General features: G+C 62.8%; 48 protein-coding genes and 1 pseudogene (1 of these 49 running past the window's edge). 16 read left to right on the top strand and 33 right to left on the bottom strand.

The genetic code is table 11. The features are described 5' to 3' along the window. Positions 1-710, bottom strand: the 5' portion of a protein-coding gene (gene pobA, locus PPN31114_RS22765) for a 4-hydroxybenzoate 3-monooxygenase (protein ID WP_150681815.1). Its footprint begins 469 nt before the window's first position; the window shows 710 of its 1179 coding nt (coding positions 1-710); it begins with the start codon at positions 708-710; the stop codon falls past the left edge of the window. A 253-nt stretch (positions 711-963) separates the two neighbouring features. On the opposite strand from pobA, the gene PPN31114_RS22760 reads away from it, so the two are divergent. After that, positions 964-1905 (top strand): helix-turn-helix domain-containing protein, encoded by a 942-nt coding sequence (locus PPN31114_RS22760; RefSeq protein ID WP_174988391.1) that lies wholly within the window; start codon positions 964-966, stop codon positions 1903-1905. On the opposite strand, the gene pcaD is transcribed toward PPN31114_RS22760, so the two are convergent. The 5 genes from pcaD to pcaH form a co-directional block, all read right to left on the bottom strand. Further along, complete coding sequence (gene pcaD, locus PPN31114_RS22755) at positions 1902-2699, bottom strand: 3-oxoadipate enol-lactonase (protein WP_150681813.1); 798 nt, start codon at positions 2697-2699, stop codon at positions 1902-1904. The two genes, PPN31114_RS22760 and pcaD, sit on opposite strands and share 4 nt — an antisense overlap. Positions 2700-2712: 13 nt before the next feature. Continuing rightward, a complete protein-coding gene (gene pcaC, locus PPN31114_RS22750; RefSeq protein ID WP_150681812.1) occupies positions 2713-3138 on the bottom strand; it encodes a 4-carboxymuconolactone decarboxylase in 426 nt (141 codons plus the stop codon). Next, positions 3135-4511 (bottom strand): 3-carboxy-cis,cis-muconate cycloisomerase, encoded by a 1377-nt coding sequence (locus PPN31114_RS22745; RefSeq protein WP_150681811.1) that lies wholly within the window; start codon positions 4509-4511, stop codon positions 3135-3137. Before PPN31114_RS22745 ends, pcaC begins: the two co-directional genes overlap by 4 nt. Before the next feature lie 104 nt (positions 4512-4615). Further along, a complete protein-coding gene (gene pcaG / locus PPN31114_RS22740; RefSeq protein ID WP_150681810.1) occupies positions 4616-5215 on the bottom strand; it encodes a protocatechuate 3,4-dioxygenase subunit alpha in 600 nt (199 codons plus the stop codon). A gap of 3 nt (positions 5216-5218) precedes the next feature. Next, positions 5219-5929, bottom strand: a complete 711-nt coding sequence (gene pcaH / locus PPN31114_RS22735) for a protocatechuate 3,4-dioxygenase subunit beta (RefSeq protein WP_150681809.1) — start codon at positions 5927-5929, stop codon at positions 5219-5221. A gap of 149 nt (positions 5930-6078) precedes the next feature. Between pcaH and pcaQ the strand changes: the two genes are divergently transcribed. Further along, on the top strand, positions 6079-7026 hold the full coding sequence (pcaQ, locus tag PPN31114_RS22730) for a pca operon transcription factor PcaQ (protein WP_150681808.1): 948 nt from the start codon (positions 6079-6081) through the stop codon (positions 7024-7026). 11 nt (positions 7027-7037) lie between these two features. On the opposite strand, the gene PPN31114_RS22725 is transcribed toward pcaQ, so the two are convergent. The 14 genes from PPN31114_RS22725 to PPN31114_RS22660 all read right to left on the bottom strand — a co-directional run bounded on the left by PPN31114_RS22725 (position 7038) and on the right by PPN31114_RS22660 (position 23882). Beyond that, positions 7038-7937: an amidohydrolase family protein gene (locus PPN31114_RS22725; protein WP_150681807.1), complete on the bottom strand. Its 900-nt coding sequence runs from the start codon at positions 7935-7937 to the stop codon at positions 7038-7040. Then, on the bottom strand, positions 7934-9655 hold the full coding sequence (locus PPN31114_RS22720) for an acyl-CoA dehydrogenase family protein (RefSeq protein WP_150681806.1): 1722 nt from the start codon (positions 9653-9655) through the stop codon (positions 7934-7936). Before PPN31114_RS22720 ends, PPN31114_RS22725 begins: the two co-directional genes overlap by 4 nt. Before the next feature lies 1 nt (position 9656). Beyond that, positions 9657-11525: a feruloyl-CoA synthase gene (locus PPN31114_RS22715; protein WP_150681805.1), complete on the bottom strand. Its 1869-nt coding sequence runs from the start codon at positions 11523-11525 to the stop codon at positions 9657-9659. A 125-nt stretch (positions 11526-11650) separates the two neighbouring features. Further along, positions 11651-13102: an aldehyde dehydrogenase gene (locus PPN31114_RS22710; RefSeq protein WP_150681804.1), complete on the bottom strand. Its 1452-nt coding sequence runs from the start codon at positions 13100-13102 to the stop codon at positions 11651-11653. Positions 13103-13169: 67 nt separating this feature from the next. Continuing rightward, entirely contained in the window at positions 13170-14000 is an 831-nt protein-coding gene (locus PPN31114_RS22705) for a p-hydroxycinnamoyl CoA hydratase/lyase (protein ID WP_150681803.1), read from the bottom strand. A 148-nt stretch (positions 14001-14148) separates the two neighbouring features. Further along, complete coding sequence (locus PPN31114_RS22700) at positions 14149-15285, bottom strand: porin (RefSeq protein ID WP_150681802.1); 1137 nt, start codon at positions 15283-15285, stop codon at positions 14149-14151. Between the two features lie 152 nt (positions 15286-15437). Beyond that, positions 15438-16694 carry a 3-(3-hydroxy-phenyl)propionate transporter MhpT gene (gene mhpT / locus PPN31114_RS22695; RefSeq protein ID WP_246182708.1) on the bottom strand — a complete coding sequence of 419 codons (1257 nt, stop codon included), beginning with the start codon at positions 16692-16694 and terminating at the stop codon, positions 15438-15440. Positions 16695-17010: 316 nt separating this feature from the next. Next, entirely contained in the window at positions 17011-17547 is a 537-nt protein-coding gene (locus PPN31114_RS22690) for a MarR family winged helix-turn-helix transcriptional regulator (RefSeq protein WP_246182707.1), read from the bottom strand. 183 nt (positions 17548-17730) lie between these two features. Then, complete coding sequence (locus tag PPN31114_RS22685) at positions 17731-18096, bottom strand: response regulator (protein ID WP_150681801.1); 366 nt, start codon at positions 18094-18096, stop codon at positions 17731-17733. 51 nt (positions 18097-18147) lie between these two features. After that, positions 18148-18789: a chemotaxis protein CheX gene (locus PPN31114_RS22680; protein WP_150681800.1), complete on the bottom strand. Its 642-nt coding sequence runs from the start codon at positions 18787-18789 to the stop codon at positions 18148-18150. A gap of 49 nt (positions 18790-18838) precedes the next feature. Beyond that, positions 18839-19405 carry a hypothetical protein gene (locus PPN31114_RS22675; RefSeq protein WP_150681799.1) on the bottom strand — a complete coding sequence of 189 codons (567 nt, stop codon included), beginning with the start codon at positions 19403-19405 and terminating at the stop codon, positions 18839-18841. 12 nt (positions 19406-19417) lie between these two features. Continuing rightward, entirely contained in the window at positions 19418-20146 is a 729-nt protein-coding gene (locus PPN31114_RS22670) for a methyl-accepting chemotaxis protein (protein WP_150681798.1), read from the bottom strand. Positions 20147-20221: 75 nt separating this feature from the next. Further along, a complete protein-coding gene (locus tag PPN31114_RS22665) occupies positions 20222-22669 on the bottom strand; it encodes a HAMP domain-containing protein (RefSeq protein WP_246182706.1) in 2448 nt (815 codons plus the stop codon). Between the two features lie 283 nt (positions 22670-22952). Further along, complete coding sequence (locus tag PPN31114_RS22660) at positions 22953-23882, bottom strand: LysR family transcriptional regulator (RefSeq protein ID WP_150681797.1); 930 nt, start codon at positions 23880-23882, stop codon at positions 22953-22955. Between the two features lie 121 nt (positions 23883-24003). On the opposite strand from PPN31114_RS22660, the gene PPN31114_RS22655 reads away from it, so the two are divergent. After that, positions 24004-25260: a flavin-dependent oxidoreductase gene (locus PPN31114_RS22655; protein WP_150681796.1), complete on the top strand. Its 1257-nt coding sequence runs from the start codon at positions 24004-24006 to the stop codon at positions 25258-25260. 25 nt (positions 25261-25285) lie between these two features. Beyond that, positions 25286-26650 carry an MFS transporter gene (locus tag PPN31114_RS22650; RefSeq protein WP_150681795.1) on the top strand — a complete coding sequence of 455 codons (1365 nt, stop codon included), beginning with the start codon at positions 25286-25288 and terminating at the stop codon, positions 26648-26650. Here the strand turns inward: PPN31114_RS22650 and PPN31114_RS22645 are convergent, their stop codons facing one another. From PPN31114_RS22645 to PPN31114_RS22620, 6 genes are all read right to left on the bottom strand, one after another. Next, on the bottom strand, positions 26651-28288 hold the full coding sequence (locus tag PPN31114_RS22645; RefSeq protein WP_150681794.1) for a gamma-glutamyltransferase family protein: 1638 nt from the start codon (positions 28286-28288) through the stop codon (positions 26651-26653). Between the two features lie 100 nt (positions 28289-28388). Beyond that, entirely contained in the window at positions 28389-29309 is a 921-nt protein-coding gene (locus tag PPN31114_RS22640; protein ID WP_174988389.1) for an ABC transporter permease, read from the bottom strand. Between the two features lie 15 nt (positions 29310-29324). Next, entirely contained in the window at positions 29325-30269 is a 945-nt protein-coding gene (locus tag PPN31114_RS22635; RefSeq protein WP_150681793.1) for an ABC transporter permease, read from the bottom strand. Between the two features lie 16 nt (positions 30270-30285). Next, the gene (locus PPN31114_RS22630) at positions 30286-31788 is read right to left on the bottom strand and encodes an ABC transporter substrate-binding protein (protein ID WP_150681792.1); all 1503 of its coding nucleotides are present in this window, start codon (positions 31786-31788) and stop codon (positions 30286-30288) included. A gap of 41 nt (positions 31789-31829) precedes the next feature. Next, the gene (locus tag PPN31114_RS22625) at positions 31830-32909 is read right to left on the bottom strand and encodes an ABC transporter ATP-binding protein (RefSeq protein WP_150681791.1); all 1080 of its coding nucleotides are present in this window, start codon (positions 32907-32909) and stop codon (positions 31830-31832) included. Then, positions 32906-33937, bottom strand: coding sequence for an ABC transporter ATP-binding protein (locus PPN31114_RS22620; RefSeq protein ID WP_150681790.1), 1032 nt, complete (start codon positions 33935-33937; stop codon positions 32906-32908). The genes PPN31114_RS22625 and PPN31114_RS22620 overlap by 4 nt, the downstream gene beginning before the upstream one ends. A gap of 157 nt (positions 33938-34094) precedes the next feature. Between PPN31114_RS22620 and PPN31114_RS22615 the strand changes: the two genes are divergently transcribed. Continuing rightward, entirely contained in the window at positions 34095-34976 is an 882-nt protein-coding gene (locus PPN31114_RS22615) for a LysR substrate-binding domain-containing protein (RefSeq protein ID WP_150681789.1), read from the top strand. A gap of 60 nt (positions 34977-35036) precedes the next feature. Here PPN31114_RS22615 and PPN31114_RS22610 read toward each other — a convergent pair whose 3' ends face one another. Further along, positions 35037-36371, bottom strand: a complete 1335-nt coding sequence (locus PPN31114_RS22610; protein WP_150681788.1) for an MFS transporter — start codon at positions 36369-36371, stop codon at positions 35037-35039. A gap of 159 nt (positions 36372-36530) precedes the next feature. Between PPN31114_RS22610 and cyoA the strand changes: the two genes are divergently transcribed. From cyoA to PPN31114_RS22585, 5 genes are read left to right on the top strand one after another with little or no spacing between them, the layout of a single operon-like run. Next, positions 36531-37634 (top strand): ubiquinol oxidase subunit II, encoded by a 1104-nt coding sequence (cyoA, locus tag PPN31114_RS22605; RefSeq protein ID WP_150681787.1) that lies wholly within the window; start codon positions 36531-36533, stop codon positions 37632-37634. Between the two features lie 53 nt (positions 37635-37687). Then, complete coding sequence (gene cyoB / locus PPN31114_RS22600) at positions 37688-39691, top strand: cytochrome o ubiquinol oxidase subunit I (RefSeq protein WP_150681786.1); 2004 nt, start codon at positions 37688-37690, stop codon at positions 39689-39691. Next, positions 39684-40352: a cytochrome o ubiquinol oxidase subunit III gene (cyoC, locus tag PPN31114_RS22595; RefSeq protein ID WP_058375639.1), complete on the top strand. Its 669-nt coding sequence runs from the start codon at positions 39684-39686 to the stop codon at positions 40350-40352. Before cyoB ends, cyoC begins: the two co-directional genes overlap by 8 nt. Beyond that, a complete protein-coding gene (cyoD, locus tag PPN31114_RS22590) occupies positions 40349-40750 on the top strand; it encodes a cytochrome o ubiquinol oxidase subunit IV (RefSeq protein ID WP_150681785.1) in 402 nt (133 codons plus the stop codon). The genes cyoC and cyoD overlap by 4 nt, the downstream gene beginning before the upstream one ends. Positions 40751-40762: 12 nt before the next feature. Continuing rightward, on the top strand, positions 40763-41572 hold the full coding sequence (locus tag PPN31114_RS22585; protein ID WP_246182705.1) for an SURF1 family protein: 810 nt from the start codon (positions 40763-40765) through the stop codon (positions 41570-41572). On the opposite strand, the gene pdxR is transcribed toward PPN31114_RS22585, so the two are convergent. Continuing rightward, positions 41541-43022: a MocR-like pyridoxine biosynthesis transcription factor PdxR gene (gene pdxR / locus PPN31114_RS22580; RefSeq protein WP_150681784.1), complete on the bottom strand. Its 1482-nt coding sequence runs from the start codon at positions 43020-43022 to the stop codon at positions 41541-41543. The genes PPN31114_RS22585 and pdxR overlap by 32 nt on opposite strands. Before the next feature lie 164 nt (positions 43023-43186). Here pdxR and PPN31114_RS22575 point away from each other — a divergent pair, with 164 nt between their 5' ends. Both PPN31114_RS22575 and ggt read left to right on the top strand, forming a co-directional pair. Beyond that, entirely contained in the window at positions 43187-43846 is a 660-nt protein-coding gene (locus PPN31114_RS22575; RefSeq protein WP_150681783.1) for a M24 family metallopeptidase, read from the top strand. 560 nt (positions 43847-44406) lie between these two features. After that, positions 44407-46029 carry a gamma-glutamyltransferase gene (gene ggt / locus PPN31114_RS22570; protein ID WP_370865914.1) on the top strand — a complete coding sequence of 541 codons (1623 nt, stop codon included), beginning with the start codon at positions 44407-44409 and terminating at the stop codon, positions 46027-46029. A 122-nt stretch (positions 46030-46151) separates the two neighbouring features. On the opposite strand, the gene PPN31114_RS22565 is transcribed toward ggt, so the two are convergent. The 3 genes and pseudogenes from PPN31114_RS22565 to PPN31114_RS22555 form a co-directional block, all read right to left on the bottom strand. Next, entirely contained in the window at positions 46152-46796 is a 645-nt protein-coding gene (locus PPN31114_RS22565) for a methionine ABC transporter permease (RefSeq protein WP_150681781.1), read from the bottom strand. Positions 46797-46869: 73 nt separating this feature from the next. Continuing rightward, positions 46870-47673, bottom strand: a pseudogene (locus tag PPN31114_RS22560) (methionine ABC transporter ATP-binding protein); the annotation flags it as partial. An 18-nt stretch (positions 47674-47691) separates the two neighbouring features. Next, a complete protein-coding gene (locus tag PPN31114_RS22555; protein ID WP_150681779.1) occupies positions 47692-48531 on the bottom strand; it encodes a MetQ/NlpA family ABC transporter substrate-binding protein in 840 nt (279 codons plus the stop codon). A 336-nt stretch (positions 48532-48867) separates the two neighbouring features. On the opposite strand from PPN31114_RS22555, the gene PPN31114_RS26480 reads away from it, so the two are divergent. Further along, positions 48868-50133, top strand: a complete 1266-nt coding sequence (locus tag PPN31114_RS26480; protein WP_246182704.1) for a serine hydrolase — start codon at positions 48868-48870, stop codon at positions 50131-50133. A 2-nt stretch (positions 50134-50135) separates the two neighbouring features. On the opposite strand, the gene PPN31114_RS22545 is transcribed toward PPN31114_RS26480, so the two are convergent. Then, positions 50136-50918 (bottom strand): IclR family transcriptional regulator, encoded by a 783-nt coding sequence (locus tag PPN31114_RS22545; protein ID WP_150681778.1) that lies wholly within the window; start codon positions 50916-50918, stop codon positions 50136-50138. Positions 50919-51132: 214 nt separating this feature from the next. Here PPN31114_RS22545 and PPN31114_RS22540 point away from each other — a divergent pair, with 214 nt between their 5' ends. Together PPN31114_RS22540 and PPN31114_RS22535 are read left to right on the top strand one after the other, a co-directional pair. After that, complete coding sequence (locus PPN31114_RS22540; RefSeq protein WP_150681777.1) at positions 51133-52575, top strand: MFS transporter; 1443 nt, start codon at positions 51133-51135, stop codon at positions 52573-52575. A 50-nt stretch (positions 52576-52625) separates the two neighbouring features. Beyond that, complete coding sequence (locus PPN31114_RS22535) at positions 52626-53072, top strand: type II 3-dehydroquinate dehydratase (RefSeq protein ID WP_150681776.1); 447 nt, start codon at positions 52626-52628, stop codon at positions 53070-53072. Between the two features lie 64 nt (positions 53073-53136). Here the strand turns inward: PPN31114_RS22535 and PPN31114_RS22530 are convergent, their stop codons facing one another. Continuing rightward, positions 53137-54651, bottom strand: coding sequence for an MFS transporter (locus tag PPN31114_RS22530; RefSeq protein ID WP_150681775.1), 1515 nt, complete (start codon positions 54649-54651; stop codon positions 53137-53139). A gap of 325 nt (positions 54652-54976) precedes the next feature. Between PPN31114_RS22530 and PPN31114_RS22525 the strand changes: the two genes are divergently transcribed. Then, a complete protein-coding gene (locus PPN31114_RS22525) occupies positions 54977-57082 on the top strand; it encodes an OPT family oligopeptide transporter (RefSeq protein WP_150681774.1) in 2106 nt (701 codons plus the stop codon). The last annotated feature ends 589 nt before the right edge of the window (positions 57083-57671 follow it).

Genomic DNA, 57671 nt, shown 5'->3' with positions numbered 1-57671 from the left:
TCGCTCCACGTTTCGGCCCGCTCCGACGGGTCGCACTGGAAATACATGCGCTGCACCATCGGCGAGCGCGTGCTGATGAGCGCAAAGCCGCGCTCGTGCGCCGCGTAGATCAATTCATCGGACGACGGCGGGGCTTCGACCAGGACACCGAACCAGCCGAACGGATATACGCGCTGGTACTCCTCGCGCACGTCCGACGGAATTGCCTCGCGGCACACGCCATGGAAGCCATCGCACCCCGCGATGAAATCGCAAGTCAAACGTCGCGTCTGCCCATCAACCACGAACTGCACGCTCGGTTGCGCGCTGTCGACGTCGTGCACCGAAACGTCGGACACATCGAACAGAATCTCGCCCTGCACCGCCTCGCGCGCCGCAATCAGATCTTTGATGACCTCGTGCTGCGCGTACACCGTGATCGCGCGCCCGGTCAGTTCGGTGAGCGCGATGCGATGCCGCGCGCCGCCAAACGCCAGTTCGATACCGTGGTGCACCGCACCTTCGCGGCGCATGCGCTCGCCCACGCCCGTCTCGTTGAGGATATCCATCGTGCCCTGCTCCAGCACCCCGGCGCGAATGGTCGATTCGACGGCTTCGCGCGAGCGCGATTCGAGCACGATCGATTCGATGCCTTGCAAGTGCAGCAGATGGGACAGCAGCAGTCCGGCAGGGCCGGCGCCGACGATAACGACGGGGTAATGGGTACGCATAAGGTTGTCTCCTGAAATTTGCGTCGCCCTCTCCTGACACAAACAGCATGCGCGAACGTTGTATTTCTTGGCTGCACTTCACGCATTGCACCAACTTCGGACTGCGTGTAAACGAGCATGTCGAAACACGCGCAGATACCTTGTCACGAGGGGCGAATGCGTCATATCTTATGGACCGCGCGCGTCGCATTGAATGGATGAATCGACGAGTTTCTTGCACTTTTCCGACAACTTCGCCCAAGGGAAAACCAGTATGTCAGGCTCGTCATCCCGGCCGCGCGCGACGCGCGAGGCCATTCCGGAGTTCTCGCTCTACGGCGAGTTGCATGAGACCGACAGTGGCGACTTTGTCCATATCGAATGGATCGAGACGCGCAGCCGCCTGTACGACTGGCACATCGGCACGCATCGCCATCTGGGACTGTTTCAGGTGCTCGCGATCTTCGAAGGCACGGTGGAAGCCAACGTCGATGACGAGACGTGGGAAGTGGAAGGCCCGGCGGTCATCACCGTGCATCCCTCAGCCGTGCACAACTTCCGCTTCAGTCGCGGCGCGCATGGCTTTGTGTTGACGATGGCACAGAGCGTGCCCTTCGATGCAGCGTTCGGCGTGGATGCCGATATCGAATCGCTGCTGCGCAAACCGTGGCTCTTCGCGCTGGCAGACGCGCCGCAAACGCGCGATCGTCTCTACACGCTACTGGGCCTGATCATGGACGAGTTTTCACGCCCGCAACTCGGGCATTCGGAAATGGTCGGATGGCTCACGCGTAGCGTTCTGCTGCTGCTCACTCGCCTGCGCGCGCATCATGATTCCGCATCGCGCGCGGGGCGCACCGAACTCGATCTGTTTGCACGCTTTCGCGCACTGGTGGAAACGCACTACACCGAGGCATGGAGCGTGCCCGCGTATGCGGAAAAGCTTCACGTGACGGAGAGCAAGCTCAACCGGCTGTGCCGCCGTATCGCGGGCAAATCGGCGTTCGATCTGGTGCAAGACCGGCTCATGCTCGAAGCCCGCCGCAAACTCATTTACATCCCCGCACCGGTCTCGCACGTCGCCTACGAACTCGGCTTTCAAGACCCGGCGTACTTCTGCCGGGTCTTCAAGCGACACGTGGGCGTCACACCATCAGCCTTCCGGCGCTCGGCCCAGCACGAGCATCTGGGCGACGAAGCCGCGCAAGCGCTTTAGGCTGCGGCGCCTCGCAGGAATGACGAGAGCGCCGTCGTCACCGCCTGCGCGCATTCGATGTTCGACAAATGCGCGCCCGGCACGATGACCTGCTGCGCCCCGGCAATGCGCTCGACGATGGCCGTCGACATGGCGGGCGGCGTCGCCATATCTTCCGAACCGGTAATGACTAGCGTCGGTGCCTTGATGGCGGCGATCTCGTCCAACTGGTTCATATCGCGCACAGCGCCGCATGCGGCGGCGTAGCCTTCCGGCGAGAGCGACCGGAACATGGCCTTCATGCCGTCGACCGTGGCGGGTTCGCGTTGCGGATAGGACGGCGTGAACCAGCGCGACACCACCGCGTCGGTCACCGCACCCATGCCATCGGCCTGCACCGCACGAATGCGCGTGTTCCAGCCGTCTTCACCGCCGATGTGCGCCGACGAGCAGACAATCGCCAAACGATCCAAACGCTCAGGCGCATGAATGCCGAGCCACATACCCGTCATGCCGCCCATCGAGACGCCAGCCAGGCTCGCGCGCGCAATACCCAGCGCGTCGAGCAGCGCCACGACGTCGCGTCCCAACTGGGCGATGTTGTAAGGCCCCGGCGTCACCGACGACCCGCCATGACCGCGCGTGTCGTAGCGAATCACACGAAAGTCGCGTGCGAGTGCGCTCACTTGCGGTGCCCACATCTCCAACGTGGTGCCCAGCGAGTTCGAGAGCACGAGTGCCGGTGCATGGTCGGCACCGTCGATGGCCACGCGCAGCGTGGCATCGCCTACGTCGATCAGACGTTCTACCGTCATTCGAATCGTCTCCTCAACCTTGTGCGTCGTCACGCGGGCGCGTGGTCGAACCCGGCTCAGCCGCTTCCATTTCCGCAAACACCTTCTCGGCATCGTGAATGGCTTGGTTCGCGGCGGGCAATCCGCAATACAACGCCGCGTGCATGAAGAGTTCTTTCATCTCTTCGCGCGTCACGCCGTTGTTGAACGCGGCGCGCACGTGCATGCGAAACTCGTCGCCGCGATTGAGTGCGATGAGCAGCGAGAGGGTAATCATGCTGCGCATGTGGCGCGTGAGGCCCGGGCGCGTCCAGATGTCGCCCCATGCGAAGCGCGTGATGAAGTTCTGAAACTCGTCGTTGAATTCGTTGCGGCGCGTGAGCGTGCGATCGACGTGTGCGTCGCCCAGCACGGCACGGCGCACCTGCATGCCGTTGTCGTAACGTTCCTGATCGTTCATTGGGATTTCCCGCCTTGAGAGGAAGTGGGGGCTGCCGCGTCTACGAGCGCCAATACGCGGCTCACGAACGTCTCGGCAGCGCCCAGATAGTGTTGAGGGTCCGTGAGCCGCACAAGGGCTTCATCGGAGAGCACGCGCGTGATCTCATCGTCTTCGCGCAAAACATCGAGCAAATCGCGTTGCTGGGCCACAGCGTCGCGGCAACGCGCTTCGACGCGGCGATGCGCTTCGAGCCGTCCCATCGATTCGCCCAACGCCATCGTGACCGCTTCGGCCATGATCAAGCCGTGCGTGATGTCGACGTTGGCACGCATGCGCGCCGCATCGACCGTCCAGCCATCGATGAGTGAGCGCGACGTCGCCAACGCACCACCGCACAACATCAGCAGCTCGGGCAACGTCTCCCATTCGGCGTGCCACGTGCCCAGCCCGCGCTCATGGTCTTGTTGCATCGCGCCGAACAGCGTGGCGGCGAGTTGGGGCGTGCGCGCCGCAGCAGCAAGAATCGCCGCGCAACCCACCGGGTTACGTTTATGCGGCATCGTCGACGAGCCGCCGCGGCCCGGGCCGGAGGCTTCACCGATCTCGCCCACTTCCGTTTGCGTGAGCATCGCTGTATCGCGGGCGAACTTGCCCAGCAAACCGGTGAGCGACGCGGCCCAACTGCCCACGCGCACGATGCGATCGCGCTGACCATGCCATGGCGTCGCGGCGTCAGACAAGCCGAGGTGCTTGGCGAGTGCGGCGCTGACTGCCGGACCTTGTGAGCCCAGCGAGGCCAGCGTGCCTGCTGCACCGCCGAACTGCACGCACAGCACTTGTGCGCGTAGCGCGTGCAGGTCGGCGCGTGCGCGCAACAGCGCGTCGAGCATGCCTGCCAGTTTCAAACCAAAAGTGATCGGCAGCGCGTGTTGCAGCCATGTGCGCCCGATCATGACCGTCGCGCGGTGTGCGCGCACCTGATCGGCAAATTGCGCGATCAGGCCATCGAGGTCGCCGCCAAGGTCGTCGAGCGCGCCACGCACTTGCAGCACGAGGCCGGTGTCGATGGCGTCTTGACTGGTCGCCCCCCAGTGCACGAAGCGTGCGGCTTCAGGGTCGAGCGCTTTCACGCGCGCCGTCAGTTGCTTGACTAGAGGGATAGCGAGATTACCGGCACAGGCCGCCGCATCGCGCATGGCGGGCCAATCGAAATCGGCCGCACGTGCAGCGGTAGCAATCGGTGCGACGGCTGACGCCGGGATCAGGCCGGTATCGGCTTCGGCGCGCGCGAGCGCCACTTCGAAGTCGAGCATGCCCTGCAACGTGGCGTCGCGCGAGAAGCGCGCCGACACGGCAGCGCCGCGCAGCAAAGAGTCAAGCAGTTCCGTCATCGGAGAGTCGATGGTGGTTGTTGCATTGCAAAAATGCAGATACGGCGACGGGCCGCCAGCATCTTCATGCCAGCAGCCCGAAGCCGCGCCAATTTCAGCCGACGTCAGAGGTCGAGGAAGACCGTCTCCGCTTGGCCCCCATGCGCCTGCATACGGATATCGAACCGGTACGTCACACGCCCGCCGATGACTTCACGGCGTGCTACCAGCGTGTGGCGTCGCTCGGCCGGTACCTGTTGCAACACTGGGTCCGCCGCGTTGGCAGTTGCCTCATCGTCGAAATAGATACGCGTAAACAGGTGATTGAGCAAGCCCCGCATCGTGAGAACCACGTCGATGCGCGGTGCTTCACCGGGGCCGGTCGAGCCGGGCTTGATCGTCTCGATCACGAAACGGTTCTCGGCATCGGTGCCAGTGCCGCATCGCGCCGCGCCCGCAAAGCCGGTGCGCTCGATGTCCTCGGCCGTCTGGACATAACGCCCGTCCGCATCCGCCTGCACGATTTCGATGAGCGCGTCGTTGATCGGGTTACCCGCGCCGTCGATCACCTGACCGATCAGGCGGATCGCTTCGCCCTTGGCGCGGTCCGTGGCAGCCACAGGCGTAAAAGCGCTCTTGAAGTCGTACAGATACTGCTCGGGCGAGAGGCCATAAGCGAAGTACGGGCCGACGGTCTGCGACGGCGTTTGCTTGTAGTCGGACATGGCTCAGGACTCCATCGGCGTTTGGTCGGCACCGCGCAGCACGATGTCGAATTCGTATCCCAGCGCGTAGTCGGGCTCGGTGATGTCCATCGAGAAGCGCGCAATCAGGCGGTCGCGGGCATGCGCCGGCGTGGCCTCGAAAATCGGGTCGTAGGCGAGCAGCGGGTCGCCCGGGAAATACATCTGCGTGACGAGCCGGGTGGCGAAGTACTGGCCGAACACCGAGAAGTGCAAATGCTGGGGACGCCACGCGTTGTGGTGGTTCTTCCACGGATACGCACCCGGCTTGATCGTCAGAAACTTGTAACGGCCCTGCGCGTCGGTCATGGCGCGGCCGGCACCGAGGAAGTTCGGATCGAGCGGTGCGTCGTGCTGATCGACCTTGTGGACATAACGGCCACAGGCGTTCGCCTGCCACAGTTCGACGAGGGTATTGGGCACCGGACGGCCGCCTTCGTCGAGCACGCGGCCCGTGACGATGATGCGCTCGCCAAGCGGCTCGCCATTGCGCACGGCATTACGCGTCAGGTCGCTGTCGAGCGCGCCGATGATGCCGTTGCCATAGACCGGCGAGCGCAGGTCTGCGAGGTTCTGCTTCACGGGAACGAGCAGTTCCTTGGGGCCTCGCAGCGCGGTGGACTTATACCCGCTGTCGATGAGCTTGGGATGCGAATCCCAATCGCGCGGGCGCAGGACGGTTGTCGACTTCGACATGGTCTCACTCCATTTTGTGTTGACGGGTCTGGCTTAAGGCTGGTTCACACGCCCTTGCTGCCAGTTTCTATGGTTCGTTGCCAACACTATATCCATAATCAACGGATATATTTATTGACATTTTCTTAGGCTTTTCATAACTTTCCGGCATGGAAAGACATCTACTCGACGGGCGTATCAAGCTGCGCCACTTGCAATGCCTGCTGGCGGTCGCGCAGCACGGCAGCCTGCAACGGGCGGCCGAGGCGCTGTCCATCACCCAGCCAGCGGTGAGCAAGACTATCGCCGAGCTCGAAGGCCTGCTCGGCGTGCGCCTGTTCGACCGGGGCCGCAATGGGGCACGCCCGACCGCGCAGGCGGAATTGTTTCTGCGCCATGCGGGCGCGAGCGTGAGCGCGCTGCGTCAAGGCATCGACGTGCTCTCGCGCGCTGTCGGCCAAACGGGCGGTGTCATCGAGATCGCCGTTTTGCCCACGCTGGCCGCCGCGATGATGCCCGCTGTCCTCGAAGCTTTCCGGCGAGAGTGGCCGGGCATCGTAGTGCAGGTCCATACGGGCGCCAATCAGCAATTGCTCGCACAGTTGAAGGCGGGTGATGTCGCGCTCGCCCTCGGCCGTTTGTCCGGGCCGGAAGGCATGACGGGCCTCACGTTTGAGCATCTGTACGCCACGCCGCTCTGTGTCGTGGTGCGCCCCGAGCATCCGCTGGTGCAGCAACGCACCGTGTCGATGGCCGATATCGCGCGTTACCACGTGGTGCTGCCACCGCACGGCACGATCCTGCGCCACACCGCCGACAGCTTCCTGCGCGCGCATGGCGTCGGTGCGCTCGACGACTATTCCGAATTGCTCTCGATGTCCCTCGCGCGCGCCATGACGTTGCGCGACGACGTGGTCTGGATCGCTTCCGAGATCACCGTGCAAGACGACCTCGCCGACGGCGCGCTGTGTGCCCTGCCCTTCGCCACCAAGGGCACCGAGGAATCCATCGGCATACTCTGGCGCAACGACACGATGCCTACCCCGCCCGAGCAAACGCTCATCAGCGCCATGCGTGACGCCGCTCGTATGCGGTACGGCGTGCCGGGTCTTCGTTGAACGCTGGCGCATCAGACCAGTGTGGCGCTTTGCGTCGCGGCAAGCCCGAGCATCCGGGCCGCGTTCTCCTTGAGCACCATCGGTTTGACCTCGTCACGAAACCCCACCGTCTCGAAGTCGCGTAGCCAGCGGTCCGGCGTAATCAGCGGAAAGTCGGAGCCGAACAACATCTTTTCGCGCAGCAGCGAATTCGCGTATTGCATCAGCTCCGGCGAGAAATACTTTGGCGACCAGCCCGATAAGTCGATGTAGACATTCGGCTTGTGCAGCGCAATGGAGAGCGCCTGCGACTGCCACGGCCACGACGGGTGCGCGATCACGATGTTCATGTCGGGGAAATCGGTCGCCACGTCGTCCAGATGAATCGGCTCGGAAAACTTGAGTCGCAGGCCGCCGCCGCCCGGCATGCCCGAGCCAATGCCCGAATGTCCGCTGTGAAATACCGCCGTCAGCTTGTACTCGGCGATCAACTCGTACATCGGATACGCCATGCGGTCGTTGGCGAAGAAGCCCTGCATCGTCGGGTGGAACTTGAACCCGCGTACGCCGAATTCCTCGACCAGCCGCCGCGCTTCGCGCACGCCCATGCGGCCCTTGTGCGGATCGATGCTCCCGAACGCGATCATGATGTCGGCATTCTCTTGCGCGAAGCCCGCGATTTCCTCATTCGGAATTCGCCGCCGTCCGATATTTGCCTCGCAATCGACCGTGAACATCACAAAGCCGATATTGCGCTCGCGGTAATGGGCGATAGTCTCGGGAATGGTCGGACGGCGGTTCTGCTTGAGCACAGTGCCGAAGTATTTGTCGGCAGCATCGTCAAACGCTTTGCCGAAGAGATCCGGCGGCTGACAGCATGAGACTTCCGCGTGAACGTGCGTGTCGATGGCGACGACGTTGTCGAGATTCATTCCACCGTCTCCGGTTCGGCAATTTGCGCGGCGACGATGTTCATCGCGCGACGCGTATCCGGCAGTTCGAATTTGAGCCAGTAACGTGCGGCGCGACGTTTTCCAAACGCATCATCGGTGTCGACGAGCGCCGCCTGCGCCCAGAGCCCCGCCATCGATAGCCCGTGAATCACGCGCATGACTTCGCCTGCGACACACAACGCGGCGCGAGGCGACGTCTGCGCCAATGCGATGGCTTGCGGTTGCAAAGCGCGCCATTCGTCGACACAGACGAGGGCATCACGAAATCCGTGAAGCGTGTCGACGGTATGCGCCGCGCTCAATTGCGCACTCACCCAGTCGAGCCATTGCCCCAGCGCTGCCCCGTTGTCGCGAACGACTTTACGCATCAGCAAGTCGATGGCCTGAATCTCGTTCGTGCCTTCGTAGATCATCGGAATACGTGCATCGCGCATGATCTGCGAGATTCCCGTCTCTTCCACATACCCGTAGCCGCCGAACACTTGCAGCGCCGCACTCGCCCCCTCGAAGGCTTGCTCCGTAAGCATTGCCTTGACGATAGGGGTGAGTAGCGCGGCCAGAGCATTGGCCCGCTGCCGCGCGTCGTCTGTGTCCGCGTGATTCGCCTCATCGATGGAGAGTGCCGCGCGGTACAGCAGCAAGCGCGCGCCCTCGACAGCGACGCGTTGCCCCTCAAGCAAGCGCCAGACGGCTGGGTGCCCTGCGATGGGTGTTCCCGCCGCAGCACCAGGCACGCGCGACTGCACGCGCTCGCAGGCATGCCGTGCGGCCATCTCGTAGGCGTTCTGCGCCAGCCCTAAGCCGGATGCGCCCACATGCAGCCGCGCCGAATTCATCATTGCGAACATGGCTTCGAGGCCGCCGTGCGGACGTCCTACGAGATAGCCGGTTGCGGATTCGAAGGCCATCGAACACGTGGCGCTGCCGCGAATGCCCATCTTGTGTTCGATGCCGGTGCAATGCACAGCGTTTCGTTCGCCATCAGGCAACCACTTCGGCACAAGAAAGAGCGACAACCCCGCGCTGCCTCCCGGTGCATCGGCGGTTCGGGCCAGCACCAAATGCACGATGTTCGGCGTGAGATCCTGCTCGCCGCCGGAGATAAAAATCTTCTCGCCAGTCACACGTACCGTCTGCTCGTCGATCCACTCGGCGCGTGTGCGAATCTGGCCCAGATCGCTGCCCGCGCCCGGCTCCGTCAGACACATCGTTGCGAGCCATTCGCCGCTCACCAGCGGTGCGAGCCACGCGGCTTGCAACGCCGCGCTGCCGAAGCGATGCACGCATTCGTAGGCGCCGTGCAAAATGCCCGGGTACATGGTCCATGCGAGATTCGCGCCCGCGCTCAATTCCTGCAACGCCACTTGCGCGACGATGGGCAAACCTTGCCCGCCCACCTCCGGGTGGCAGGGCAGCGATGGCCAGCCTGCCTCCCGGTACTGGCGATACGCGTCGGCAAACCCGGTCGGTGTGCGCACCTCACCTGCATGCCAATGACACCCCTCGCGGTCGCCAACGGCATTGAGCGGTGCGAGCACCTCGCGAGAAAATCGCGCCGCTTCGTCCACCACTTGCATGAGCGTCGCAGTATCGAATTCACGAAACGGTGCAAGTCGCGTCACTGCATCGCCCACGCCCAAACGCTGCAACACGAACGCGATGTCGTCCGGTGCACCGCGCACTTCTGGATAAGTCATCTCAGCGTCTCGCGGGGGCCAGAATGGCGCGCGTATCGTCACCGGGTTGCGCGGCGTGCAGCGCGTCGACGCTAGCCGCGCGATGATCTTGCACCGCGCGCTGATTGATCGATCCTTTGTCGGTGACTTCGCCCCGATCGAGCGACGGCGGAATGTCGAGCAGCAACAGCCGGGCCACGTACGTCGCGCTGCCGCCCGCTTGCAGGTTCAGTTTTTGCAACAAGCCCGCGAAGAAATCGCGTACCGGAGCAGACGCCAAGACGTCGGCCAGCGGTGCATCGGATGCCAGCCCGCTGAGCCTGCGGCAATCGTCCACGCGCGGAAACACCAGCAAGCCGATGTCGTCGCGATTGATCCCGGTTACCACCGCGTCTTGCACGTACGGTGCGCCTTCCGAAATGACGCGTGCCCGCAGCGGTCCGACACTAACGAACGTGCCGGAGCTCAACTTGAAGTCTTCAGTAATGCGGCCGTCGAATTGCAGACCGATCTCCGGCTGCGCGATATCCACGAATGTCGCGGCGTCGCCGGTGCAGTAATAGCCTTCCTCGTCGAAAACCGGATCGCTCGCCTCGTGACGCCAATAGCCGCCCATCACATTCGGCCCGCGAAAGCGCACTTCGAGCTTGCCGCCCACGGGCGCGAGCTTTACTTCGCAACCGGGCGCGGGCAATCCGATGTACCCCGCGCGCATGATCGGGCCGGTGGTGAACATGCAACTCGGCGACGTTTCGGTCATCCCAAGCCCAGACATAATGCGAATGCGCTCGCCGCAGTGCGTCTCGGTCACGCGTTCCAGCCGGTCCCAAGCGGCTTGCGACAGCCCGGCACCGCCGAAGAAATACAAATTCACCTTGGCGAAGAAACGCTCGCGCAGTTCAGCATCCTTCTCCAGCGCGATCGCCAGGTCTTCCCAGCCCTTCGGCACGTTGAAATAGACCGTCGGCGAAATCTCGCGCAGATTGCGCAGCGTCTCGTCAAACTTGCCCGCCACGGGTTTGCCATCGTCGATATACAACGTGCCGCCGTTGTACAGCGCAATGCCCACGTTGTGGCTGCCGCCATAGGTGTGATTCCACGGCAGCCAGTCGATGAGCACGGGCGGTGCCTCACCGAATGTCGGGAACGTTTGCAGCAGCATCTGCTGGTTGCTGCACAGCATACGTTGCGTGGTCGGCACCGCCTTCGGCTGACGTGTCGAACCGGAGGTGAAAAGGATCTTGGCGATAGTTTTTCCATCGACCTTTGCATGCGCCGCGTCGATATCGCGCGGCGCGGTGTCGAGCAACGCATCGAACGCCAGCGTGTCATTCGCGCCATCGGCAGTGACGCGCATCACGTCATCGCCTAGTACGGCATCCATCGCGCGACCATAAAGCTTGCTATCCGAGGCGTAGACGAGCCCGGGTTGCAGCAAACCGAGCGTGTGGCGCAACTTGCCGTAGTCAGTCGATACGATGGAATACGCGGGCGAAATCGGTGCGAACGGCACCCCGGCGAACATCGCCCCTAAGGCCAGTTGGAAGTGCTCCAGATCGTTGCCGGAGAGAATCGCAATTGGGCGCGATTGCGACAGCCCACGGTCGAGCAGCGCCTGACCGATGGACCGCGCACGCGCCAGCATCTCGGCGTAGCTAATGCCAATCCACTCTCCGTCGGCACCGCGGCGAGCGATGAGCCAGCGCTCCGGGTGCTTTGCCGCGCCGCTCACCAGTCGATCGGTCAGACGCTCGGGAAAGTCACCGAGCGCTTCACGCGAGCGCAAATACCAGAACTCGCCCTCGCGTCGAAACTCCACACCGGGGTTGCCGATAGCGACGTGACGATAGCGGTGCGCAGCGGCGCCGGCCGGGATGTTGCCTTGGTTCAAAACACTGTCTCCTGCTTCCGGCCTGCCGCGCGGCGCTCTCAGGCACCTATCGCGACGGGCACTTCCTAGGTGGCCTCGGCAAGCCGGTGCGCGATGCGCGCACACGGCTGCGAGCGCCGTCGGGTTCAGATCGGGTAATGCCGGGGCGTGGTCTGCACGGTGATCCAGCGCAGTTCCGTAAATTCGCCAATCGACGCCTTGCTGCCAAAGCGCCCGTAACCGCTCGACTTCACGCCGCCGAACGGCATCTGCGCTTCGTCGTGCACGGTCGGACCATTGATGTGGCAGATGCCTGACTCGATACGTTTAGCCAACTGCAACGCGCGCGATACATCGCGGCCGAAGATCGCTGCCGACAAACCGAATTCGCTGTCGTTCGCTACGCGTACGGCTTCGTCGTCGCCATCGACACGTTGAATCGTCACCACGGGGCCGAACGATTCTTCGCGGTACAAACGCATCGCGGGCGTGATGCCATCGACGATCGCGGCCTGCATGATCGCGCCTTCGACGCGGCAACCCAGAGGCAAACGTGCGCCATGCTCGCGTGCGTCTTCGACAAGCGCCGCCACCCGCGAGGCCGCCTGAGCGCTGACCATCGCGCCAAGCACGCTGTCGGGCGACGTCGGCGGACCGGCGTGCAGCTTCGCCGCTTTGGCCGTCAGCTTCTCAACGAAGGCATCGGCCACGCGGGCGTCGACGATCACGCGCTCCGTCGACATGCAGATTTGCCCTTGATTGAAGAACGCACCGAAAGCGATGCCGTCGACCGCGGCGTCGAGATCTGCATCGTCGAGCACCAGCACAGGCGCTTTGCCGCCCAACTCCAGCAATGCGGGCTTGAGATGCTCGGCAGAGACGCGCGCGATGATGCGGCCCACATGCGTCGAACCGGTGAAGTTCACACGACGTACGGCGGGGTGCGCGATCAGCCGCGCGACGATGTCGCCCGCGTCAGCCGGTGCATTGGTCACGATGTTGACCACACCGTCGCCGAGCCCCGCTTCATGCAGACACGCACCGATCAGCGCATGGACGCCCGGGCATTGCTCCGAGGCTTTGAGCACCACAGTGTTACCGCAAGCAAGCGGCATTGCGAGCGCACGCGTCGCGAGAATTACCGGCGCGTTCCACGGGGCGATGCCAAGCACCACGCCAACCGGCGAACGAACGGCGAGCGCGAGACTGCCGGGTACATCGCTCGGAATCACACTGCCGTCGATCTGCGTGGTCATGGCCGCGGCTTCGCGCAGCATGTTGGCCGCAAGCATCACATTGAAGCCGTACCAGTTCGCCATGGCACCCGTCTCGGCGGCACCGATGGCAATAAACTCGGCAGCGCGCGCATCCATGCGCTCCGCCGCCGCCAGCAAGCGTGCGCGACGCGCGCCGGGCGAGAGCGCCGCCCACGCGGGGAACGCGGCTTGTGCGGCATCGACGGCGGCGTCGGCATCGGCCAACGTCGCAGCAGGGGCGCGCGAGGCGACCTCGCCGGTGACCGGGTCGATCCGCTCGAACGTGGCGCCGTTCTGTGCGCCCCGCCACTGGCCGCCGATCAGCATCTGTACTTCATGCATTGCTTTGTCTCCTCTCGCGCTTGCACTCGTCGTCTTGCTTGTTGCGTTGCTTGCCGCAGTCCAGCGCTCAGCGCTTGTAGGCTTGCAGACCGGGCTTGATCGACTTGTCGTCGAGGAACTGCTTCAGGCCCTGCTCGCGGCCATGCTCCGGATCGCGCAGTTGTGCCTGATCGAGCTTGGCGTACAGATAGTCTTCGCACTGCTCCCACGTCAGTTCACGCGAGCGCTTGAAGCCGTGCTTGGCAGCACGCAACACCACCGGGTTCTTCTCGAGCAGCTTGCCTGCCAGTGCGATCGTCGCCTCACGCAGTTGAGCGAGCGGCACGCTTTCATTCACCAACCCCATCTCGGCGGCTTGCGCACCGTTGAACGTGTCGCCGGTCATGATGTAGTGCAGCGCGCGGCGATGCCCCACGGTGTCGGCCATGGCCTTGCTCACCAGATTGCCCGGCGGAATGCCCCAGTTGATTTCCGACAGACCGAACACGGCGTCGTCGGCGGCAATGGCCAGATCGCAGGCCACGAGCGGCGAGAAGCCACCGCCGAAGCACCAGCCGTTGACCATCGCAATGGTCGGCTTGGCGTACATGCGCAGACGGCGCCATTGCCAGTCGGAGGCGTCGCGGCGAATGCGCTCTTGCACGATTTCCGGGCCGCCGTCGATCTCGCGGAAGTACTCCTTCAAGTCCATGCCTGCCGTCCACGCCGCGCCAGCACCGGTCAGCACAACCACGCGAGCGTCAGCGTCGAGTTCGAGCGCATCGAGCACCTGAATCATTTCGCTGTTGAGCGTTGGGCTCATCGCGTTGCGCTTCTCCGGACGATTGAAAGTGACCCAGCCAATGCCGCCTTCCACTTTCACGTCGATCGTTTTCCAGCGTCCTTCGTATGCATTCATTTTGCGTAAATCCCAAGTGTCCGGCGGTCTCTCGCCGCGCGCCGGGAGTGGCGCGCGGTGTTGCCTATGGACACATTTAATATCAGGTAACCTTACATTGCAAGCCCGAAGTTTTCAGGGAAAACCCTGACCTCGAAACTCGCGGTGATCAGAACGTGTGGCGCATGCCCATCATGACGCCGGTCTGGCCCACGCCTGCCGGGGGCGTAGTGCCGCCACCGCCGCCGCTGACCGAATAGGCTGCCTTTGCGCTGTTGAACAGATATGCCGCCTGTGCGTAGACGGCCGTGCGCACCGAGAGCGAGTACGTGGCGCGCAGCGTGGTCATCGTGCCGCGCGTGTCGTGATCGCTGTTGATGATGCGATACACCTGTCCGTCGACGAGCCAAGCGGGCGTGAGGTTGTACGCCGCGCCGAGATAGAACAGGTTCGAGTGTGTATTGACCGATGCCGTCGACACACGGCGGCCCAGCCAGCCGCCGCCCACCTTGAACGCGCCGTATTTGTAGTAGGCCCCTGCCGTCGCGCGCGCATCGATATCGCTGCTGCTGGTGAGCGCCGTCGTCGCGAGTCCGTCAAAGAAGTTGGCCGCCGCATTGGTGCCGCCGCGCTGCTCTTCATACGATGCGGCCACGCCGAAGTTGCTCGCGTCGTACTTCAGCATGACCGACCAGTCGCGGCATTGCATCGACTGCCCCGGCACCTGTCCCGCGCAAGTCCCCTGCCCCGGCGAGTTGCCCGTGCCGCCGCTGTCGCGCCCGAACGAGTAGCCCACGCCGAAGGTCAGCCCTTGCCAGCCGACTTGATAGGTAATCGAGTTGTCGGTGCGGGCATTCGGAATGTACGCGTCGAACGAGCCCATGCCGTAGATGTCCGGGCCAAGCACGTCGGAGCCGAGCAGCGCGTAGTACGTCATCGTGTACTGACGCCCGACCGAGAGCGTGCCGTAAGGGCTCTTCACGCCGACGAACGCCTGTCGACCGAACAACCGGCCACCCTGCCCCAGATCGCCGCCACGCAGGTTGAAGCCGCTCTCCAACTGGAAGATCGCAGCGAGACCGCCGCCCAAGTCTTCTGAGCCGCGCAAACCCCAGCGCGACGGCAATTCACCGGTCACCCCCGGCATGCGCCACACGGCACCGTTCACGCTCGCATGCGAGACGTATTCGATACCGGTGTCGACGATTCCGTACAACGTGACGTTGGATTGGGCGGCCGCGAAGCCGGGTGCTGCGAGTGCCGCAGCGGCAGACAGCGAAAGCAGCGTGCGAGAAGAAAGGGCCATGCGAGTCTCCATTGTTATCGGTGTTGTTTTGATGTTTTGGTTTGCGTCGGCAAGCACAGCCAGCGTGCCGCGGCTGCACACGAAAAAACGCGACGGGGGCGTGCCGAACGCCATCCGTCGCGATAAGCGAAGCCAACCAGTGAACGACCGGGTCAGTCGGCTGCGCGGGGACGACGGATGAGCGTGAGGGCGGCGAGCGCCGCAACGATGGTCACGGGCACGCTGGCCCCGATCACCACGGCAGCGCTGCTGCCCACGGCGAGCAACATGCCGGCCGCGAGCGGCCCGACGACGGAGCCGATACGCCCGACAGCGACGGCCGCACCGACGCCGGTACCCCGCATGGCCGTCGGGTAGTAGGCTGCTGCCAGCGCATAGAGCACCGATTGCCCGCCGATGATGAACATGCCTGCGAAGAAGGCCGCCGTCGCCAGCACTGAGAAGCCCTGCGCAGCGGCCAGCCCGATCAACGAGGCGATCATGCCGAGATACATGCCGCCGATCACGAGCGACATGCGCACGCGGTCCATCAACAAGCCAAGGCACAGCACGCCCACGGCACTGCCCACGTTAAAGAGAATCTGCACCCAGCCGATCTCGCCGCGTGCGAGGCCACGCGAGCCCATGAGCGACGGCAGCCAATTGAGCAGGAAGTACAGCACGATGAGCGTGCAGAAGTAGCTCAGCCACAGTTGCACGGTCGACATGCCACGGCCTTCGGAGAACAGCACCGACATGACCGGAGCCGGCGTGGTGCGCTGGCCTTGCGACGTGGCATCGGCAAACGCTTTCGATTCCGGCAGAAACGCGGCGAGCAGCGGCAGCAGCAGCAACGGCCCCACACCGCCCACGTAGAAGATATGACGCCAGTCGGCATCGCTCACCGCGAGCATGCCGATGGTTGCAGCGATGCCGCCGCCCAACGGAATACCGCAATACATGATGCTCACTGCGGTGCCGCGCAAACGCGGGGCGACCGCTTCGGACGACAGCGCGATGAGGTTCGGCATCGCACCGCCAAGGCCGATGCCCGTCAGCACCCGCACGATCACCAGCATCCAGAAGTCGGACACGAACGCCGTAGCAATCGAAAGCACGCCGAACAGCGCCGCCGAGAGCATCAATACACGCTTGCGGCCAATGCTGTCGGCGAGCCGCCCGCCGACCATGGCACCGGGCAACAACCCGAATGTCCCGGCCGAGAAGGCAATCCCCATCTGCGCGACACTCAGCCCGAACTCCTTCGCCATGCCACGCGCCGCCACGCCGACCGATTGCAGGTCGAGTCCTTCGAGCAGTGCTACCGCAAAGCACAACGCCAGCGTCAGCACCACCGGGTTCGCCGTGCTGCCCGCACGCTCGCTCCCGAGCGCTAGCGACGGCGCGCCTCCCTCCCGATTCGATTCCATAGTGTCTCCTGTGATCTCCGTGAACTCCTGCTACCGCGCGTCGGCTTGCGACGTACAGCGCCTGATGTAGTGACCTGCGAGATGGGTCGACGCCTCACACTCATTTAATCAGGCAACCTGATATTAACGACGCGAGTGCAACAGACGTGACAGTGCCGCAGCGGCCTCCATTTAATATCAAGCTACCTGACAATACAAGCCAGCAGAGGCTCGGGACAAACCCGAAGCGCGCCCCCTTGGGGCGCGTTCATGTTTGCGTCAAAAACGACTCGAATTCAGGGAAAGGTCCGGCGCAGACGTGCCGGTGACGACGTGTTCAGTCGCGCAAATTGCGCACGAACATTTCCAGATGGCGTTGCACGGCTGCCGCGTCTTCGCGGCTCACGTCCGTACGCATGCGGGTGTCGATCTCTTTGGCCACCGCTTCGCATTGCGCCAGCACCGCGCGGCCTTCGTCGGTGAGTTGCAGCAGCACGATACGGCCGTGATTGGGGTCGGGCTCACGTGTGATCCAACCGCGCGACGCCATGATGCCTACGACCTCGTTGGCCGACTGCGGCGTGATGAAAGAGCGCTGTGCGAGTTGGGCGTTGGACAGCTTGCCGCGTGCGTCGAGCACCGACAGCGCGGTGAACTGCGCCAGCGTGAGACCCAACGGGGCGAGTGCTTCGGACATGTGGCGGCGCAGCAGGCGGTCGAGGCTGGCGATGACGTACGTCAGGCGTAGTTTCGAGCGGCGCGGACGACCGTCGGCAGCGTTGACCGTGTTGGCATCGGGCGCCACGTCGTCACCGGATTCCGGTTGGACGACTTCGGCCGGAGCCGGCTTCTTTTTCTGGGACACGACGCTCATGGTGAGATAGCGAGAATACGCAGGGTCTCGCGTGATGCGGGAAAGTCAGCAGTGTAACGCCGACGCTGCACGCTGGCGACGGTCCGGCGCGCGAATCATCGCATCGATGAGCGGTATGACAGGAGAGAGATGGCGCGCGAAGACGGCACCAGACCGCCTTCGCGTCCTTCGAAACGACGTCGCTTAGCTGGCGAGCTTGCGGAACGTCTCGAGCACGGCGTCGCCCTTGAACGGCTTGACGATCCAGCCGCGCACACCGGCGGCCTTGCCGCGTTCTTTCATCGCCGGGCTGCTCTCGGTGGTGAGCATCACCACGTTGACCGAGTTGTTGGCGAGCTCACCACGAATCTTCTCGACCATCGTCAGGCCGTCCATGTTGGGCATGTTCACGTCGCTAATGACGAGCTTCACGCCGGGGCTGGCCTTGATCTTCGCCAGACCGTCTTTGCCGTCGACGGCCGTGTCGACATCAAGGCCGTTTTTGCGCAGAAAACCGGCGACTTCGTCGCGCACGGTGCTCGAATCGTCGACCACGAGAATCTTCGACATGATGGTGTCCTTGTGTATGGGTGAATGTTTGATAAAGGGTGAGCCCGTGGCTCAGAACATTTCCAGCGCGCCCGTCTCGACCGGCTCAGCCACCATTTGCGCCGCTTCGCGGAACGCTTCGGGCGACCAGTTCAGGCTGAAGACGAAGTGCTGATGCAGCGTGACGATCTGCCCGCTCACCGGATCGGTCAGTTGATACACGAAGCACAGTTGCGGGTTATCGGTGCCGAACGAGATGTACTTCTGCTTGTGGTTGATCAGCAGCGGCACCTGCACCTGCGTGTGATCGACGGCCGCCGGGTCGCCCATGAAGCGGCTCTTGAACGCGCCCCAGATGAGATTGGTCATCTCGCCTAGCATGCCGTTAAGTTCGCGAAACCCGGCCTGCCCTTCGCAACGGCCCGTGTGTTCGAGCAGTTGCATGAACGGCACCTGCTCGGCCTGCATCATCATGTAGCCGCGGCACCAGGCGCTCTCCAGCGGAATCAGGCTAAAGACTTCGCCGAAGATGATGCGATCGCGCACGACGCTGGGCGACTCGCACGTCACGGACACGTCGCCGAACAGGCCACGAATGGCGCCATCGGTGATGTCGATCATCCCGCGCACGAGCGCTTCGGGATATTCATGTTCGACGTTATCGTCGAGGATCAGGAAATGGCTCACCGACTCGCGGGGGGTGCTTCGGTTCATCGTATTGGGTTCCTTGCCGAGGCGTAGGGCGGATTCAAGTAGGGCGAATTCAAAACAGTTCCAGCTCGCCGCCGCTGTCCTGCGTCTCGCTCACTTCGGCAACGAAGTCGAGCGGCGCATGTGCGCAAACGCACAGCGTGGCGGCCAGGCGCACCGAACCGTCGAGCGTGATTTCCCACGACGCGAGGTGATTCGGCTTGAGTTGCATGAGATGCGGGACACAACGCGCGCTCAGCACATAGGGCGTAGACATGCCCAGATCGGGAAAGTAGTTCAGCAGTTCCTGATTGATCGCACCGCAGCACAGATTGCTGATTTCGAGAAACGCCTCCCGAAACGACTTGTCCTGCGCGTCCCCCACGAAGTACGCCGACGTCGCATCGTCTTCGTCGAAGTGAAGAATCAGCAACATGCGAAAACCGATCGACGAAATCGTGAGCACCACCACGTTCGCGTGACGCTTGGCAAGATCGATACTCGCGTCGTTTGCCGGTTCGGCCTGACGCGCGCCCAGCGGCACGATCTCGCAAGGCGCATCGACAGAACGCGCGAGCCGCGTGCGGGCTGCCTTGTGGAGAATGCGCTCGAAACTCTCGCGTGCGTGATTGCTGATCACAACGCCACCTGCTTAGTGAAGACGGGAATGCAACTGATGCGCCAACGACTCGACGCTCGAGAGCGACGCCGCAATCATCTTGCCGCCCGCCTGAATGTCCTGAAACGTCGCCGTCGTCGTCACGTCGTTGCGATGCAGGCTGTCGCGATAACTCTTCGAGAGTTCTTCCGAACGCGTCGCCAGCGCACGCACTTCGCTCGCGACGATGCCGAAGCCGCGCCCGGCGGTGCCTGCACGTGCAGCTTCGATCGACGCGTTGAGCGAGACGATCAGCACGTGCCGCACAATCGATGCCAGCTCGTGATTCTTCGCGTGCATGTCCTGGTTCTGGGTCATGAGCGAAATCATCTGCTCGTGCCAGCGCTCGAAGGTCGCCGCCAGCCCGCGCAAGCGCGCAGCTTCGCCCGCGATGCGCTGGGCTTCCGTCTGCCATTGCGTTTTTGCTTCGAGCACTTCGGCTTCGGACTTGCGCGCCGCTTGCAGATCCGACTCGGCCTGCACTAGCTGCGCCTGTAGCGCCGCCAGCGCGTCGTCGTGTGCGACGGCGAGCGCCTCGTTCTCGGCTTGCGAAATGCGCTCACGCTCCAGCGCCTGTTCCAGCGCTTCTTCGTGCGTCTTTTCCAGCGCACGCCAGTGAGCGACGGCCTGCGCCATGCGCCAGCGATGCGCGATGAATGCGATCACGCCAACGATCACGACGCTAGCGAGTGCCCCCGCCACGAACCCTTGCACTGCTGTCATGCTCTTGTTGCCTCCGAAAGCGGCGCGGCGGCCGCAGACCGGTCAGGTCTGCGCCGCCGTGCATTCGTACGTGGGTCAGACCTTGTCGGTCTTCGACTGATGCGTCAGATCGTCGCCCGCCGCACGTCCCTCGACGGACTGGATCGATTCGAGCGTTGCGCTCGGCAGGTCGACCGCATCGGCTGCCACGCTGTTCATATCGAAACCGTCGACGACCAAGTTGTCGGGCAGGCACACCACCGTCTGGAACTGGCGGAATTCCGCCCCCTTGCGCTCGTCGGTGAAACGCAGCTCGATACGGCCATGTTCGCGGCGCACGAAGTCTTGCACGGCATCCATGCCCACACCCCGGCCCGACACTTCCGTCACCTGCGACGCAGTGGAGAAGCCCGGGCGGAAGATGAACTGCGCGATCTGCTCGTCCGTCACATACGTCTCGGACGTGATCCAGCCGCGTTGCACTGCAATGCCGCGAATACGATGCAGCGCCAGGCCGCGGCCATCGTCGGTCAGCGTCACTTGCAGCATGTTGTGATCGAGGCCGACTTCGATATCGATGGTGCCTGCCGCCGGCTTGCCCTTGGCGCGACGCTCGTCAGCGCTCTCAAGCCCGTGATCCATCGAATTGCGCAGCAAGTGCATGAACACGTCGCGCAGAATTCGCACGGCCGGCGAGCGCAGGCGATAGCCGTTGTCGTCGATGCGCACCGCCGGGGCCGGCTTACCGAGTTCGCCCGCGAGCGACGGCAACGAGTCGAGCACGCCGCCCAACGCCTCGCCCACGCCTTCGGTGCCCAACAGCCGCAGCGTCTGGTGCACGGCGTCGCGCATGGCAACCAGTTGATGCAAATCGTTCGGATCGGCCGCTTCGAGCATGCGCAGGCTCGCGCGGATGTGCCCACGGTCGACGACCATCGATTGCTCGTCCGCGCTGCGGCCCGGGCCCTTGCGCCCCAGACTCATCTCGTTGATATGCGCGTAGGTGTCGACCGCGTTGCGCACGCGTTCGAGTTCGCGCATCAGGTGGTCCTGATTCCACGGCAGGCCCGCATCCGGCTGACGCAGCTCGTGGTATTGCTGCTCGGTCTCGTGCACCACGTTGGTCAGGTATTGCAGGTTGTACGTGCGCGCATTGCCCTTGATCGTGTGCATGTTGCGGAACAGTTCCGCAATGGCTGCGCTGTCGGCCTGCGAGTGCTTGCGAATGATGCGCTCGTTCTCGCGAATAAAGCCGGTCGAGCTCTCGATGAAGTGGTGGAACTTCTCCTGACTCACCGCCAGAATCTCGCCGATCATCTCGAGGCGCTGCTTCTGCTCGGTGGCTTCAGCCGCCAGTTCGCGCAGTTCCGTCACGTCTCGCACGCACAGCATCAGGCGCAGGATGGTGTCGCTCTCGTCCGTGATGGCCGACCACGTGAGGTCGAGTTGCTTCACGCGACCGTCCGGCATGCGCTTGCCGATCTCGCCCACGAGCAAGTGTTCGTTGAAGGCGAAGTTGATGGCGTCTTGCCCGATGCAGGCGTCGACGGCGGCTTCGACTTGCGAGAGCGCGTCAGAGCCGAGATCGCTGTCGCCAAACACCAGATCCATCACGCCACGGCCTGCGATGTCCTGCGTCTCGAAGATCGCTTCGAGATATGCGGAGTATTCGCCGTGCACCTTCGAGCCGTCGACGACCGTCAAGATGCCCTGCTGCATGTTCTGCAACATAGCCTGAATATCGGCCGTCTTCTGCTTGAGTTGCGCCGAGCGTTCCTGAATCTTCTCGATCATGCCGTTGAACGCCACGGTCGCCTGACCGATTTCGTCCATCCGGCCCACCGGTACGCGGCGCGTGAAGTCTTGGCTGTTGGCGATCTCGCTCATCATGCCCTGCATGCGCGAGAGCGGGCGGGTGATCTGACGATAGAGCAGCGCGCCGATGGCGGTGAGCAGCACGATCGCGAGGCCCGTCACGATGGCAATGGCCGTCGTCGTGGTCGAGAGCGTGGCGTTCAGGGTGGCGATCGCCGAGTCTTTCTCGCGGTTCTTTTCCACTCGCAGCGTGTTGACCACGCCTTCGAGTTCGTCGCGATACTGTGCCACGTTCGCAAACAGGAACGCCTGCGCCATCTCGGCCTTGCCTGCCTGTTTAAGCTTAGCGGTATCGCTAATCGCGTTGAAGTAGTTGTCGACGCTCTCGCGCGCCTGCGTCACCAGCCCCTTCTGGGCGTCGCTGGCGGCACCGTCGGCTTGACGGGCGAGCGATTGATCGAGATCGGCGCGCAGCTTCTTGAGCGTTTCGAGCGACTGTTCGACAACGGTCTCTTCGGGCGCGTAGACCAGCGTCATCGTGGCGATCTGCACCGCCTTGACTTGCGAGACTAGGTCGGCTGAAGCGAGGGCGCTAGGTACTACGCCTTCGGTAACCTGCCGCACTTTCTGAGCGCTGGCGCGCGTCTGGTAGACGGCGTAGCCACCGATGATCGAGAGCGCGACAAACGTCAGGATCACCAATAGCGTTATTCGATGACGGATGGTCATTGCGTCATTTCCCCGGGTCGCACCGGCGCCCGGAGCCACGCGTAGGTTGACGCAGTAGATCGGCCGCCGAATTAGTTTGTAAATTCCTCGTGCGCCGTGATTATTGCGGGGGAAGTGTGACGATTCGATGAATCAACGGAAGCTTCACGTTTCTCGTCAGTGGCAACGGTATGTAGGAATCCGAGATGGGTGAGCACTAACTTTCCAGTGGGTGAGCGCTTGCTAGTGAGCAGTATCGTCCTCACGGCGTCCCCCGCATTCCTCGTTCAGGCATAGACATCGCTCAACGTGCGCTTTCGTCGGCCATCGCATCGATGCGTCGCATCGACGAGGCCGCCAACTCGGTGAATTGACGCCACAGCTCCGGCTTGGCGCGGCCGCGCTTGACGATGCGATGAAAGCCGAGCGTGACTTCCGGGTGAGTGAGTACATCCCAACGCACTGCACGCGCGCGGCAGGCCGGTAATGCGAAGGTCGGCACGATGGCGGCCCCCAGTCCGGCTTCGGCCATCCCGATCAGCGTCTCGAAGCGGCGAAACACCACGCGAGGTTCATCGGCACGGCCAATGCGCGCGAGATGGGTCTCCACCAGTTGTTGAATCGGGTTCTCCGGGGGCAGGCTGATGAGCTTCTCGTCGCGCAACGCGTCCCAGGTAATGCCGCCTTGCATGGGCTTGCGCGACAGCCGCTTGCCGCCCGCCGTCACCCGCATCAGACGAAACGATTGCAGCAACGTGCGCTCGATGCCATGCGATGCCTTCGTGAAGAAGCCGAAGCCCAGATCGGCATCGCCCTGCTCGACCAGCGCGTGCACTTGTTCCAGTTCAGCTTCCACTAATCGCAGATCCACGTCGGGATGCTCGCGAGCGAAAGTGCCGAACCATTCCGGCATCAAGTGCGCCGACACGAGCGGCGTGGCCGCGATGCGCAGCGTCTTGCGCGCGACCTGACCGAAGGCAGCGATCTGCCCGGCAACGGCATCGAGTTGACCGACCGCCGCGCTCGCCACGGGCAACAGCGCATGACCGGCTTGCGTGAGCGTAACGCTGCGTGTGGTGCGGTCGAACAGACGGCTGCCGAGTTGCGCTTCGATCTCGCGCATCATCACCGAGAGCCCAGCCTGCGTGATATGCAGCCGCTCGGCCGCGCGCGTGAAATTGCCCAGCGTGGCGACCAGCACGAAAGCCTTCAATTGACGCAGCGAGATGTTCATCGGTAATTCATAACCATTGAATATGAATTCATATGATAGTCAAAATTCCCTAATGATTGGCGGCGCGCTTTAATGGTGTCCATTCCCATATCACTGCGCTTTGCCGCTCAGGAGACATCCCATGTCCTCATCTGTCGATGTGGCCATCGTCGGCGCCGGTATCGGCGGTCTGACCCTTGCCCTCACCCTCCACGAAGCGGGCATCGCCTGCCGCGTCTATGAAGCCGTGCCGCAGATTCGCCCGCTGGGCGTCGGTGTGAACATCCTGCCGCACGCCGCACGTGTGCTCGACGGGCTGGGGCTGACCAGCGCCCTGCGTGAAGTCGCGGTCACCACGCGCGAATCGGCCTTTTTCAACCGCTTCGGACAGTTCGTCTACAGCGAACCGGCGGGCGAATTCGCCGGTTACGCATGGCCGCAGTTCTCGATCCATCGGGGCGACTTGCAAGGCATCTTGCTCGCCGCCGTGCGTGAACGGCTGGGGGCCGACGCAGTCGTCGAAGGGCATCGCTGCACCGGCTTCGAGCAAAACGACGAGAACGTGACGGTGTGCTTCGAGTCGCCCGACGGTGAGGCGCTGTCCCCCGTGAACGCGCGCCTGCTCGTCGCTGCCGACGGTATTCACTCGGTCGTGCGCAAGCAGTTCTATCCGACCGAAGGGGCGCCCCGCTACTCGGGCGTGAACATGTGGCGCGGCAGCGTCGTGCTGCCGCCGTTCCTGTCGGGGGCGACGATGGTGCGCGCAGGTTGGCTGTCGGTCGGCAAGATGGTGATCTACCCGATTCGCAACAACGTCGACGGTCAGGGCAATCAGTTGGTGAACTGGGTGGCTGAAATTGAATCGCCGCAACCGGCGCGCCGCGACTGGAACGGCGTGGGGCGGTTGGAGGATTTCTTCCCCGCGTTCGCCGACTGGCATTTCGACTGGCTGGACGTGGCCGGGATGATCGAAGCGACCGAGACGATTCTCGAATATCCGATGGTCGATCAAGACCCGCTGCCGCGCTGGACCTTTGGGCGCGTCACGCTGTTGGGCGACGCCGCGCACCCGATGGTGCCGCGTGGCTCTAACGGCGCAGGACAGGCGATTCTCGACGCACCGTGCCTCGCCGCACAGATTCGCGAGCACGGCCTGACAACGACCGCCCTCGACGCTTATGAGCGCATTCGCGGCAAAGCCACCGCCGACGTCGTGCTGATGAACCGCACCGCACCGCCGGATGCGATTCTGCAAACGGTGCACGATCTTAGCGGCGACAAGCCGTTCACGAAGATCGAAGACGTGATCAGCACCGCCGATCTCGCGGCGATTTCGAATCGCTACAAGAATGTCGCGGGTCTGAATCGCGAAACGCTGAATTCGACAGAGTCCCGCTAACGGGACCGTTCGTGGAGAGAGACACATGCCTGCACCCCGCATCGACCTGCGAGCGCTCATCGATGAGCGACCGTTCGGCCGTTATCAAATCTTCGTCACGGCGCTCTGTGCGCTGATCGTCTTTCTCGACGGCTTCGACACGCAGGCCATCGGCTACGTGGCGCCCGCCATCGTGCATGCGCTCGGCATCGAGCGCGCCGCATTAAGCCCGGTGTTCTCGGCCAGTCTCGTCGGTCTGACGCTAGGTGCTTTGGTCGGCGGCCCGCTGTCGGATCGGCTCGGACGACGGCCCGTGCTGATCGCAGGCATGCTGATCTTCGGCGTCATGTCGCTCGCCACGGCGTTCGCCTCATCGGTCACGGGGTTGCTTCTGCTGCGCCTCGTGACGGGTATCGGTCTCGGTTGCGTGATGCCCAACGCGATTGCGCTGACGGGCGAGTTCGCGCCGGAGCGCGTGCGCTCGACGGCCATCATGGTGATGTTCTGCGGCTTCTCGTTGGGCGCAGCACTCGGCGGGCTAGCCGCTGCCGGTTTGATCCGCGACTTCGGCTGGCAATCGGTATTTGTCGTCGGCGGACTGTTGCCGCTTGCCGCCGCGTTGCTCGCGTGGCGTTGTCTGCCCGAATCGCCGCGCTTTCTCATCGCTCGCGCGAAAGACCCCGCCCGCTTACGGGCAGTGCTGCAAAAACTCGCGCCCGACATTCCTGCCGACGCGCAGATCGACGGCGGTGCCGACGTTCATGCCTCGTCACAGGCGGGCGTGCGCGCCCTCTTCGCCGACAAGCGTCTTCGTATCACCCTGCTGCTCTGGGTGATCTTCTTCATGAGCCTGATGGATTTGTATTTCCTGTCGAGTTGGTTGCCCACGGTGATTCACGATGCCGGTATTCCGCTCGACACCGCCGCGCTCATCACTTCGATGCTGCAAATTGGCGGAACGCTAGGCACGCTCACGCTGGGGCGTGTCTTCGACCGCGTGCCGCCGTTCAAGGCGTTAAGCGCGGTGTATCTGTGTGCGGCGGTGTGCATCGTGCTGGTGGGGCTGGCAGGCACGTCGGTGGCGATACTCGCTGCGACGATCTTCGGGGCGGGGTTCTGCGTGGTCGGTGGACAAATCGGCGCTAACGCGCTGGCCGCGCGCACCTATCCGACGACGATTCGTGGCACGGGTGTGGGTTGGGCACTCGGTGTGGGGCGCGTCGGCTCGATCGTCGGGCCGATGGTCGGTGGCGTACTGCTGGCGCTGCAATGGGACCCGCAGCGCCTGTTCATGATGGCGGCATTGCCCGCACTGATTGCCAGCCTTGCCGCGCTGGCCATCAGCATGGGACTTCGACGCTCGGGCGGCGAGGCGACTCGCCAACCCGAAAGCGTCACGCAGACGACTTAATCAAAAGCCAGCGGCGAGGCCGTCGCGACGGCTGTCGCTGGCGGCCACGTAGCCACGGTCCGGATCGTTGCGATCCAGACGCCAGATGTACTGGCCCGAACCGAAGTCCATATACGGATCGTCGATGGACTTCAGCTTATGGCCCAGTGCCAGCAGGCCAGCCACCGTCTCACGGTCGAGCGTGGATTCCACGTCGATCGTGAAGTCGCGGTTCACCTTCCAGCGCGGGGCATCGCAAGCGGCTTGCGGCTGCTGACCGTAGTCGAGCATGCGCACAATCGACTGCAAGTGGCCTTGCGGCTGCATGTCGCCGCCCATCACGCCGAAGCTCATCACGGCCTCGTGCTTGCCGTCGACCTTTTGCGTGAGGAACGCCGGAATAATCGTGTGGAACGGGCGCTTGCCGCCCTCGACCACGTTGGCCGACTTCGGGTCCATCGAGAAACCGCAGCCACGGTTTTGCAGCGCGATGCCCCAATCTGGCACGACCACGCCGGAACCGAAGCCCATGTAGTTCGACTGGATGAAGCTGACCATCATGCCGCTCTCGTCAGCCGTCGACATGTAGATCGTGCCGCCCGCCTTGGGCATGCCGAAGTCGAACTGCGTAGCGCGGTCGGGGTCGATGAGCTTCGCGCGCGCCGTCAGATAGGCGTCGTCGAGCATCTGCTCCGGCGTGACTTCCATCGAACGCGGATCGGCCACGTATTTGTACAGATCGGCAAATGCGAGCTTCATCGCTTCGATTTGCAAATGCTGCGAATGCACGCGGTCGACCGCCAGACCCGACACGTCGAATTTCTCGAGAATGCCCAGCGCCATGAGCGCGGCAATGCCCTGCCCGTTCGGCGGAATCTCGTGCACGGTGTAGCCGCGATAGTCCTTCTCGATGGGCTTGACCCAGTCGGCGCGGTAGTTGCGCAGATCGTCTGTCGTCATCGCGCCGCCATGCTCGCTCGACCACGCCACGATGCGCTCGGCGATCTCGCCTTCGTAGTAGGCACGCGGGCCTTGCTCGGCCAGCATGCGCAACGTGCGCGCATGGCCCGGCATACGCATCATTTCGCTGGTGGTCGGTGCGCGGCCGTTCGGCATGAACGCCTGGGCGTAACCCGGCTGATTCTTGAGTTCGGGCACCGCAGCGGCCCACTTGCGCGAGACGATGTTGGCAACGGCGTGGCCACGCTCGGCAATTTCGATGGCCGGGGCCATCAGGTCGCCGAACGGCAACTTGCCGAACTTCGCGTGCAGCGCTTCCCAGCCGGCGATCACGCCGGGCACGGTCACGGTGTCCGGGCCGCGCGTCGGTTGCTTCGCGATGCCGTGCTCTTCACCGTATTTCTTGCGGAAGTAATCGACGTTCCACGACTGCGGCGACACGCCCGAGGCGTTCAGGCCGTGCAGTTCCTTGCCGTCCCAGATGAGGGCGAAGCAGTCGCCGCCCAGGCCGTTCGAGACCGGCTCGACGATGGTCATGCAAGCCGCAGCGGCAATCGCGGCATCGACGGCGTTGCCGCCTTGCCACAGGATGCGCAGGCCAGCTTGTGCCGCGAGCGGATGCGACGTCGACACGATGTTGCGGGCGAACACCGGCAGGCGCGGTGTCGGATAAGGGTTCTGCCAGTTGAATTGCGTCATGACGCTTTCACTTACCTTTGTCTCGAATGGGTGGAGTTGGCTGCCGGGTGAGGCCTGCACACTACGCGCGACAACGCGTTATGCACAGGGGACACCCTCGTTACTGTTCGCGCGGATCCAGCGCATCGCGCAAACCGTCTCCCAGCAGGTTGAAACCGAGTACCGTCAGGAAAATGGCGATACCGGGAAAAATCGACATCCAAGGGGCTTGTTCGACGAAGTCCTTGGCCGTATTGAGCATCGAGCCCCACGACGGCAACGGTGGCAATTGGCCAAGCCCCAGAAACGACAAACTCGCTTCGGCGATGATGGCCGTCGCCACCGTCAGGCTCGCCTGCACGATGATCGGCGGCAGCACGTTGGGCAGGATGTAGCGCACGATGATGCGCGTGTCCGACAAGCCAATGGCGCGCGCGCCCTCGACATACTCTTCCGCCTTCACCGTCAGCGCCTGCCCGCGTGCGAGCCGCACAAAGCGCGGCATGGCGGACACCCCGATCGCGATCATGGCGTTGGTCAGGCTTGCGCCGAGAAACGCCGCCATGGCGATGGCGAGAATCAGGAACGGAATGGAGAGCAGTGCATCGGCCAGACGCGACACGATGGCGTCGACCCAGCGACCGAAATAGCCCGCCAGCAAGCCCAGCGGCACGCCGATGATGACGGCAATGCCGACCGACACGACGCCCGCCGCGAGCGACGCCCGTGCGCCGTAGATCATGCGCGCGAGAATGTCGCGGCCGAGTTCGTCGGTGCCGAACCAGTGCAACGCGCTCGGGGCCTGCCGCACCGTCATGAAGCTGGTCGCGATAGGGTCGTACGGCGAAATCAACGGTGCCAGCAGCGCGACGAGCACCGCGAACGCAACGATGATCGCACCGGCCACTGCGGCACGATTGCGCGCGAATTTGCGCAGCCCGCGATAGCGGCGGCGCGGCAGACGCTCGGCACTCGCCGCGACCGGCGTTGTGCTGGCGGCGGCAGGTGACGAGTTGGAAGGAGTCGTGGGCAAGGCGGCCATGTTCAGTCAGGGAGATTAAGCCCGGCGCAAGCGCGGGTTGAGCAACACATACAGCACATCGGCCAGCAAATTCAATGCAATGAAACTCACGGCAGTGACCAGCACGACACCCTGCACCACCGCGTAGTCGCGATTGAACACGGCGTCGACGACCAGCTTGCCGAAGCCCGGAATGGTGAAGACTTGCTCGGTCAGCACGGCGCCCGCGAGCAACTCGCCAAAGAGCAACGCGAGCACCGTCACAATGGGGATCAACGCATTGCGAAACGCATGCTTGAGCACCACGGTGCCACGCAGCAACCCCTTAGCGCGGGCGGTACGGATGTAGTCGGTGCGTAGCACGCTCAGCATGGCGCTGCGCGTATGGCGCATCAACTGCGCGCCTAGCGCCGCCCCCAGCACAAAGGCGGGCATGATCATCGTCTTGAAGCTCATCCACAAATCTTCGCCCGGCGGCACATAGCCCGACGACGGCAGCAACTGCCAGCGCACCGACACGAGAAAGATCAGCAGAATGCCGAGCCAGAAGTTGGGGATCGACATGCCCGAGAGCGCCAGCACGTTGGCACCGTAATCCACGGCTTTGCCGCGATTGGCCGCCGACAAGATGCCCAGCGGAATGCCGATACCGATGGCGATGATGAGACCGAGCGACGCGAGTTGCAGCGTGACCGGCAACTTCTGTGCAATGAGCGTCGTGACCGGCTCACCGGTGCGCAACGAGTTGCCCAAATTGCCATGCAACACGTCGCCCATCCACAAGGCGTATTGCGTCGGCAGCGGCTTGTCGAGGTGATACTTCTCTCGCAGCGCGGCGATGACCTGCGGGTTCTGGTCCTCGCCAGCCATCGCGAGCACGGGATCGCCGGGCAGCATTTTTTGCAGCCCGAAGATCAGTATCGACACGATAAACAGTGTCGGTATGGCGACGAGCGCGCGATGGAGGACGAGACGCAGCATGGATTCCCTCGCTTCCTCAGCCCTTCACGCTCACGCCGCGCAAGCGGATGAGACCGTCCGGGTAGGCAACGAAGCCTTGCACTTTCTTCGTCAGCACATACGGCCACGGCTGCACGTACAGATACAGGATCGGGTTGTCGTCGGCGAGGATCTTGTTCGCGGCGTCGTACAGCGGCTTACGTTCGGCAACGCTCGACTTCACACGAGCGTCGTTGAGCAGCTTGTCGACGTCGGCGTTGCAATACTGGCCGTAGTTCAGATTCCCCTTGCAGGTCACGAACTGATGCAGGTTGCCGTCCGGGTCTACGCGGCCCGACCAGCCGTTGTACAGCACATCGAAGTCGCCACGGTGTGCGGCGTCGAGCGCAGCGGCGTAGTCCATCGGACGCAGTTTGAGCGTGATACCGGCTTCGGCGAGCATCGCCTGCAACATCTGCGCCATCTGGTTCGAGACGGTGTTGTTGCCGAAACTCAGCGTCACGTCGACCTTCTCGAAGCCTGCCGACTTGAGCAGTGCTTTAGCTTTCGCAACGTCGCGCTTGGTCGATTTGATCGCCGTGTCGTAATACTGGCCGCTCTTGGGCAGTGCCTGATTCGCCGGAGTGAAGATGCCGCCGCCGATCACTTGATTGATGGCATCGCGGTCGATGGCCAAATCGAATGCCTCGCGCACGCGCTTGTCGCGCAGTGCTTTCGGCGCGTTGGCGGCCACGTTGAACGTCAGGCCGTAGTAGCCCAGACCGTCGATGGTGATGAAGTTCAGATTCGCGTCGCGCTTGACCGACTTCACGTCGGACGGCGACAGCCGCTCAAGCATGTCGAGCGAGCCGGAGCGCACGTTGGCGAGTCGCACCGTGGTGTCGGGAATCGGCAGGAACGTGACCTTCTGGATCGGGTACTTGTCCGCATCCCAGTAGCCCGCGAATTTCTCCAGCACGACACGGTCGTTCTGCACGCGCTGCACGAACTTGTAAGGGCCCGAGCACACCGGACGCGCTTGCACGGCAGCGTCGTCGGCCAGTGTCTTCGGCGCGAGCATCATGCCTGCACGGTCGGACAGCGTGGCAAGCAGCGCCGAGTCCGGAGCCTTAAGCACGATGTTCACGGTCGAATCGTCCACGGCATCGACGTGATCGATGGACGACAACTCGCTCTTGCGATTGCTCGCGGGCATGCTGCGCGCACGATCGAGGTTCGCCTTCACGGCCTTCGCATTGAACGGCTCGTCGTCGTGGAACTTGGCGCCCTGACGCAGCTTGAACGTCCACGTCTTGCCGTCGGCACTCACGCTCCACGAGGTGGCGAGCATCGGCACGAACTTGAGATCCGGCGAGATATCGACCAGCGAGCTGCACAGCGAGCGCAACACCATACGGTCGACGACCTGCGAGCTGCGTGCCGGATCGAGCGAGCCGATGTCTTCTTGCAAACCGATGCGAATGGCCGACTGGGCCATCGCCGACGCAGTGCCGGTGGCCAGTGCCGCAGCCAGAGCGAGATCGAGCAGAACGTTGCGCATGCGTGAGGTCCCTCGTGAGTGTTTATTAGATGGTGATGGCGTTAGCGAACCACGGCGGCATCGGCTTGCACCTGCCGTGCACGGTACAGCGCCAGACGCGCGGTGAGCTTATCGCTCGGCGGTGTGACCTGCGCCGGACTCGCGCCTGCATTCTGGATTTCCCGCCAGAAATGGCACGCGACCTGCCGCCCATCGGGCAGCACTTCGTCGATCGGGCGTTGCGCCTTGCACACCTCGCGCGCGTGCGGGCAGCGCGGATGAAAGCGGCAACCGGGCGGCGGCGCGGTCGGGCTGGGCAACTCGCCGCCCAGCGGCGCGCGGCTACGGCGCACGTGTGGGCTGCTCGCAGGGATCGCCTGCAACAGCGCTTGGGTGTAGGGGTGCAGCGGGTTGTCGAACAACGCGTCGGCACTGGCGAGTTCCACAATTTCGCCGAGATACATCACTGCGACACGGTCGCTCATGTGGCGGATGACCGCCAGATCGTGCGCCACCATGATCAGCGTGAGGCCCAGATCGTGCTTCAGGCGTTCGAGCAAATTGATGACCTGCGCCTGCACGGAGACGTCGAGCGCAGAAACGGGTTCATCGCCGATGATTACGCGCGGCTCGCCTGCGAGCGCCCGTGCAATGCCGATGCGCTGGCGCTGACCGCCGGAAAACTCGTGAGGAAAGCGCTGCGCGTAGTCCGGCTGCAAACCGACGGTGCGCAGTAGCTCGGCCACGCGGTCATCGCGCGCGCGGCCATGCGCGAGGCCATGCAAGGCAATGGGCTCGGCGATCAGGCTGCCCACCGTCATGCTCGGATTGAGCGAGGCGAACGGGTCTTGAAAGATGATTTGCAATTCACGCCGCAGACGCCGCATTGCGCCCGCGCCGAGCTTCATGATGTCTTCGCCCTGATAGCGCACTTCTCCGCGCGTGGCGTCGAGCAAGCGCAGCAGCAACCGGCCGAGCGTGGATTTTCCGCAGCCCGATTCGCCGACGATGGCGAACGTCTCACCAGCCTGAACCGAGAACGACACGCCATTCACGGCGTATACCGTCGGGGCGCGCGAAAAACCGACGCGGTGTCCACCGAAGTGTTTGGTCAGATCGCGAGCTTCAAGCAACGCCGTCATGCGACCACCTCTTCGATGGGGGTAGCGGGGGGTGTCAGCGCATCGACCGGCGCCAGCCAGCACGCCACGCGATGCGTGCCGTACAGCGTGCGCTCGACGGGCGCCTGTTGCGTGCAGCGGGCCTCGGCGAACGGGCAACGCGGTGCGAAGCGGCAGCCAGCGGGCATGCGCTCCGGCGACGGCACCGAGCCGCGAATGGTGGCAAGCGTGCCTTCGCGTTTGCCGATGGACGGAATCGCGCCCATCAGGCCAATGGTGTACGGGTGCTGCGGGTCGTCGAAGATCTCGTCGACGCTGCCGTATTCCACGATGCGTCCTGCGTACATCACAGCCACGTGATCGGCCACTTCTGCGACCACGCCCAGATCGTGCGTAATCAACACCACGGCGGTGCCCGTCTCGCGTTGCAGCGTCTGAATCAGCGTGAGAACTTGCGCCTGAATCGTGACGTCGAGTGCCGTGGTCGGCTCGTCGGCGATGAGCAGCGCGGGGCGGTTGGCGAGCGCCATCGCGATCATCACGCGCTGGCGCATGCCGCCGGAGAGTTCGTGCGGATAGTTGTCGAGGCGGGTCTCAGGCGCGGGAATACGCACCAGTTTCAACATCGCAAGGGCTTCGGCGCGCGCTGCCTTGCGATCGAGCCCCCGATGGCGGCGAATGCCCTCTTCAATTTGATGGCCAACGGTGAACGCCGGATTGAGCGATGTCATCGGCTCTTGAAAGATCATCGCCAGCCGGTTGCCGCGCATGTCGGCGAATTCACGCTCTTCCAAGGCGAGCAGGTCGCGCCCCTCGAACTTCGCCTGTCCGGCAACGATATTGGCCGGAGGACTCGGCAACAGCCCCATGAGCGCAAGCGAGGTCACGCTCTTGCCGCAGCCCGATTCACCAACGATGCACAGCGTCTTGCCGGGATGGACCGCGAACGACACGCCGTCGATCAGATTCGGCGCGTCGGGCGCGCGGGAGAACTTCAGCGACAAGCCGGTCACGTCGAGCACCGGCGCGGGTTCTGCGGGCAGGGTCATGGGCGCGTTTCAGGGGCGAGGTCAGTCTATTGCCGCCATGCTCGGCCTTCCTGCCGGGCCGGTCATGAGCGGTTTGCATGACACGATTATGTCCCCCACGGATCAACAGAAAATATTAATATTTCTTTTCGATACGTAAAATATTTTTACATCCCAAATGCTCACACTGCGCATGATGAAAACGTTCCGGCTGGTGGCACAAACCGGCTCGTTTGCCGCCGCTGCCGAACGCGCCGCCCTCACGCAGGCGGCCGTGAGTCTGCAAATGCGCGGACTCGAAGACGCCGTGGGTCAGCGCCTGTTCGACCGGCGCGGACGGCAGATCACCCTCACCCGGCAGGGACGCGAACTGTTCCCCCGCGTCGAGCAAATTCTGGCGCTCACCGCCGACCTGACCGCCTCGCCCGTCGATGCCATGCAAGGGCCGGTGACCATCGGCGCCGTGGTGTCGGTGATCGGCGCGCTCTCGCTCGTCGTGGCCGAGTTGAAGACGGCGCATCCCGGGCTCGACGTGCGGCTCACATCGGCGCGCTCGGACGAGTTGACCGATCTCGTCGAACAGGGCGAAGTCGATATTGCGGCGGTCGTCGCCCGTGCGGACGATGCCCGTGCAGACGGTCTGGTGTGGACGCCGCTTTACACCGAGCCGATGGTGATGGTCGTCAATCGCGAGGCCTGGGACACGACACCGCAGGCCGATCCGCAAAGCGTCCTCGATGAACACGCGTTTCTGCGCTTCGACCGGCGTGTGCGCACGGGCATGGTGGTGGAGCAAGCGTTGCGTGCAGCGAAACTGTCCGTCACCGAATATCTGGAGCTGAACTCCATCGAGACGATCGTCGCGCTCGTGCGCAAGAACGTCGGCGTGTCGGTCTTGCCGTTGCTCCATCGCGGCGACTGGCAGGCCGACCCGCTGCTGCGCATCGTGCCGATTGCCGAGCCGCCGTTGCTGCGCACGGTCGGCATGATTCATCGCGAACACGACTCGCGCACTCGCGACATCACTGCGGCCATTGTCGGCATGCTGCATGACGTTTGATGTCTAGAAATGAAACGGCGCGGTCAAAGCCGCGCCGTCGTATTAAGCACACAGAAACCATTAGTCGCGTGTTTCCAACGCTTTGTTGATGCGCAACGCCAACAGCGTGCACACCGTGCCGGAGAGCAGATAGATACTCACGGCAACGAGTCCGAATTCCGCCGACAACCCCAGCGCGACGAGCGGTGCGAACGCCGCGCCGAACAGCCACGCGAAGTCGGTCGTGAGCGCCGCCCCCGTATAACGGAAGCGCTGCTCGAAGTTCGACGTCACCGTCCCCGCCGCCTGCCCGTACGACAATCCGAGCAACCCGAAGCCCACCAGAATGAAGATGTCCTGCCGGGTCGAGCCGCCGCCCATTAGGAACGGTGCGAACAGCGCAAAGATGCCGATGAAGATCGCGAAGAGACCGAGCGTGGTACGCCGCCCGAGGCGGTCGGCAATGCGCCCTGAAATCACCGTGCAAATGATGGCGCTGACGGCACCGCACAATTGCACGATCAACACACTGTCGAGATCTTGCGTGTTTTGCAGAGAAATCCACGACAACGGAAACACGGTCACCAAGTGGAAAAGCGCATAGCTTGCGAGCGCAGCGAACGCGCCGAGGAAGATGTTGTAGCCCTGCGAGCGCACCATCTCTCGCGTGCTGATCGGCTCCAACTGCCCTTCTTCGAGCATCTCGGTGTATTCGTTCGTCACCACCAAGCGCAAGCGTGCAAACAGCGCCACCACGTTCACGGCGAACGCCACGTAGAACGGATAACGCCAGCCCCACGTGAGAAAGTCGTCGCTCTCGAGACTCCAGTGCAGGAACAGGAACAGCCCGCCCGCGATGAGGAAACCGATCGGCGCGCCCAACTGCCCCATCATCGAATACCAGCCGCGACGGTGCGGCGGCGCATTCATCGCGAGCAGTGACGGCAGACCATCCCACGAGCCACCAAAGCCAATACCCTGCACCAGCCGGAAGAACGCCAGCAGCCAGATCGCGCGGTCGCCCAACACGGCGTAACCCGGCAGGAACGCCATGCCCGCCGTCGCCGTGCCCAGCACAAAGAGCGCCGCAGTGAGCTTAACGCTGCGCCCCCAGCGACGCTGCACGGTCATGAAGAGCGCAGTGCCGAACGGGCGCGAAATAAACGCGAAGGAGAAGATCGTGAACGAGTACAGCAGGCCGTGCAGGCCGTCGGCAAACGGGAAGAAAACGTGCGGAAAGACGAGGACGGCAGAAATGCCGAACACGAAGAAGTCGAAGTACTCGGAGGCGCGTCCGACAACCACGCCTACCGCGATTTCCTCAGGGGCAATGCGAGACTTGCTGCCGTGATCGTGCGCAGTCGATGCACTCGGCGAACCGGGTGGGGTCGGCGATTGATGAGCACTGCTTGACATTATCGGACCCCCTTGCGGATCGGGATGACGATGACACTCGTGCCCGAAAAGCATCGCAGGTTACTTGGTTCGACGCTATCGGGTTTACCCTAGTATCTTGCATCGGGGTGTGAAGTCCATGATGGGTCCGGTCCACGGCTACGGTTCATCGATCGCAGCATGACTTCCCCCAAGTTCCTCCGCGGGGTACTTTTGCTCCCCGCCGCCGCTTTGCTGTCCGGCTGCAATACCGTTTTGATGTCGCCTGCGGGCGATCTCGCGGTGCGGCAGCGGGACATCATTATCGTTTCCACCATTCTGATGCTGCTGATCATCGTTCCGGTGATCGCGCTCACACTGATCTTCGCTTGGCGATACCGCGCGTCGAACAAAGACGCCGTCTACACGCCAGAATGGGATCACTCCACACTGCTCGAACTGCTGATCTGGGCCGCCCCCCTGCTCATCATCATTGCGCTGGGTGCCCTCACGTGGGTGAGCACGCACAAGCTCGATCCCTACCGGCCACTTGAGCGAATCGACGCCAAACGCGACATTCCAGCGGACACACGCCCATTAACGGTGCAAGTGGTGGCGATGGACTGGAAGTGGCTGTTCTTCTATCCCGATCAGGGCATTGCCACGGTCAATGAACTGGCTGCGCCGGTCGACCGCCCGATTCGGTTCGAAATCACGTCGACCACGATGATGAATTCGTTCTTCGTGCCCGCCCTCGCGGGTCAGGTCTACGCCATGCCGGGCATGGAAACGAAGCTGCACGCCGTGATCAACAAGCCCGGCGTCTACGACGGGTTCTCGGCCAATTACAGCGGTGCGGGCTTCTCGGGCATGCGCTTCAAATTCCACGGCATGAGCCCCGAGGAATTCGACGCCTGGGTGCAGCAGGTCAAGGCGAAGGGCCAAAACCTGTCGCGCGATAAGTACGAAGCCCTCACGCAGCCGAGCGAATGGGTGCCCGTGCAGTACTACGGCGACGTGGCTCCCGATCTCTATCAAGCGATTCTGAACCGTTGCGTCCAGCCCGGGCAGCCCTGCCTGAAGGACATGATGGATCAGCCCAATCACAAGCATGCAGCCAGCGAAACGAGCGATGGGAAAACCGTCTCGAAGTCGTGGGCAATGCGTGCCCGGAAAACCGATGCGCTGCTGGCCGACGCGTTGTGTACCGCCGACAACACTTCACAGTTTGCAACTCGTCTGAGCGGCGGTCCGCTCGCCGACGCCACGCTGCGGCGTGCGCCCGGCGAAGGGCTCACACAGTGAGGCGCCGCGCGCCCAACCCTCGACAATGACGCGCCCTGCGCGCGAATGATCCTATGCTCGAGCACCTGGACATCGTCAAGCTGATCTTCGGCCGCCTTACGCTGGAGGCCATCCCCTACCACGAGCCGATTCTCCTCGCGACGTTTGCGGGGGTGGCCTTCGGCGGCGTCGTGGTACTGGGCGCGATCACCTACTTCAAACTCTGGGGCTATCTCTGGCGCGAGTGGTTCACGAGCATCGATCACAAGAAGATCGGCATCATGTACGTGATTCTCGGCATCATCATGCTGCTGCGCGGCTTTGCCGACGCGGCGATGATGCGCTTGCAACAGTCGGTGTCGTTCGGCGACAACATGGGGTATCTGCCGCCGCATCACTACGATCAGATCTTCACTGCCCACGGCGTGATCATGATCTTCTTCGTGGCGATGCCGCTTGTCACCGGTCTCATGAACTTTGTCGTGCCGTTGCAAATCGGCGCGCGCGACGTGGCGTTCCCGTTCCTCAACAACTTCAGCTTCTGGATGACCACGAGCGGCGCCGTGCTCGTGATGATGTCGCTCTTCGTCGGTGAATTTGCCCGCACGGGCTGGCTGGCGTATCCGCCACTGTCGGGCATTCTCCAAAGCCCCGACGTGGGCGTCGATTACTACATATGGGCGCTACAGATCGCGGGGGTCGGCACGCTACTCTCGGGGATCAACTTGCTGGTCACCATCGTGAAGATGCGCGCGCCCGGCATGTCGATGATGCGCATGCCGGTGTTCACGTGGACGTCGCTGTGCACCAACGTGCTGATCGTGGCCGCCTTCCCGGTGCTGACCGCCGTGCTCGCCCTGCTCGCTCTTGACCGCTACGCCGGCACCAACTTCTTCACGAACGATCTCGGCGGCAACGCCATGATGTACGTGAACCTGATCTGGATCTGGGGCCACCCGGAGGTCTACATTCTGGTGCTGCCCGTGTTCGGCGTGTTCTCGGAAGTGGTGTCCACCTACTCGGGCAAGCGGTTGTTCGGTTATGCGTCGATGGTGTACGCCACGGTCGTGATTACAGTGCTGTCGTACCTCGTGTGGCTGCACCACTTCTTTACGATGGGTTCCGGCGCTAGCGTGAATTCGTTCTTCGGTATCACTACGATGATCATCTCGATACCGACCGGCGCGAAGATGTTCAACTGGCTATTCACGATGTATCGCGGGCGCATTCGCTTCGAAGTGCCGATGCTCTGGACCATCGGCTTCATGGTGACGTTCGTGATCGGCGGCATGACCGGCGTGCTGCTCGCCGTGCCGCCCGCCGACTTCTCGCTGCACAACGGCCTGTTCCTGATCGCTCACTTCCATAACGTGATCATCGGCGGGGTGATCTTCGGCATCATGGCCGCCATCACTTACTGGTTCCCGAAAGCGTTCGGCTACAAGCTCGATCCGTTCTGGGGCAAGTGCTCGTTCTGGTTCTGGTTCATCGGCTTCTACGTCGCGTTCATGCCGCTGTACCTGCTCGGCCTCATGGGCGTGACGCGCCGGATGAGCCACTTCGACGATATGTCGTTGCAGATCTGGTTCCAAGTGGCTGCCGTCGGCGCGCTGCTCATCGCGCTGGGCATCGGCTGCTTCATCATCCAATTGGTCGTGAGCTACATCCGCCGCGATCAATTGCGCGACGACACCGGTGACCCGTGGAACGGCCGCACGCTGGAATGGTCGACGTCCTCGCCGCCGCCGGTCTACAACTTCGCATTCACGCCGATCATTCACGACAACGACGCTTGGTGGCAGATGAAGCAACACGGCTTCAAGCGGCCCGAGTCCGGCTTCATTCCGATTCACATGCCGAAGAACACCGGCGCGGGCATCATCCTCGCAGGGCTTGCGACGGTGTGCGGCTTCGGGCTCATCTGGCACATGTGGCTGATTGTGATCGTGTCGTTCATCGCGCTCATTGCCACGGCGATCGGACACACGTTCAACTATCACCGCGAGTATTACGTCCCGGCCGATCAGGTCGAACACACGGAGGCAGCGCGCACGCGGCTGCTCGCCCAGCATGTCTGATACGACCGCACCCTTCCCCGTCGGCGGCGCACCGGCCGCAGCGCACACGCCCGCGCCACCGCGCGAGGGCGAACTGCGCTTCATGATGTCGAGCGACTATCACCCGCCCAACGGCACGCTGCTCGGCTTCTGGCTCTACCTGATGAGCGACTGTCTCGTCTTCGCCTGCTTGTTTGCGGCGTACGGCGTGCTGGGACGCAATTACGCGGGCGGGCCGACCGGCGCCGAGTTGTTCGAGTTGCCGCTGGTCGCAGTGAACACCACGTTCCTGCTGCTCTCGTCGATTACGTACGGCTTTGCGATGCTGGAGATGCAGAAGCGCCGCCAAAGCGCGGTGCTGGGCTGGCTAGCGGTCACGGGCGTACTCGGCGCGGCGTTCCTCTCGCTCGAACTCTATGAATTCGCCAACCTCATCCATGAGGGTGCCGGGCCGTGGCGCAGCGCGTTCCTGTCGTCGTTCTTCACGCTGGTGAGCACGCACGGGCTGCACGTGACGTTCGGCATTATCTGGTTGATCACGCTGATGGTGCAGGTCGGCAAGCATGGGCTTACCGCGCCGAATCGCCGCCGCCTGATGTGCCTGTCGATGTTCTGGCACTTTTTGGACGTCGTGTGGATCGGCGTCTTCACGTTTGTCTATCTCATGGGAGTGCTGCCGTGAGTTCGCACGATTCGACGCTGCACGGTGCCGAAGGGCACGACGATGATCACGGTCACGAGGACGAAGGCCCGCACAGCACCTTCCGGGGGTATGCGACCGGGTTCATCCTGTCGGTGGTGCTGACCGCGATTCCGTTCTGGTTCGTGATGGGCGGGGTGTTCGAGAAGTCGAGCACGACGGCGATCATGATTCTGTTTCTGGGCGCCATTCAGATCGTGGTGCACATGATCTACTTCCTGCATATGAACGGGAAGTCGGAAGGCGGCTGGAACCTGCTCTCGCTGATCTTCACGATCGTGCTGGTCGTGATCGCGCTCTCGGGTTCGCTCTGGGTGATGTATCACCTGAACCAAAACATGATGCCGGGTATGATGCAGGATACGAAAAACCTCCCTTGAACGGCATTACCCTTGAGCAGCAGTCAACTTCGTGATTCGGGGGACGCCCAGCGGCGTCCCTCCCCCCTCCGGCTGGTCTTCCTCGGCGTCATCACGCTGGTCCTGATCTCCGTCTTCGTGTCCCTCGGTACGTGGCAATTGCATCGCCGCGCGTGGAAGCTCGAGTTGATCGAGCGCGTGAACACCCGCGTGCATGCGCCACCGGTCGCCGCCCCGACGCGCGCGCAGTGGCCGACGATCAATGCGGCCGATGACGAATACCGGCACATCTCGCTCACCGGCACCTATCAATTCGATAAAGACACGCTCGTGCAGGCTGTCACCGATCTGGGCGGCGGTTATTGGGTGCTCACCCCGCTGCGCACCGCTGACGGCGGTGAAGTGCTCGTCAATCGCGGCTTCGTGCCGCCGGGCTGGAAGGAGGCCGTGCCGCCCGCGCCCGCTGGCGATGTGACGGTGACCGGCCTGCTGCGCATGACGGAAGCCGGTGGCGGTTTCCTGCGCAAGAATTCGCCTTCAGAAAATCTTTGGTATTCGCGCGATGTGGCGGCGATTGCGGCTGCGCGTGGCGTCGCCGATGTTGCCCCGTATTTCGTGGATGCCGATGGCCAACCCGGGACTAGCGCTCGCGCCCTGCCGAATGGCGATGGCGAAGCCACCACCGGCAGTGCCCCGGCACGCGACTATCCGGTCGGCGGGCTCACCGTCGTGCAATTCCCGAACAATCACATGAGCTATATGCTCACGTGGTACGCGCTGGCCATCATGTCGGCAGTCGCCGGATGGTTTGTCATTCGGATGGAATTGCGCTCGCGCCGCTGACGTCGGCTGCGTTGATGACGCTCGCCACCTGTGTCGCCACTTCGACGACCCTCGCGTCGTCGAAGGCGGCATAACCCAGCACCAACCCGGGCACCATGCGCTGTGCCCGGGAAAACTCCCCCAGCCCTTCGACAAAGACGCCCTGCGCCCGCAGGATGGCGACGGTTTGTCGTTCGTCAACGCGTGACGGCAGCCACAGCACAAAGTGAAAGCCCGCATGCTCGCCCGTGACGCGACACGGCACACGCAACTGCGCGCGCAGGGTATCGAGCATCAGATTGCGACGGCGCAGATACACGCTGCGTGAGGCGCGCAAATGCCGGGCGAAATCTCCCGCGTCGATATATCGTGCGAGCGCCATCTGTTCGATCAGACTGTTGGCGCGTCCCGACGCCGAGCGCAAAGCAGCAATACGCGGCAACAGCGCCGGTGGCGCGAGCAAGAAGCCGATGCGCAGCGACGGAAATAACGACTTGTTGAAGCTGCTGCAATGGATCACACGCCCGTGGGTGTCGATCGCTTTGAGCGCGGGCAGTGGCGCACTGCCGTAACTGAATTCGCTGTCGTAATCGTCTTCGATGATCCACACGTCGCGCGCCTCGGCCCACGCCAGCACCTGCATGCGGCGGTTGATCGACATCGTGGTGCCGAGCGGAGCTTGATGCGCGGGCGTCACGTAGGCAATGCCCGGACGGCCGGTGCTATTCGCCGCGTCCGGGCAAAATCCCTCGTCATCGACCGGCATCCCAATGCAACGCTCGGGCGGCGCGCCGATCAGCGACGCTAGATTCTTGTAACCGGGATCTTCGAGATAAAACGTCGTGTCCGCATCCGCCAGCACGTCGGTCACAAGATCGATGGCATGGCGAATGCCCGTGGTGACGACGATGTGGTCTGCATCGCAGGCAATGCCGCGCGTGACGCGCAAATAGCGGGCGATGCTCTCGCGCAACGGCGCATAGCCGCGCGGATCGGTGTCGGCAAGGTCCGCCGAAGTCACCGTGCGCAACGCGTAATTCATGTGGCGACGCCACGCAGGCAGTGAAAACAGCGAAACGTCCAACGAGCGGCCGGTCTTCAGCGATAACGCCGCTGCCGTTTCGGGCAATAGCGAAGCCATCGCTGGCTCAGTGGGGGCGTGTGCGCCCGCCTCCCCTTGTGCCGCTTTCGACGGTGCCCCCAGATCGGCAACCACTTCGGTGCCTGCGCCCACGCGGCTCGCGACGTAGCCCTCAAGCGTCAGTTGCTCGAACGCCAACTCGACGATGCCCCGCGATACGCCCCAGCGCTCGGCCAGCGTGCGCGTGGACGGCAGCCGGTCGCCGCGTCGCAATTCTCCCGCCACGATGCGCTCGCGCACACAGCGGTAGACCCACGCCTGCCGGGTTTCCTTCTCCCGCCGCCCGGTGAGCGGCAGTTCGAGCGATTCGCTTAGGTGACGTCGGCGCATGGCGATGATCGAGGGTGAACAGCAAAGTGGCCCAATTTACCCGGCGGGAAATGGCGCTTCGAATTATACAAGTTAGCCATTATGCTTATCGCCATGACGCTTGCGCCGGGGACGCCGGTTAAGCAAGCGCTCCCCACAAGTGGTGAATTCAACGGAGAAACGAGATGGAGTTGGCTCAAAGAGAAGCCGTCGGGGCAAAGTTCAGCGCCGCCGCCATGCAGCGTGCGCAGGCCCTCACGTGGGACGCCACCGAGAAGATCGCGGCCCTCATCAAGCCCGGTATGCGCGAGTCGGAAGCCATTACCGCCAGCAAGGCGCTATTGGGCCAACTGGGCATGGATCGCATCTGGCATCCGGTGCTGATTCGCTTCGGCAAGAACACCCTGCGCACGTTCAGCGAGCGTAGCGACGACGATCCGGTGCTCGGCGACGACGACATCTACTTCATCGACATCGGCGTGGTGTTCGGCGCGCACGAAGGCGATTGCGGCTTCACGCGCACCACGGGCAGCGACCCCGAAATGCAGCGCTGCGCCGACGACGCCAAGCGCTTGTTCGAGATCGTGCAAGCGCACTGGCGCACGGAAGGCGTCAGCGGTCAGGCGCTCTACGACTACGCCAAGGCGCAGGCCGAAGCGCTCGGCTGGGTGCTGAACCTCGACATCAAAGGCCATCGCGTGAGCGACTTCCCGCATGCCATCTACAAGGCAGGCCGCCTCGCCGATCTGACCGACACGCCGAGCGGCGGGCTGTGGATTCTCGAGATCCAGATCGCCCACCCGACGCGGCCGTTCGGCGCGTTCTACGAAGACCTGCTCGTTTGAGTTGCACGACCTCCGCCTAGTCACGGCTAGGCCGGATTTTCCGCTGTCAAATTGGCGTGGCGACGATGCAACATCACCGCAGCGTTTAGCCACGCCAACCCCATCGTTTCGGCGTACAAACTCTCGCGCCAATCTGACCCCATATAGCATCCGACGCTTACCCGCGAAGGGTTTCGCGCACTCTCGCCATTTGTCCAGTGCCACACCAAGATGCGCCGTGGCCCGTCCTCCGGACTTTTGACGCATCTTTCCCCAATTACGCAATTTGCGTTACCTTTTCGATTGCCGACGGAACTTTTCCGCACGACGGCAATAAGGCAGCGGAGACATCGCCCCCCCGACGGTGCCAGCCTAAGGCACCCGTCAGTTCGAGCGAGCTGCCCGTCCGTGCGAGCGTCGCGCGCGCAACTCAGCAGTTCCCTTATGTCGCTCAATCGCTCAAGAACAGAAAGACGATGAAAAATCAAACCTTCTCCAAAGCGCTTCTGGCCACAGCCTTAAGCTGTGCGCTGTTCAACGTTCATGCGGCGTCGAAAGCCCCCGTGGGCGCCGAGAACGGCATGGTCGTGACCGCGCAACATATCGCATCGAAGGTCGGCGTCGAAGTGCTCAAGTCCGGCGGCAACGCGATCGACGCGGCCGTGGCCGTGGGCTATGCGCTGGCCGTGGTGTACCCGGCAGCGGGCAACATCGGCGGCGGCGGTTTCATGACGATTCAACTCGCCGACGGCCGCAAGACCTTCCTCGACTTCCGCGAGAAAGCCCCGCTGGCCGCCACCGCGAACATGTACCTCGACAAGGACGGCAACGTCATCAAGGGCGCCTCCACCACCGGCTATTTGGCCGTAGGCGTGCCGGGCACCGTGTCGGGCATGGAATACGCACGCGAGAAGTACGGCACGAAGACGCGTCAACAACTGATCTCGCCCGCGATTACGCTGGCCGACAAGGGCTTCGTGCTCGATCAGGGCGACGTCGACATGTTGTGGACGTCGACCAAGGATTTCGAGAAAGATCGCGCCAACTCGGGTGCCATCTTCCTGAACAAGGGTCAGCCGTTCCAGCCGGGCGAGCGTCTGGTGCAAAAGGATCTCGCGCGCACGCTGCGCCTGATCAGCGCCAAGGGAACCGACGGTTTCTACAAGGGTGAAGTGGCCAGCAAGCTGGTCGCCTCGATGAAGGCAGGCGGCGGCATCATTACGCAGGCCGACCTCGACCAGTACAAGACGCGCGAACTGGCCCCGGTGGAATGCGATTACCGCGGCTATCACGTGGTCTCGGCCCCGCCCCCGAGCTCGGGCGGCGTGGTGATCTGCGAGATCATGAACATTCTCGAAGGCTACCCGATGAAGGAACTGGGCTTTCACTCGGCCCAGGGCGTGCACTACACCATCGAAGCCATGCGTCATGCCTACGTCGACCGCAACAGCTATTTGGGCGATCCGGACTTCGTGAAGAACCCGCTCGCGCACCTGCTCGACAAGGACTACGCCGCGAAGATTCGTGCCGCGATCAACCCGCAAAAGGCTGGAATCTCGCAAGAGATCAAGCCGGGTGTGCCGCCGCATGAAGGCAGCAACACGACGCACTACTCGATCGTCGACAAGGACGGCAATGCTGTGTCCGTCACCTACACGCTGAACGACTGGTTCGGCGCGAAGGTCATGGCCAACGGCACGGGCGTGCTGCTCAACGACGAGATGGACGACTTCACCGCCAAGGTGGGCGTGCCTAACATGTACGGCCTGATTCAAGGTGAAGCAAACGCCATCGGCCCGGGCCGTCGCCCGCTGTCGTCGATGAGCCCGACCATCGTCACCAAGGATGGCAAGACGGTGATGGTTGTCGGTACGCCGGGCGGTAGCCGCATCATTACGGCCACGCTGCTCACGATGCTCAACATGATCGACTACGGCATGAACCTGCAAGAAGCCGTGGACGCACCGCGCTTCCATCAGCAGTGGATGCCGGAAGCGACCAACATCGAAGCATTCGCTTTGAGCCCGGATACGCAGAAGATTCTCGAGAGCTGGGGCCAGAAGTTTGCTGGCCCGCAACCGGCGAATCACGTCGCTGCGATTCTGGTCGGTGCCCCGTCGCTGGGCGGCAAGCCGATCGGCAAGAACCGCTTCTACGGCGCTAACGATCCACGCCGCAATACGGGTCTGGCGCTCGGGTATTGATGACCTGACGCCTGATCGGACCGTCGCCGGTTCGATCGCTGTATGACGATGGGGCCGCCTGAATCAGGTGGCCCCATTTTTTTGCGTGCGGGTTTGCGTGCGGGTTTGCGTGCGTGTTGGCGTTAGCGGCGATGATCGACGCGGCGTGCGAGGCGTTCGCCCGCAAACTGCACGAACGTTACGAGCGCTACGAGGATGATGATCACGTTGAACATCACGCTGGTTTCATACCTTTCGTAGCCGTACCGCACGGCCAGATCGCCAAGGCCGCCTGCGCCAACCGCACCTGCCATGGCGGATGCACCGACCATCGCAATCACGGTCACCGTAGCGCCGCCGAGAATGGCTGGCAGCGCCTCGGGCAACAGTACGTGACGAACGATATGCCAACGGCGGCAGCCCATCGCGCGCGCCGCTTCGATCAGCCCCGGATCGATCTCGCGCAACCCCACTTGCGTGACACGCGCGAAGAACGGAATCAAATGCACGGCCAGCGGAACCACGGCGGCCCAAGTGCCCATCGTCGTGCCGACCAGCCAGCGCGTAACCGGCAGCAACGCCACGAGAAGAATGATGAACGGCACCGCGCGAAACAGGTTCACGACGACCGACAGCGCACGATTGAACCGCGGGCGCGGCACGAGCCCACCCGGAGCGGTGAGGACCAAGACCACGGCAATCAGCATGCCGACGGCGAAAACGATGGCGCAGGCGCTGGTGACCATCAGCAAGGTCTCGCCAAGCGCGCGCAGATATTTGTCGATCATGATGTGATGTCGCGAAGAATATTCAGACGGCGCGCTGACGGGCGGCGACGCCTGCGGCGCGCCCTTGCCAAGCGTGTTGCAACGGGCGCAGTAGCGCGCGTGTGGCCTCGGCCAGCGGGTTCGCAAACACTTCGTCTACCGGGCCCAGTTCGGCAATGCGTCCCTGATCGAGCACCAGCACGCGGTCGCACGCTTGATGGATCACGCCCATGTCGTGGGTAATCAGCACGACCGTCAGGCCAAACTCACGTTGTACGTCGCGCAGCAGCGTGAGGATCGCGTCGGTGGTTTCGGGGTCGAGCGCTGACGTGGCTTCGTCGCACAGCAGAATTTCCGGCCGGTGGACGAGCGCGCGCGCAATGCCCACGCGTTGCTTCTGGCCGCCCGAGAGCATGGCCGGATAAGCGTCGGCCTTACCGGTCAGCCCGACCAGCGACAGCAGTTCGTTCACACGCGGTGCGATTTGCGCTTTCGGCACGCCTGCCACGCGCAGCGGCAAGGCCACGTTCTCGAAGACGGTCTTCGCCGAAAGCAAGTTGAAGTGCTGGAAGATCATGCCCACGCGCTGACGCAGGCCGACGAGGGCGTTTTCATCGAGTGTTGCGACGTCGACGCCGTCGACCTTCACGTGCCCTTCGCTCGGCACTTCAAGCGCATTGATCGTGCGCAACAGTGTGGATTTCCCCGCACCGCTGCGACCGATGATGCCGAAGCTCTCGCCGCGCTGCACCGCAAACGAGACGTCATGCAGTGCCGCGCTCGATGCGCCCGGGTAGACCTTGCCCAGTGCATCGAACGTGATGTGGGCGATCTCTCGCGGGGCGGCGGTCGGCAAGCGGGTGACCGGGGCGGCGGCGGGCTGTCGGGGCGTCGTCATCGTGTTTTTTCCTTGGGATCAGAACGCTGGGACAACCGAGCCCTGATACTTCGTCTCGATGAACTTGCGCACTTCCTCCGACTGATAAGCCTTGACGAGGGGTGCGACCCACGCCGCGTTCTTGTCCTTTTCGCGCACGGCAATGATGTTCACGTACGGATTGTTTTCGCGCTTTTCCACGGCAATACCGTCACGCGTGGCGATCAGACCGGCTTGATACGCGAAGCTGTTGACGATGGCCGACGCATCGACGTCGGGCAGCGAGCGCGCGAGCACGACCGACGCGCTTTCGATGAAGTCGAGTTTGCGCGGGTTAGCCGTGACATCGGCCAGCGTGGCAGTACCGGTGTAGGGATCGAAGCCGTCGCGCAGTTTGATCAGGCCGTGATCGCGCAGGATGACCAGCGCGCGGGTCTGGTTGCTCGGATCGTTCGGCAGGCCGATCTTGGCGCCGACCGGCAAGGACTCGAGCGACTTGTATTTCTTCGAATAGAAGGCGATGGGCGAGATGAGCGTGTCGCCCACGGCGACGATTTTGTAGCCGCGTTGCTTCACCTGATCGCGCAGAAACGGAATGTGCTGGAACGAGTTGGCATCGAGGTCGCCGCTATTGAGCGCTTCGTTCGGGCTGGCCGTGCCGGTGACGACGACCGTCTCGACGTTCAGGCCGCGCGATTTCGCCACCTTCGTCACCACTTCCCAGATCTCTTCGTCCACGCCACCGCGCACGCCGACTTTGAGCGGCTTGTCGGCAGCGACTGCGCTTGTGGAGCCGAGTGTGCCGATTGCACCGAAAGTGCCGATGGCCAGTGCGAGCGAGAGACCGCCGAGCAGGCGAGAGAATTGGCGGCGTTGCATGTTGCGTCCCCTTGAAGTGATAACGTTGGTATTGGATGTGCCTGATGCAGGCGAACGGACAGTCTAGGAAGTGGCCGTGGGGAGCGTCCAATAACCAATTTCGGAAAGCTAATTCGCGTGGGCACGCGGAGCTTTCATGCGCGCGGGCATCGTCACTTGTAACTTTTTGTAATACGGCACGAGAAAACTCAGGAACTCCTCGGGCGAGCGTCGTCCAACTGGGATTCCCCAAGTGTTGCGCTTGTGTCTCGTGCCGCGTGCATTGTCGCGCGTTGCGCGCGATGGTTTCTTTTGCACGCAACTGCCGCCCGCCTCTTTTTCCGGAACCGCTCGAAGATGTCTGCCCTGTGGTACCCAGCATTGCCCGATCTGTTCAACCCCGCATTACCGCGCTTGTATCGCATGCCGCCACGTGTGGTCGCGCTCGCGCGCTTAATGCTCTTTGGCATTGTGTTGCTCATTGCGGGGCTGCCTGTGAGCGATGCGCTCGGCGCGACCGCGCATCAGACGAGTACAGGAAAACGTCGGCAGGAAGCGACGAAGAAGAAAAAGGCGGCAGCGAAGGTGTCGGCGAAGAAGCCTGTTAAGAAGTCGGCGACAAAGTCGCCTACAAAGTCGGGCGCGAAGGCATCGAGTCACAAAGGCAAGACCGGCGCCGCGGCGAGTCGGACGCGAAACCCCACGGCGGGCACACGGGCACAGGCGTCGCGTAAGGCAACGCCACCGCCACGTGTCGCAAAAGCCGTCAAGCGCGCGCCACCTGCCGCTGCTGCCGCCACGCAAGCGTCGAGCGCCAAGCAAGTCAGCACCGACGCGCAACCTCGTCTGCTAGCGCGTTGCGGTTTCACGCCCGCTTCGCGCAAACGGCTGTTTTCTCGCGCGGTTTATATCGTCGATGAGAAAACCCACACGCCACTCTTCGCTCAGAATGCCGATCGAGTGATGCCGATTGCTTCGCTCTCGAAACTGATGACGGCCGTCGTGTGGCTCGACAATCGGCCATCGATGCGGCAGTCACTCACCGTCACGAGCGACGATCTCGATACGCTGAAGTTCACCCACTCGCGCCTCGCCGTGGGCTCGACGCTCACACGCAGCGACATGCTGCATATCTCACTGATGGCCTCGGAAAACCGCGCCGCGGCCGCGATGAGCCGTGATTACCCGGGCGGGCGTCCGGCGTTTATCTCTGCGATGAATGCCAAGGCACGAGCGCTCAATATGCCGAATACGCGCTTCGAGAATTCCACCGGGCTGTCGCCGCGTAACGTCTCGACCGCCCGTGAACTCGCGCGACTGGTGCGCGCATCGAATAACTATCCGCTGATTCGCCGCTATTCGATCGACCATCAGCAACTCGTCCGCACGGGCAAAGGCCAGTTGCAGTACGTGAATACCAATCGACTGGTGCGCTATGGCAAGGTGAACGCGAGCGTGCAGAAGACTGGCTTCATCAATGAGTCGGGGCACAACATGGTCATGCGCGTGATGGTGCACAAGCGTCGCCCCGTCATCGTCACGATGCTCGGCAGCGACACGCCCGAAGGCTCACGCCTCGACGGCGTGCGCATCGCGCATTGGTTGTCGTGTTCGTTGAAGTGAGTTCAGCTGATTCGCTCGAACAGCGGTGACGAGTGGCTTGCCGCGGCAAGTTCCGACGCCGCCGCGAGCAACGCGGGACCGAGCCGCGCCATGCGGGCCTCGTCGAGTCGCACCAGCGGCCCCGCGATACTGATGACGCCCAGCGCCGGATAGCCTCGACGCAAAATCGGGGCGGCCATTGCGGTCATGCCCGGCGCGAATACTTCGTTGATCGTCGCGTAGCCGCGTTGGCGCGCGGCATTGAGAAACGTCAGCAACCCCTGCACGGTCGTCGGCGCATTCGGGCCGTAGTCCTTCGGTTGCCCGAATCCCTGACGGCTCACTAACGCCATCGCGCGCTCGTCGCTCATCGTCATCATCCACGCGTGACCAGTGGCCGAGCATGACAGCACGGTGTCCATGCCCATATCCGGGTCGTACTTCAGCCCCTTCATCGCCCCCTGCGCTTTCGCGACCCACGTGAGGCGATCGCCGTCGACGATGGCCAATCGCACCAACTCGCCCGACGTCTCTGCCAAGCGATCGAGAATCGCCTGCGCCATATCGACGATGCCCGACGTGCTGAGAAAGCTCAGTCCCAGTCCCACTAACTTCGTTGTCAGCACGTAGTCGCCATGTTCGCGCAACTGGCGCACATAGCCGAACGATTTCAAGTCGGTGAGCAATCGGTGGCAGGCACTGCGGGGAATGTCGAGTTCGTCGGCGATGAAGGCCAGCGGCGTGCCGCCCACTTGCTGGGCCAGCAACTCCAGAATCGCGAGGGTGCGCTCCATCACGCCGTTCATAACGTCTCCATGTTTCGATTTTTCCGCATTGTGGCATGTGATTCCAGTCTGGAATAGTGTTCCATTAACATCACTAAGATCGGCATTGCCAGCCCGGGACACGCCCGGGCGGCCCCCGCCCTCGCCGCGCGCTTCTGGCAGATGCCGATTTCCTCGGTGCCGCGCGACTGCGACGATGGGGCATGACGACAGATCAAATAGTCAGGAGACAGGCATGACACACGTAGCGACCTCTGCGTCGGACGCGTCGATGCAGACACGGGCGGTCACGGCCGCGACCATCGGCACCGCGCTCGAATGGTTCGACTTCACTTTGTATGGCGCGCTGGCGGCGACCTTGCTGCCGAAGTTGTTCTTCCCCGCGATGGAGCCGACGTCGGCCCTGCTCGCCTCGCTCGCGACGTTTGGCGTTGGGCTGGCAGCGCGGCCGCTGGGCGCTGTCATTTGCGGTTCGCTCGGCGATAAGTTCGGGCGACGCAATTTGATGCTCGCCACGGTATCGGTGATGGGCGTGGCGTCGGTGCTCATGGGCTTGTTGCCCACCTACGCGCAAATCGGCGTGTGGGCGCCGATTCTGCTGGTCGTGCTGCGCATCGTGCAGGGCTTTGCACTGGGCGGCGAATCGACCGGCGGACAACTCATGGCGATTGAACACGCTAGCCCGGACCGGCGCGGCAGGTATTCCGGCTTGCTGGGCATTTGCTCGCCGGTCAGCCAGATTCTCGCTAACGCGGCGCTGTTCGGGTTGTCTGCGTCGCTATCGGCGGAAGCGTTCGAGTCGTGGGGATGGCGCGTGCCGTTCGTGCTGAGCTTTCTGCTAGTGATTGTCGGTGTGTATATCCGGCTGAAAGTGCATGAAACACCAGCGTTTGCCGCGATGAAGCAGGCAAAGCAGGTCGTGAAGGTGAGCAACCCGCTGCGCGATGCGGTGCGTCTGCACTACAAGCCGCTCATTCGCTGGACGCTGTTCTTCTGCGGCCCTGCGGCGATCTTCTATCTCATCGTGGTGTTTTCGCTGAGCTACATCACCAAGACGCTCGGTGTGCCGAAACAGACGGCATTCATGTTGCTGATGGGCGCGAACATCTTCGCGATTTTCGGGGCGCTGCTCGGTGGCACGTTGAGCGATCGGATCGGGCGCAAGAAAGCACTGGCAATCGGTTCTTGCGCCACGTTGCTGATCTCGCTCGTGTACTTCTCTGTGCTCGATACGCGCAGCTTCGTGCCGATGCTGTTGATCATGGGGCTCTTTCTCGGCTTCACGCAGTACCAGAGCGGTATTCAACCGGTGGCGTTCGCGGAAGCGTTTCCGACCAATGTTCGCTACTCAGGCTCGGCGCTGGCCTACACCGGCGCCAATCTGTTGACCGGCGGCCCGATGCCGATGGTCTCGGTGTGGCTGCTCTCCATCAGCAACGGTTCGCCGTGGGCCGTCGTGGCGTTATGTGCGGTGCTCAATCTGATTTCGCTTGCCGCCATTTTGATTGGGCCGGAGACGCGTGGCATCGACATGAACCGGACCGACTCGACGCAAGTGCTTACCGGAGATGTTGTGGACGCGACGACGCTTGCTAATGCGAACCACGCCAGCAGCACGGCCAACGCCTCGCGCGTCACCTCCGCCGACAGTGCGCACGGCATGCGCAATAGCCATTAATGGCCATGGCCATTGAAGATTTGTCTTTCACAGGAACTGCATTCACCACCATGTCCGATCTCGTCTACATCCTTAACGGACCGAACCTCAATATGCTCGGCAAGCGCGAGCCGCATCTCTATGGGCGCACCACGCTCGCTGAGATCGAGGCGACTGCGCGATCGGTGGCTTCACAGTTGGAATTGCGTTGCGAGTTCCGGCAGACAAATAGCGAAGCCACGATGATCGACTGGTTGCAGGAAGCGTTTGAGGCCGGTGCGGGCGTCATCCTGAACCCGGCCGGCTTCTCGTTTCGGTCAATTCCTGTCCTCGACGCGGCAAAGCTGATCGAGCGTCCGCTGATCGAGGTGCATATCACTAACATCCACAAGCGCGACGAAATTTATCGGCATTCGCTGATTTCGAGCGTAGCGACGGGAGTGATCTGCGGACTCGGCGTGCAGTGCTACCCACTAGCACTGCACGCGATGGCTGGGATGCTCAGAGCAGCGCGTTAAGTTGATGTGTTAGCACGGCGTGGGCGATGTGCCGACGCCGTGCTGTCGCTGTGCCGAGATCGTATTAACGTGAGCGGGCGTGCCAGCGTCCCCAGGCGGCCGTGGCAATCAGCAGAATGGCTGCCGCCGCGATCACGGCGTTGAACCCTTGATCGAAGGCGGTATTCGCTAGACGCGTCAGCGACTCGGCGAGTGCTGCCGGTAGTTGCTCTGCGACGAGTTGGGCTTCATCCAGGCTATCGCGCACAACGCTCGGCAATGCGTCGGTTTGCGGCACTTGCATGCCGCGCGCGTAGACGAACGACAGCAAGCTGCCCATGAACGTCACGCCCAACGCGCCACCGAGTTCGTACGACACTTCCTCGACGGATGCCGCCATCCCGGCGCGCTCTGGCGGTGCGCTCTGCATGATGGTGCTCGATGCGGCGGTCATCGTTGCGCCGACACCGAAGCCGAGAATCGCCAGCGTGACGATCGATGGCATCAACCCCATATCGCGCACGAACAGATAGCCCGCCATGCCGACACCCGAAATCAGCAACGCGATCGGCAGCATGCGCGCGCCACCCAAGCGCGGCAGCAGGCGGCCAGCAATCGGTCCGGCGACGAACGCCGCGAGCGGCAACGGCACGATGGCCCAACCGGCTTCGAGCGGCGAGTAGCCGAGCACCAGTTGCAGGCGTTGGCTGAACACCAACTCCATGCCGATCAGCGATGCCGACGCGACCAACGCGGCCACTACCGCGCTCGCAAACGCCGGGTTACGGAACAGCTTGAAGTCGAGCAATGGATGAACGCTGCGTTGTTGTCGGCGCACAAAAGCGGCCAGAAACACCACGCCGATAACCAGTGCCACGCCGACTGTCGACCAGTCGGGCGACGGCTTGCCCGCCGTCTTAATCGCATAGGTCACACCGACCAAACCCACCATGAAGAGCAGCGAACCTAACCAGTCCCACGGCTGGGTCGACGTCGCGCCACCCTTCGGGATCAGCCAAAGCGCGAGCGGCAGCGCCAGCAATACGATCGGCACGTTGATCAGGAAAACCGAGCCCCACCAGAAGTGTTCGAGCAACGCGCCGCCCACGACCGGGCCGAACGCGGCACCGCCCGAGGCAACCGACGCCCAAATGCCGATGGCGAGCGCACGTTCGCCCGAATCGCTAAACGTAATGCGGATGAGGGACAGCGTGGCGGGCATCATCATCGCCGCGCCGACGCCAAGCAGCGCGCGGGCAGCGATCAACAGGTTGGCATCGGGCGAGAAGGCGGCCACCAGCGAGGCGATGCCAAACACGGCGAGTCCGGCGATGAAGAGACGTTTATGACCCAAGCGGTCGCCGAGCGTGCCCATGCCGAGCAACAGACCGGAGACGACAAGCGCATAGGCATTGACGATCCACAGCTTGGCGGAGGCCGTCGCTGCCAGATCGTGGGTCAACCGCGGCAGTGCCGTGTAGAGCACCGTCATGTCGATCACGATGAGCAGCAGCGCCACCGAAACGATCGCGAGTACCAACCAACGACGACGGTCGTTGGTTTGAGGTACCGGATGCGAAGAGGTATGCAGACTGGACATCGAAGAACTCCTTTTTGCGCCGATCCCGTTGTGTTTGCCTTGGTGAATCAGCGCTTTGTTATTACCAAGGGAAAACCCGGATCATCCATCATTAAATGAATTAGGAAAAGTTAGATTCCATCCGGAAAGTAGATGGGTATGCGGTGTATTGGGCGGATTATTGCGGTGAATGGTTTTTTGCATCGCATGGGTGAGGTGCCTTGGGATTTAGAAATGAGATTCGAACGGGCCGACTATCGCGGCCGTCAAGACTGGCGGCATGCCAGCCGGACGCATACAATCTGCGCCACATTCCCATCGGGCGAAAATCCCCCCATTCGTACACATGGCATCTCAACCGACTCGTATTCCCGATGCAGTATCGCTACCCGAATTAACGGTACGCGGCGTGATTCTCGGCGCACTGATCACCGTAGTGTTCACCGCCTCTAATGTTTATCTCGGCCTGAAAGTCGGCCTCACGTTTTCCTCATCTATTCCGGCGGCAGTTATCTCGATGGCGGTGCTGCGCGCACTGCGTGGCGGCAATATCCTCGAGAACAATATGGTGCAGACGCAGGCGTCTGCGGCTGGCACGCTGTCATCGATCATTTTTGTGTTGCCAGGCCTGCTGATGATCGGCCATTGGCAAGGTTTTCCATTTGGTTTGACGCTGGCGATTTGCGCGTCAGGCGGCATTCTCGGCGTGCTTTTCACCATTCCGTTGCGTCGCGCAATGGTGGTCGATAGCGATCTGCCTTATCCGGAAGGTGTGGCAGCGGCTGAAATTCTTCGTGTGGGTAGCGAGGGGGACGATGTTTCGGCTTCGACTAACTCGGCAAAGTCGACGGAGCGAGCGACTGATCGTCATGCTAATCAGCCGTCGAAGGCCGATGGCGGCAGTGGCGTACGTGAGATTGCTTTCGGTGGCGTCGTGTCTGCGTTGTTCGCGTTTGCCACGAACGGCTTGAAGATCTTCGGCGAAAGCATTACTGCGTGGGTGCCAGCGGGTACGGCGGTCTTTCGACTGACGAGTGGTTTTTCGCTGGCACTGATCGGCGCGGGCTACTTGATCGGAATCGTGTCCGGTCTCGCGATTCTGCTCGGCATTGTGTTGAGCTGGGGCATCGCGGTGCCGATTCTTACGTCGATCACGCCGAACACCGATGGGCAGGCGATGGCTGCCTTTGCCAACGGACTGTGGCAGCACAAGGTGCGATTCATCGGTGCGGGCACGATTGGCGTTGCCGCCGTGTGGACGCTGATTACGCTCTTCAAGCCCATGGTCGAAGGTGTCAAGACGTCGTTCACCGCGCTGGGACAGTCGCGGGCTCGCGGCACTGGCGCCAAGGTCGGCCGTACGGAACAAGACCTCTCGCCGCGCTGGGTGATCGGCCTGACGCTCGTTTGTGTGGCTGTGTGGGTGGTGACGTTCGGCGTATTCCTCTCTGATGCGCCGTTGTCGGCCGGTGGCATTGCGACGTTGGTCGCGTGCAGCGTGGTGTTTGCGGTCGTGTTCGGCTTCTTGGTTGCCGCGGCTTGCGGCTACATGGCGGGTCTGGTGGGGTCGTCGGCAAGTCCGATTTCCGGCATCGGGATCGTAGCTGTGGTGTTGGTGTCGCTGTTGATTCTGAGTGTGAGCCAAGCAAGCGGCCTGCTCGACACGACGGGCGGTGGCAAGTTGGCCATTGCGCTGGCGCTGTTCACGACGGCGGCCGTGATCGCGATCGCCACGATCTCGAACGACAACCTGCAAGATCTGAAGACGGGGTGGCTGGTCGGGGCGACACCGTGGCGTCAGCAGGTGGCGCTGTTGGTGGGCTGCGTTGTCGGTGCTGCGGTGATTCCGCCGGTGTTGAATCTGCTCTATAACGCGTATGGCTTCACCGATGCGCTGCCGCGCGCTGGGATGGATCCGTCGCAAGCGCTGTCGGCGCCGCAAGCCATTCTGATGACCGCGATCGCCAAGGGCATCTTCACGCATCAGTTAGATTGGTCGATGCTCGGCATTGGCGCGATTCTGGGACTGGTGCTAATTGGGATCGATGCCGCGCTGGCCAAACGCGGTGGTGTTGCACGCTTGCCGGTGATTGCGGTGGGTATCGGCGTGTATCTGCCGCCGACGATCGGCTCGGCACTGGTGATCGGTTCTGTGTTGGGTTGGATTTCGCATCGAGTCACGAAGGCGCGAGCGAAGGCTCACGGCAAGGACTTTGGTCCGTATGCGGAAGCGGCAGAACGCCGTGGCGTGTTGCTGGCATCGGGCCTGATCGTGGGTGAAAGCCTCGTCGGTGTCGCCATGGCGATGGTCGTGGGCTTTACCGGCTCGGATGCACCGTTGGCGATTGTCGGCAGCGGCTTTGCAGCGACCGCAGACTGGTTGGCATTCGTCGCATTCGCTGCGGTATGCGTTGTGCTAGTTCGCCGCGTGTTGGCAGCGGTTCCGCGGTAATTCAAGGTAGTTAGTAAAGCTCGGTCGGGTGGTGGTGACGTCCACACCTGACCAGTGCGGCATTTAACTGATGCCTACGTAGAACTAGTGTTTGGCAGCAGTTGTTGTAACGTTCAGCTCCATCCTTCGGCGCGTCTGCGTCGTATCCTCGTCATTTCCCCCGTCGTATTCTCGTTTTACTCCCGTCGTATCGCCGTAACACCTCCTGTTAGCACCATGCTTTGCAAGACATCTCGAGATGAGTTCGTCTGCGCGTAGCTCAATGCGACTGTTTTCTCCGACGAATAGCGCTTTGCCCCGTGTACGGAACGACCCCGATGAGGCTTTCCATTAGTGCTGCTTGCGTCGATTTTGCACGTGCCCGATCAAATGTCTAGATCGAGTAGTGGCTATACAGGGGAAGATAATGAAGGGGGATGCGGTCTGCGCCGGGTTCGCCTAACAAGCGATATCAGATGAGGAATGCCGGGCAAGCAATGCGGGCGAAATCACGGCTTACGCACATCCAATGCGAAGCCAATTCCGCTTGTGCAAAGCAAAAACCCCTTGCTACTTTGGTAGCAAGGGGTCTTTAGGGGAGCCTGACGAT

It is taken from the genome of Pandoraea pneumonica, from assembly GCF_902459645.1.
Classification (GTDB): Bacteria; Pseudomonadota; Gammaproteobacteria; order Burkholderiales; family Burkholderiaceae; genus Pandoraea; species Pandoraea pneumonica.
The sequence above is the reverse complement of the archived record's forward strand: the minus strand, read 5'-3'. Positions and strand labels throughout refer to the sequence as shown.

Bases quoted from the DNA above. Each gene is read 5' to 3' on its own strand.
- PPN31114_RS22575 (WP_150681783.1), top strand. From the start codon at position 43,187: ATGGAGTTGGCTCAAAGAGAAGCCGTCGGGGCAAAGTTCAGCGCCGCC.
- PPN31114_RS22635 (WP_150681793.1), bottom strand. From the start codon at position 30,269: ATGCTGCGTCTCGTCCTCCATCGCGCGCTCGTCGCCATACCGACACTG.
- PPN31114_RS22685 (WP_150681801.1), bottom strand. From the start codon at position 18,096: ATGTCGAAGATTCTCGTGGTCGACGATTCGAGCACCGTGCGCGACGAA.
- PPN31114_RS22615 (WP_150681789.1), top strand. From the start codon at position 34,095: ATGCTCACACTGCGCATGATGAAAACGTTCCGGCTGGTGGCACAAACC.
- pcaQ (WP_150681808.1), top strand. From the start codon at position 6,079: ATGGAAAGACATCTACTCGACGGGCGTATCAAGCTGCGCCACTTGCAA.
- PPN31114_RS26480 (WP_246182704.1), top strand. From the start codon at position 48,868: ATGTCTGCCCTGTGGTACCCAGCATTGCCCGATCTGTTCAACCCCGCA.
- PPN31114_RS22670 (WP_150681798.1), bottom strand. From the start codon at position 20,146: ATGACAGCAGTGCAAGGGTTCGTGGCGGGGGCACTCGCTAGCGTCGTG.
- pcaG (WP_150681810.1), bottom strand. From the start codon at position 5,215: ATGTCCGACTACAAGCAAACGCCGTCGCAGACCGTCGGCCCGTACTTC.
- PPN31114_RS22665 (WP_246182706.1), bottom strand. From the start codon at position 22,669: ATGACCATCCGTCATCGAATAACGCTATTGGTGATCCTGACGTTTGTC.
- PPN31114_RS22565 (WP_150681781.1), bottom strand. From the start codon at position 46,796: ATGATCGACAAATATCTGCGCGCGCTTGGCGAGACCTTGCTGATGGTC.
- PPN31114_RS22540 (WP_150681777.1), top strand. From the start codon at position 51,133: ATGACACACGTAGCGACCTCTGCGTCGGACGCGTCGATGCAGACACGG.
- PPN31114_RS22655 (WP_150681796.1), top strand. From the start codon at position 24,004: ATGTCCTCATCTGTCGATGTGGCCATCGTCGGCGCCGGTATCGGCGGT.
- PPN31114_RS22530 (WP_150681775.1), bottom strand. From the start codon at position 54,651: ATGTCCAGTCTGCATACCTCTTCGCATCCGGTACCTCAAACCAACGAC.
- PPN31114_RS22545 (WP_150681778.1), bottom strand. From the start codon at position 50,918: ATGAACGGCGTGATGGAGCGCACCCTCGCGATTCTGGAGTTGCTGGCC.
- PPN31114_RS22710 (WP_150681804.1), bottom strand. From the start codon at position 13,102: ATGCATGAAGTACAGATGCTGATCGGCGGCCAGTGGCGGGGCGCACAG.
- PPN31114_RS22700 (WP_150681802.1), bottom strand. From the start codon at position 15,285: ATGGCCCTTTCTTCTCGCACGCTGCTTTCGCTGTCTGCCGCTGCGGCA.
- PPN31114_RS22625 (WP_150681791.1), bottom strand. From the start codon at position 32,909: ATGACGGCGTTGCTTGAAGCTCGCGATCTGACCAAACACTTCGGTGGA.
- pcaH (WP_150681809.1), bottom strand. From the start codon at position 5,929: ATGTCGAAGTCGACAACCGTCCTGCGCCCGCGCGATTGGGATTCGCAT.
- PPN31114_RS22640 (WP_174988389.1), bottom strand. From the start codon at position 29,309: ATGGCCGCCTTGCCCACGACTCCTTCCAACTCGTCACCTGCCGCCGCC.
- PPN31114_RS22745 (WP_150681811.1), bottom strand. From the start codon at position 4,511: ATGACGGAACTGCTTGACTCTTTGCTGCGCGGCGCTGCCGTGTCGGCG.
- PPN31114_RS22720 (WP_150681806.1), bottom strand. From the start codon at position 9,655: ATGACTTATCCAGAAGTGCGCGGTGCACCGGACGACATCGCGTTCGTG.
- PPN31114_RS22725 (WP_150681807.1), bottom strand. From the start codon at position 7,937: ATGAATCTCGACAACGTCGTCGCCATCGACACGCACGTTCACGCGGAA.
- cyoC (WP_058375639.1), top strand. From the start codon at position 39,684: ATGTCTGATACGACCGCACCCTTCCCCGTCGGCGGCGCACCGGCCGCA.
- PPN31114_RS22535 (WP_150681776.1), top strand. From the start codon at position 52,626: ATGTCCGATCTCGTCTACATCCTTAACGGACCGAACCTCAATATGCTC.
- cyoA (WP_150681787.1), top strand. From the start codon at position 36,531: ATGACTTCCCCCAAGTTCCTCCGCGGGGTACTTTTGCTCCCCGCCGCC.
- cyoB (WP_150681786.1), top strand. From the start codon at position 37,688: ATGCTCGAGCACCTGGACATCGTCAAGCTGATCTTCGGCCGCCTTACG.
- PPN31114_RS22680 (WP_150681800.1), bottom strand. From the start codon at position 18,789: ATGAACCGAAGCACCCCCCGCGAGTCGGTGAGCCATTTCCTGATCCTC.
- PPN31114_RS22705 (WP_150681803.1), bottom strand. From the start codon at position 14,000: ATGAATGCATACGAAGGACGCTGGAAAACGATCGACGTGAAAGTGGAA.
- PPN31114_RS22690 (WP_246182707.1), bottom strand. From the start codon at position 17,547: ATGAGCGTCGTGTCCCAGAAAAAGAAGCCGGCTCCGGCCGAAGTCGTC.
- PPN31114_RS22630 (WP_150681792.1), bottom strand. From the start codon at position 31,788: ATGCGCAACGTTCTGCTCGATCTCGCTCTGGCTGCGGCACTGGCCACC.
- pdxR (WP_150681784.1), bottom strand. From the start codon at position 43,022: ATGCGCCGACGTCACCTAAGCGAATCGCTCGAACTGCCGCTCACCGGG.
- PPN31114_RS22620 (WP_150681790.1), bottom strand. From the start codon at position 33,937: ATGACCCTGCCCGCAGAACCCGCGCCGGTGCTCGACGTGACCGGCTTG.
- PPN31114_RS22525 (WP_150681774.1), top strand. From the start codon at position 54,977: ATGGCATCTCAACCGACTCGTATTCCCGATGCAGTATCGCTACCCGAA.
- pcaD (WP_150681813.1), bottom strand. From the start codon at position 2,699: ATGACGGTAGAACGTCTGATCGACGTAGGCGATGCCACGCTGCGCGTG.
- PPN31114_RS22660 (WP_150681797.1), bottom strand. From the start codon at position 23,882: ATGAACATCTCGCTGCGTCAATTGAAGGCTTTCGTGCTGGTCGCCACG.
- ggt (WP_370865914.1), top strand. From the start codon at position 44,407: ATGGTCGTGACCGCGCAACATATCGCATCGAAGGTCGGCGTCGAAGTG.
- PPN31114_RS22650 (WP_150681795.1), top strand. From the start codon at position 25,286: ATGCCTGCACCCCGCATCGACCTGCGAGCGCTCATCGATGAGCGACCG.
- pcaC (WP_150681812.1), bottom strand. From the start codon at position 3,138: ATGAACGATCAGGAACGTTACGACAACGGCATGCAGGTGCGCCGTGCC.
- PPN31114_RS22760 (WP_174988391.1), top strand. From the start codon at position 964: ATGTCAGGCTCGTCATCCCGGCCGCGCGCGACGCGCGAGGCCATTCCG.
- PPN31114_RS22645 (WP_150681794.1), bottom strand. From the start codon at position 28,288: ATGACGCAATTCAACTGGCAGAACCCTTATCCGACACCGCGCCTGCCG.
- mhpT (WP_246182708.1), bottom strand. From the start codon at position 16,694: ATGGAATCGAATCGGGAGGGAGGCGCGCCGTCGCTAGCGCTCGGGAGC.
- PPN31114_RS22555 (WP_150681779.1), bottom strand. From the start codon at position 48,531: ATGCAACGCCGCCAATTCTCTCGCCTGCTCGGCGGTCTCTCGCTCGCA.
- PPN31114_RS22610 (WP_150681788.1), bottom strand. From the start codon at position 36,371: ATGTCAAGCAGTGCTCATCAATCGCCGACCCCACCCGGTTCGCCGAGT.